The 57,671-nt window shown below is 61.0% G+C and carries 44 protein-coding genes (1 of these 44 running past the window's edge); 5 read left to right on the top strand and 39 right to left on the bottom strand.

Annotation, left to right across the window (positions count from 1 at the left end):
- The 14 genes from ACESSC_RS08175 to ACESSC_RS08110 form a co-directional block, all read right to left on the bottom strand.
- Positions 1-1,438, bottom strand: the 5' portion of a protein-coding gene (locus ACESSC_RS08175; RefSeq protein ID WP_373162386.1) for a histidine kinase N-terminal 7TM domain-containing protein. The gene continues 362 nt to the left of window position 1, outside the view; the window shows 1,438 of its 1,800 coding nt (coding positions 1-1,438); its start codon is at positions 1,436-1,438; its stop codon lies off the left edge, out of view.
- Positions 1,439-1,664: 226 nt separating this feature from the next.
- Positions 1,665-3,095, bottom strand: a complete 1,431-nt coding sequence (locus ACESSC_RS08170; RefSeq protein WP_373162384.1) for a 6-phospho-beta-glucosidase — start codon at positions 3,093-3,095, stop codon at positions 1,665-1,667.
- A 358-nt stretch (positions 3,096-3,453) separates the two neighbouring features.
- Complete coding sequence (locus tag ACESSC_RS08165) at positions 3,454-4,098, bottom strand: DUF4867 family protein (protein ID WP_117773695.1); 645 nt, start codon at positions 4,096-4,098, stop codon at positions 3,454-3,456.
- A 123-nt stretch (positions 4,099-4,221) separates the two neighbouring features.
- Positions 4,222-5,202, bottom strand: a complete 981-nt coding sequence (locus tag ACESSC_RS08160) for an alpha/beta hydrolase (RefSeq protein ID WP_117766239.1) — start codon at positions 5,200-5,202, stop codon at positions 4,222-4,224.
- Positions 5,203-5,307: 105 nt separating this feature from the next.
- Positions 5,308-6,678, bottom strand: a complete 1,371-nt coding sequence (locus tag ACESSC_RS08155) for a PTS transporter subunit EIIC (protein ID WP_373162383.1) — start codon at positions 6,676-6,678, stop codon at positions 5,308-5,310.
- A 68-nt stretch (positions 6,679-6,746) separates the two neighbouring features.
- Positions 6,747-7,586, bottom strand: a complete 840-nt coding sequence (locus tag ACESSC_RS08150; RefSeq protein WP_099432486.1) for a PRD domain-containing protein — start codon at positions 7,584-7,586, stop codon at positions 6,747-6,749.
- 199 nt (positions 7,587-7,785) lie between these two features.
- The gene (locus tag ACESSC_RS08145; RefSeq protein ID WP_117583665.1) at positions 7,786-8,274 is read right to left on the bottom strand and encodes an S-ribosylhomocysteine lyase; all 489 of its coding nucleotides are present in this window, start codon (positions 8,272-8,274) and stop codon (positions 7,786-7,788) included.
- Between the two features lie 164 nt (positions 8,275-8,438).
- Positions 8,439-9,929: an FGGY family carbohydrate kinase gene (locus ACESSC_RS08140; RefSeq protein WP_373162381.1), complete on the bottom strand. Its 1,491-nt coding sequence runs from the start codon at positions 9,927-9,929 to the stop codon at positions 8,439-8,441.
- A gap of 56 nt (positions 9,930-9,985) precedes the next feature.
- On the bottom strand, positions 9,986-10,927 hold the full coding sequence (locus tag ACESSC_RS08135) for a transketolase family protein (RefSeq protein WP_373162379.1): 942 nt from the start codon (positions 10,925-10,927) through the stop codon (positions 9,986-9,988).
- On the bottom strand, positions 10,920-11,756 hold the full coding sequence (locus tag ACESSC_RS08130; protein ID WP_373162378.1) for a transketolase: 837 nt from the start codon (positions 11,754-11,756) through the stop codon (positions 10,920-10,922). The genes ACESSC_RS08135 and ACESSC_RS08130 overlap by 8 nt, the downstream gene beginning before the upstream one ends.
- A 2-nt stretch (positions 11,757-11,758) precedes the next feature.
- Positions 11,759-13,159: an L-fucose/L-arabinose isomerase family protein gene (locus ACESSC_RS08125; RefSeq protein WP_373162376.1), complete on the bottom strand. Its 1,401-nt coding sequence runs from the start codon at positions 13,157-13,159 to the stop codon at positions 11,759-11,761.
- Positions 13,160-13,416: 257 nt separating this feature from the next.
- A complete protein-coding gene (locus ACESSC_RS08120) occupies positions 13,417-14,427 on the bottom strand; it encodes a LacI family DNA-binding transcriptional regulator (RefSeq protein ID WP_117769779.1) in 1,011 nt (336 codons plus the stop codon).
- 203 nt (positions 14,428-14,630) lie between these two features.
- Positions 14,631-15,605: a nucleoside hydrolase gene (locus ACESSC_RS08115; protein ID WP_373162374.1), complete on the bottom strand. Its 975-nt coding sequence runs from the start codon at positions 15,603-15,605 to the stop codon at positions 14,631-14,633.
- Positions 15,606-15,609: 4 nt separating this feature from the next.
- On the bottom strand, positions 15,610-16,605 hold the full coding sequence (locus ACESSC_RS08110) for a ribokinase (RefSeq protein ID WP_373162372.1): 996 nt from the start codon (positions 16,603-16,605) through the stop codon (positions 15,610-15,612).
- 187 nt (positions 16,606-16,792) lie between these two features.
- Between ACESSC_RS08110 and ACESSC_RS08105 the strand changes: the two genes are divergently transcribed.
- The gene (locus ACESSC_RS08105; protein ID WP_373162371.1) at positions 16,793-19,009 is read left to right on the top strand and encodes an acyltransferase family protein; all 2,217 of its coding nucleotides are present in this window, start codon (positions 16,793-16,795) and stop codon (positions 19,007-19,009) included.
- A 544-nt stretch (positions 19,010-19,553) separates the two neighbouring features.
- On the opposite strand, the gene ACESSC_RS08100 is transcribed toward ACESSC_RS08105, so the two are convergent.
- The 8 genes from ACESSC_RS08100 to trhA form a co-directional block, all read right to left on the bottom strand.
- Complete coding sequence (locus ACESSC_RS08100) at positions 19,554-20,750, bottom strand: Nramp family divalent metal transporter (protein ID WP_373162410.1); 1,197 nt, start codon at positions 20,748-20,750, stop codon at positions 19,554-19,556.
- 74 nt (positions 20,751-20,824) lie between these two features.
- Positions 20,825-22,651 (bottom strand): magnesium transporter, encoded by a 1,827-nt coding sequence (locus ACESSC_RS08095; protein ID WP_443985206.1) that lies wholly within the window; start codon positions 22,649-22,651, stop codon positions 20,825-20,827.
- Positions 22,652-22,991: 340 nt separating this feature from the next.
- Positions 22,992-24,398, bottom strand: a complete 1,407-nt coding sequence (locus ACESSC_RS08090; RefSeq protein ID WP_373162367.1) for a polysaccharide deacetylase family protein — start codon at positions 24,396-24,398, stop codon at positions 22,992-22,994.
- Positions 24,399-24,470: 72 nt separating this feature from the next.
- On the bottom strand, positions 24,471-25,226 hold the full coding sequence (locus ACESSC_RS08085) for a PRC-barrel domain containing protein (protein ID WP_373162366.1): 756 nt from the start codon (positions 25,224-25,226) through the stop codon (positions 24,471-24,473).
- Positions 25,226-25,615 (bottom strand): YtxH domain-containing protein, encoded by a 390-nt coding sequence (locus ACESSC_RS08080; protein WP_117630034.1) that lies wholly within the window; start codon positions 25,613-25,615, stop codon positions 25,226-25,228. Before ACESSC_RS08080 ends, ACESSC_RS08085 begins: the two co-directional genes overlap by 1 nt.
- 136 nt (positions 25,616-25,751) lie before the next feature.
- On the bottom strand, positions 25,752-26,585 hold the full coding sequence (locus tag ACESSC_RS08075; protein WP_221696333.1) for a cyanophycin synthetase family protein: 834 nt from the start codon (positions 26,583-26,585) through the stop codon (positions 25,752-25,754).
- A gap of 24 nt (positions 26,586-26,609) precedes the next feature.
- Entirely contained in the window at positions 26,610-27,983 is a 1,374-nt protein-coding gene (locus tag ACESSC_RS08070; RefSeq protein ID WP_373162365.1) for a hemolysin family protein, read from the bottom strand.
- A gap of 108 nt (positions 27,984-28,091) precedes the next feature.
- Positions 28,092-28,775 carry a PAQR family membrane homeostasis protein TrhA gene (trhA, locus tag ACESSC_RS08065; RefSeq protein WP_373162363.1) on the bottom strand — a complete coding sequence of 228 codons (684 nt, stop codon included), beginning with the start codon at positions 28,773-28,775 and terminating at the stop codon, positions 28,092-28,094.
- A 186-nt stretch (positions 28,776-28,961) separates the two neighbouring features.
- Here trhA and ACESSC_RS08060 point away from each other — a divergent pair, with 186 nt between their 5' ends.
- Positions 28,962-29,927, top strand: coding sequence for an alpha/beta hydrolase (locus ACESSC_RS08060; protein WP_118080133.1), 966 nt, complete (start codon positions 28,962-28,964; stop codon positions 29,925-29,927).
- Positions 29,928-30,059: 132 nt separating this feature from the next.
- Here the strand turns inward: ACESSC_RS08060 and ACESSC_RS08055 are convergent, their stop codons facing one another.
- The 6 genes from ACESSC_RS08055 to ACESSC_RS08030 form a co-directional block, all read right to left on the bottom strand.
- Complete coding sequence (locus ACESSC_RS08055; protein WP_118080131.1) at positions 30,060-31,265, bottom strand: DUF362 domain-containing protein; 1,206 nt, start codon at positions 31,263-31,265, stop codon at positions 30,060-30,062.
- A 109-nt stretch (positions 31,266-31,374) separates the two neighbouring features.
- The gene (locus tag ACESSC_RS08050) at positions 31,375-34,041 is read right to left on the bottom strand and encodes an ABC transporter permease (protein ID WP_373162361.1); all 2,667 of its coding nucleotides are present in this window, start codon (positions 34,039-34,041) and stop codon (positions 31,375-31,377) included.
- 8 nt (positions 34,042-34,049) lie between these two features.
- Entirely contained in the window at positions 34,050-34,763 is a 714-nt protein-coding gene (locus ACESSC_RS08045; protein WP_373162359.1) for an ABC transporter ATP-binding protein, read from the bottom strand.
- Positions 34,764-34,892: 129 nt separating this feature from the next.
- Complete coding sequence (locus ACESSC_RS08040; RefSeq protein WP_373162358.1) at positions 34,893-36,098, bottom strand: ABC transporter permease; 1,206 nt, start codon at positions 36,096-36,098, stop codon at positions 34,893-34,895.
- Positions 36,085-37,272 carry an ABC transporter permease gene (locus tag ACESSC_RS08035; protein WP_373162357.1) on the bottom strand — a complete coding sequence of 396 codons (1,188 nt, stop codon included), beginning with the start codon at positions 37,270-37,272 and terminating at the stop codon, positions 36,085-36,087. Before ACESSC_RS08035 ends, ACESSC_RS08040 begins: the two co-directional genes overlap by 14 nt.
- Before the next feature lie 9 nt (positions 37,273-37,281).
- Positions 37,282-38,220, bottom strand: a complete 939-nt coding sequence (locus ACESSC_RS08030; RefSeq protein ID WP_035137111.1) for an ABC transporter ATP-binding protein — start codon at positions 38,218-38,220, stop codon at positions 37,282-37,284.
- A gap of 211 nt (positions 38,221-38,431) precedes the next feature.
- Between ACESSC_RS08030 and ACESSC_RS08025 the strand changes: the two genes are divergently transcribed.
- Together ACESSC_RS08025 and ACESSC_RS08020 are read left to right on the top strand one after the other, a co-directional pair.
- Positions 38,432-39,574 (top strand): sensor histidine kinase, encoded by a 1,143-nt coding sequence (locus tag ACESSC_RS08025; RefSeq protein ID WP_373162356.1) that lies wholly within the window; start codon positions 38,432-38,434, stop codon positions 39,572-39,574.
- Entirely contained in the window at positions 39,574-40,203 is a 630-nt protein-coding gene (locus ACESSC_RS08020; protein ID WP_195239905.1) for a response regulator, read from the top strand. The genes ACESSC_RS08025 and ACESSC_RS08020 overlap by 1 nt, the downstream gene beginning before the upstream one ends.
- Positions 40,204-40,770: 567 nt before the next feature.
- Here the strand turns inward: ACESSC_RS08020 and ACESSC_RS08015 are convergent.
- The 7 genes from ACESSC_RS08015 to bilR form a co-directional block, all read right to left on the bottom strand.
- Positions 40,771-41,112 (bottom strand): 4Fe-4S dicluster domain-containing protein, encoded by a 342-nt coding sequence (locus ACESSC_RS08015; protein ID WP_055251494.1) that lies wholly within the window; start codon positions 41,110-41,112, stop codon positions 40,771-40,773.
- 7 nt (positions 41,113-41,119) lie between these two features.
- Positions 41,120-42,208 (bottom strand): hydrogenase large subunit, encoded by a 1,089-nt coding sequence (locus ACESSC_RS08010; RefSeq protein ID WP_373162354.1) that lies wholly within the window; start codon positions 42,206-42,208, stop codon positions 41,120-41,122.
- A gap of 5 nt (positions 42,209-42,213) precedes the next feature.
- Positions 42,214-42,930, bottom strand: a complete 717-nt coding sequence (locus ACESSC_RS08005) for an NADH-quinone oxidoreductase subunit C (RefSeq protein WP_373162352.1) — start codon at positions 42,928-42,930, stop codon at positions 42,214-42,216.
- Positions 42,930-43,547 (bottom strand): NADH-quinone oxidoreductase subunit B family protein, encoded by a 618-nt coding sequence (locus ACESSC_RS08000; RefSeq protein WP_373162350.1) that lies wholly within the window; start codon positions 43,545-43,547, stop codon positions 42,930-42,932. Before ACESSC_RS08000 ends, ACESSC_RS08005 begins: the two co-directional genes overlap by 1 nt.
- 12 nt (positions 43,548-43,559) lie before the next feature.
- A complete protein-coding gene (locus ACESSC_RS07995; protein WP_373162348.1) occupies positions 43,560-46,442 on the bottom strand; it encodes a proton-conducting transporter transmembrane domain-containing protein in 2,883 nt (960 codons plus the stop codon).
- Positions 46,443-46,622: 180 nt separating this feature from the next.
- A complete protein-coding gene (locus tag ACESSC_RS07990) occupies positions 46,623-47,018 on the bottom strand; it encodes a helix-turn-helix domain-containing protein (protein ID WP_117564058.1) in 396 nt (131 codons plus the stop codon).
- Between the two features lie 449 nt (positions 47,019-47,467).
- Positions 47,468-49,498, bottom strand: coding sequence for a bilirubin reductase, long form (gene bilR / locus ACESSC_RS07985; protein WP_233540044.1), 2,031 nt, complete (start codon positions 49,496-49,498; stop codon positions 47,468-47,470).
- Between the two features lie 500 nt (positions 49,499-49,998).
- Between bilR and ACESSC_RS07980 the strand changes: the two genes are divergently transcribed.
- Positions 49,999-51,312 carry a PucR family transcriptional regulator gene (locus ACESSC_RS07980; RefSeq protein WP_373162346.1) on the top strand — a complete coding sequence of 438 codons (1,314 nt, stop codon included), beginning with the start codon at positions 49,999-50,001 and terminating at the stop codon, positions 51,310-51,312.
- A gap of 22 nt (positions 51,313-51,334) precedes the next feature.
- On the opposite strand, the gene ACESSC_RS07975 is transcribed toward ACESSC_RS07980, so the two are convergent.
- The 4 genes from ACESSC_RS07975 to ACESSC_RS07960 form a co-directional block, all read right to left on the bottom strand.
- Complete coding sequence (locus ACESSC_RS07975) at positions 51,335-52,327, bottom strand: flavodoxin family protein (RefSeq protein WP_373162344.1); 993 nt, start codon at positions 52,325-52,327, stop codon at positions 51,335-51,337.
- A gap of 194 nt (positions 52,328-52,521) precedes the next feature.
- Positions 52,522-53,598, bottom strand: coding sequence for an NADH-ubiquinone oxidoreductase-F iron-sulfur binding region domain-containing protein (locus tag ACESSC_RS07970; RefSeq protein WP_055251508.1), 1,077 nt, complete (start codon positions 53,596-53,598; stop codon positions 52,522-52,524).
- A gap of 17 nt (positions 53,599-53,615) precedes the next feature.
- Positions 53,616-55,748, bottom strand: a complete 2,133-nt coding sequence (locus ACESSC_RS07965) for an FAD-dependent oxidoreductase (RefSeq protein WP_373162343.1) — start codon at positions 55,746-55,748, stop codon at positions 53,616-53,618.
- A 133-nt stretch (positions 55,749-55,881) separates the two neighbouring features.
- Positions 55,882-57,387 (bottom strand): FAD-dependent oxidoreductase, encoded by a 1,506-nt coding sequence (locus tag ACESSC_RS07960; protein WP_055251513.1) that lies wholly within the window; start codon positions 57,385-57,387, stop codon positions 55,882-55,884.
- Between the last annotated feature and the right edge of the window lie 284 nt (positions 57,388-57,671).

Below are 57,671 nucleotides of genomic sequence, written 5' to 3'. Positions count from 1 at the left end.
GCTGGATGCGGTCTCGATCAAAACCGCTCTCCCCGTGCTGTGCCAACGTGAGCGACCCCTTGCGCTTGCAATAGGCGACGAGCATCTTGGCGCGCTGCAGCATGCGGTAACGCTCGTGCGAAGACGCTTCGTCGGTCAACGGCGGCAGCGAGCTCAGCAGGTCGTACATCCCTTCGAGCGCGCGGGCAAGCGCCTGGTCCACGTCTTGGACCAGCAAGGTCTCGGCCTCTTGATCTGCCAAATGCGTCTTAAGGTCGTAGTCGGCGGCGAGCAGCTCGTTTTGACGCTGCAGCTCCATGCGACGATGTGCCAGTTCACGGTTAAGCTCGTTGAGCTCCGACACGTCTTGGGCAAGCAGCGCCGATCCGCCCAGCAGCGGAAAGGCGCGATACATTACATCGGGATCGGACGCCACGGCAAAGGCATGAGCGCGCCCGTGCTCCTGGGTCCGCAACTCCTCGCGCACGCCTACCGGCATTGGCTTTGACACTGGCGTGGCATAGGCCTCCTGCAAGTCGCGCGTTAGAACTTTGAGGTCGAACGGCAAGGTGTCGAAGATGCCAGCTATGTCGTGATACGACGGAATGACACCGCAATCGAGACAGATTTCCATCGCCACCACGCACAGGACGCAATAGACGAGCGAAAAGTTGAGCCTCCATGCCCAGGGCACGCGTAACGCATACGAGACGGCAAAGAATGCGCCACCCAGCAGTACGAGCGCCGCCGTGCCCGAGAAACGCCGGATGCGAAAGGACGAGGACCGACCAACCAGGATAAAAAAGGCCACGAAGTCGAAGACCGTCCACACGAGAACGACAAAATAACCCCAGCCGTACGTGTAATCGTTACTCCAGGTGTCGCTTGTACGGTCAAAGCGGAAGACCTGCTGATGAAAATCGTTGGTGAGCACAAATCCGATAAGCAGGATGGCCGCAATCCACAGCGCAGCGCAGTAGCGGCGACCCAGGCGGTGTTGTTCCAGGCCCGCAAGGCGCAGGCCGCAGAGCTGGTAGAGCAGCGGAATGAGCGTCATGGGCACGTAGTACAGGTACCACAGCACGGTGGCATAGAACGGCGTGAACGACTTGTACTTGAGAATGACTTCGATCATCCACAGGGCGCAGATGGTGGCGACGGCAACAAGGCGGCGACGCAACACATAGTCCAAACAGCGCAGATAGACCGATACGCCCCAAATCGAAAATACAATTGCGGCGACAAGCAGCGGGAGAGAGCTCGAATGGGCGAGCGCATCCACGACCTCTTCGGACACCTTGCTATAGGCGGGCACGGCGTTAGAAAGTTTGGGGTCGAGGGCGAACAGCGCCGGCAAGACCGCCAAAAGCATGAGGAACAGCGCGGTGATGGCGCCGGCGATAGCAAAGACGCGATGACGGTACACCTGATGTGTTATGCCAACAAGGAATCGCGGCATGGCGAAGAGCCTGCCACCCCTGGGATCCGCAACCGGCGCGGTCCGGGCGGCCGCGTGGCCGATATGTCGCTCGCGGGTACCCATAGTCCCTTTAGTGTACCGACAGATGGGCCGAAAAAGCGGGCCGCATGTCCCAAAATCCGCAGACGGCAGGGCGCCCGGCGAGCATTATCTGCTCGCCGGGCGCCCTGGCTAGGAGACTCTGAAGTTGAGTACCTCAGCTTCCTTAGGACAGGTCCTCACCATTAGAGGCAATAACCTTCTTGTACCAGTCGAAGCTCTTCTTCTTAGAACGCTTGAGAGTGCCGTTGCCCGCGTCGTCGCGATCCACATAGATAAAGCCGTAGCGCTTGGACATCTCACCCGTGCCGGCAGACACCAGGTCAATCGGGCCCCAGGTGGTGTAGCCCAGCAGGTCAACGCCGTCCTCGGTCACCGCGTCGCGCATGGTCTGAATGTGCTGACGCAGGTAGTCGATACGGTAGTCGTCGTTGATGGAGCCGTCCTCCTCGACAACGTCCTTGGCGCCCAGGCCGTTCTCGACCACAAACAGCGGCTTCTGATAACGGTCGTACAGGTCGTTGAGCGTAATACGGAAGCCCAGCGGATCGATGGCCCAGCCCCACTGGCTCTCCTGCAGGTAGGGGTTCTTGGCGCCGGCGAAGGCGTTGCCCTGGGTGCGCTCGACATCGGGGTTATCGGCACCGGCGGAGCAACGGGTGCTGTAATAGCTAAAGCTGATGAAGTCGACGGTGTTGGCGGCCAGGATCTCGCGGTCCTCATCCGTCATGCCCACATCGATGCCCAGGCGCTCGAGCTTCTTGAGCGCATAAGCCGGATAGTAGCCGCGGCTCTGGACGTCGACAAAGAAGTAGTTGTCCTGGTTGTCGAGCTGCGCCTGGCGCACATCGCCCGGACGGCAGCTGTAGGGGTAGTAGCTACCTGCGGCAAGCATGCAACCGATCTTGACCTCAGGGTCGATCTCGTGAGCGATCTTGGTTGCCCAAGCACTGGCGACGAGCTCGTTGTGGGCGGCAAGGTACTCGACGGCCTCCTTGTTCTCGCCCTCCTCAAAGACCAGACCGGCACCCATAAACGGCAGGTGCAAGATCATATTGATCTCGTTGAAGGTAAGCCAGTACTTCACCAGACCCTTGTAGCGGGTGAAGATCGTGGTCGCGAGGTTCTTGTAGAAGTCGATGAGCTTGCGGTTGCGCCAGCCGCCGTACTCCTTGATGAGGTGAATCGGGCAGTCGAAGTGCGTGATGGTCACGAGCGGCTCAATGCCGTGCGCCTGACACTCGCGGAACACGTCCTCGTAGAAGGCCAAGCCGGCCTCGTTGGGCTCAGTCTCGTCACCGTTGGGGAAGATGCGGGTCCACGCCAGGCTCATGCGGAAGGTCTTAAAGCCCATCTCGGCAAAGAGGGCGATGTCCTCCTTGTAATGGTGATAGAAATCGATGCCAGTCTGCGCGGGGTAGTAATAGCCGTCCTCGAAGTCGAGCATCTTGCGCTGGCCGGAGACCACCGCATAGCGCTCGGGGCCGTGCGGCGCCACATCCACGTTGGCTAGGCCGCGGCCATCCACGTCGTAAGCGCCCTCGCACTGGTTGGCAGCCGTTGCGCCACCCCACAGGAAGTCTTTACGGAAAGCCATGCATCGATCCTTTCATACGCTGCTTGTCGTGTTTTTAGTATCCCCGCAAATAGGGCCTCGCTCAACGACAGCGGCGCAGGCCGACACTTCTTTTCGCGCACAGACGCCCGGCGGCCGCCCCCGTCTGACACTTTTTGATACCTGCCCGCCCAAACCGCCAACCACCACAAAGGGGACAGGCACCTTTGTGGTGGTTTGGGCCCGGTTTGTCTCGATCTGTAACAGGTAGGCCGCCAAAACCGGGCCTGGTGTTACAGATCGAGATCTTTCGGGCACCCTCTACGATTTATCTCAATCTGTAACAGGTAGAGGCGATTTAACCCGCTAGATGTTACAGATCGAGACAAACAGGAAGCCCCTAGTCGCAGGTGATGTCGAGGTTTTTGCCGACGAGGCCCACGTAGCCGCCTTCGGCTGCCTTGGGGCTGTCGGCGTGGCAGAGGACCCACTTGTCGGCCTTCCAGTAGCAGTAGCTGTCACCGGCGGCAGGCATGTCGGCTGCAGCCTCGGGGCGCGGGCCATTGGTGCCCGCCGGCAGCGCCACCATCACCTGGAAGCCACCGTCGTCGACCATGCAGGGCGTGTAGTGGAGCGTGGTGTTGAAGACCTCAACGACCTTGCCCGCCGGCACGCGGAACGCCTTAACGCACGCGGTGTCAAGCTTGCCGTCCTCGATCTCCCAGCGATGCGCCACGAGCAGGATAAAGTCGCGGGCGCCCAGGTTAAACTCGCTGGCGCGGTGATACTCCAGGCAGTTGAGGCGTGTGTTGTGCCCGTTGCACCAGCCGAGCTGGAAGGGGCGGCCGCCGTACATGAGAAAGCCCAGCTTATCGGCATCCTTGACGCCCTCGAGCTCCGGCGCGCTTGCTACGTACTTACTGCCCTCGGGGATGGGCGTGGCAGAGAGCGCCTCGATGAGCGGAGCGGTCAGGTTGGACGGAACGTCGTTCCACACGCAGCCATAAGATTTGAACTCGTGATCTGATACAGAGTAGATATGCATGTTCGCTCCTGTTCGTTTATGTGACAGTACGAACATTCTAGAACATCATTCATCCACGACCACGTTCAATACCGAAAACATTGCATGACGAAATCACCCGCTCAAAAAGCGACATGCAGTTTCCTAGTCGAGATAATCTTTAAGAAACTCAATAACGCTCATACACCAGTAGTCGGTCTCCGGCGCATGGGGCTTCATCAATGCGTGCCCCCCTTCTGAATACATGACTCCCTCATGGTGTACTCCAGCTGCATCCAGAGCATCGACCATCTTTTCATAATTGTCGGGCGATACAATATCATCGTCAGCGCATTGCCAAAGATATGTCGGAGGATACTGCTCCCACACATGCTGATTAATACAGAAATCATCGAGCGAGTCGCGACCAGCCCCGCCGCACACCGAATCAAGAAATCTATTGTCTGATGCGTTCTCAAAGCCATGAAGATCAATCGGTGCATAACACAGGGCCAAGGCTTTTGGCGCCTCGCATCCGTAGGACGCAAATCCCTTGTTGTCCGTCCCCCACTCGGCAGTTAAATGCGCACCAGCAGAAAAGCCGATAACTGCATAACTTTTTGCGACATTAAATTTCGCTGAATTCTCCAGGACAAAACGGACGGCTCGATTTAAATCGTCGATTGGGCGCGGCATCAAAGGCTCGACCCTCACCCTGTATGACAGCACGAACACGTTATAGCCCGCATCGTTGAGCTCGGGGGCAACGGGAAAGCCTTCCACTTGATGACAAACGCTCTGATAACCTCCGCCCGAAACCGCAATGATAAAGGGAGCCCTAGGTCTCCCGGGAAAGAAGAACAGTTTCGTATTGCGCCGAGTCGGATCACGGATGCAGTCGGCTTCATCCCAAATATCGTAGGCAACCTGCCTCCCGTCATCCACGAGCTCGACAATTCGATTCAATCCACGCAAAACGCGAGCAGTTTCATATGGATTAGCATCAGAATTCATATGAGACACAATGGGTTTATTCCACATGCGCTCCCAAGTTGAAGGCCGGCAAAGCATAAGGTGCTCGCCAAAGCCAGCGAACTCAGGAAGGAGCGCGATTTCGCCAAACGTCATATCGGCAGTAATTGTCATAGCTAGTCACTCCAAAAATGAGGGTGGGCTCGCGTGAATCAACGGCAAGCCCACCACATGCAATCTGCCGCGGGGTTTTCGGCAGCTTACATCCCGAATAATTGTCTACTCCACTACCGCCTCTTCATCAGGGCGATACAGGATGTAAACGAGAACGAAGTTAAGAATTAAACCGACGACATTGCAAAGAATTGCGCCGATGAGGCTGCTCATATCACCAGAAGGATCCATATAACCGGGGAAGCTAAAAATGCCGCTCGACGTCATAACGAACGTACAGGTGTTGAAAATCGCCGGGATAACAGCACTGATTGCTCCGGCGACCATGGAAGCGATAATGATCTTCTTGTGCTCCAAGATGATGCCGTACAGCGCCGGTTCCGTAATCCCGAAAAAGCCCGTAATGGCACAGCTGAACCCAAGACTCTTTTCACTCGGGTCCTTCGAGCGGAGGGCAAACGCCAAACAAGCGCCGACAACACCCATGCTGCAGCAGAGAAGTCCAAGGATAGGATCGGAGCCGACGGTCATAATATTGTTGATGGAAAGCACGATCAGGGCCCAATGGAGTCCAAGGGGGATCATAACGAGACCGAATATCGGCCCGAGAATAACGCCGCAAAGGACGGGGCTGAACTGATAGACCGCCAGCACTGCAGCCGCAAGCAAAGAGCTCGCCTGCTGAATAACGGGGCCGATCACAAGGAGCGAGACGGGGGCGGCAACAGCAACCGTCAGGAACGGGACGAGCGCAAATGCCACAACATCGGGAAGAACCGCCCGCAGCCACTTATTAAGAACGGATGCGAACCAAGCCGCCACGATAGCAGGAAACACCGTGGAGGAATAGCTCACCATTGTGAACTTCATGCCGAGCAAATCCAGCGCATCGCCCGCTCCGGCCGCAGCAACGAAAGTCGGATAAACCAGGATTGCGCCGAGTACCGCACCGATATATCGATCGGTTCCAAAGAACTGAGCAGCAGATGATCCGACAAGAACGGGCAGGAAATACATGCAGGCATTTCCCATGCCGTACAGCAGAGTGTATATTCCGCTCTCGGCGGAAACAGCACCCGCCGTCGTCAGAATGCTAAGGATGGCGTTTATCAATCCGCATGCGATCAAGGCAGGAAGAACGGGCATCATGATGCCGCTGATGAACTTCATTAGCTTTCCCAGAAAGCCCTTAGTCTCTCCTTCGCTTGCCTCGGAATCTCCGGCGTCAATCCCGGTTTCCTTGGCAACGATTTCATAGACCTTATCGACCTTAGGTCCCACAATCACCTGATATTGCCCCGCGGAATGGCGAATGTCGATCACGCCATCAATCGCCTTGACTTTTGCATCGTCTACGATGCTTTCGTCCTTAAGGTTGAACCTTAAACGAGTCATGCAGTGAGCTACAAATGTAACGTTGTCTGCGCCGCCCACCATCTCGAGAATCTCGGCAGCGAGCTTGGTTGTATCTGCCATAAATACCATTTCTCCCATGTTGAGTTTTATATGTAACCATCAGCAAAGCGCGCGCCTTTGCCAACTAATTACCTTGTTTTCGATGCAATTCGATTGATGTGCATCATGAGGTAGAGTCTTTCTTCGTCTATAAGTTCCCGCCCCGTCAGTCGGCTGAGAACAGAAGCAATATCATCGGCGCACATTGATGCCACCGGATATTCTTTTTTGAGCGAGAGGTACATCTTGCGGTTGTCGCTCACGATGCTTTCGCCAGAGTTCAACCTATTGAATAAGTACTGAAGATGGGTTGCGAACCTTGCGTAATCGAAACCTTCCCGATCAACTTGAATGCCAAGCCGATTTTCAACAGCAACGGTTGACTCCTCCAGAACACGATCGTAGATATCCGCGCTAAACTCTTTAACTACTTCGCATGAGTCCGAATCGGCCATGTTATTGATAAACGCCATGGCAATTCCAACTGCCTCATGAGCTGGAAGCCTAACGTTAAGACGTTTCCTGATTATCCTAAGTGCATACTCGCCGATTTTAAATTCGACGGGATATTGTTGGCGGACATCAAACGATAAAGGCATGCGGACAACGATATTTTGCTCTTTGCGCTTAACCGCATACGCGATATGGTCCGCAAGGATAAACGGCAAATTAGGGCTCACCTCATAAGGCAGCAAACCTGTCGACATATCAATAACATCCGAGGTAAGCTCGAGAAGCTCGTCGGGGACCTCGTCAACGAGAGCGATGTAGCGAGAGCTAACGTTATAAAACGTTCGTTGAATCTCCGAAAGAGGGACCTCGTCTCCGACATTCTTGAACCCCAGACCACGGCCGAATGCAACCAACTGTCTGCCATTTCCATCGACGCAGAGGACAGCGCTGGTATTAATTCGTTTAACAATTTCCATGTGCCCCCCTAAACAGAACAAGGCTCCCGAAGCAGAATCCGACAATCAATGTCAACAGATGCTGCTTCAGGAGCCTTGCCTGAATATCACTTTGAGAACTAGTTTAAGCGAGCTAGTGCTAATGACCTCGAATAAACACTTCTAAACAGTTAAACGGTCGATATCTCCGTGTGAACGGTTTGGAGGCAGAGGGCGGCCCTTACGCCTGCTGGTAGTGCAGGTGCTTCTCGTCGATATCGGCCAGGTCACGGTCGAGATAGCGGCGCGCGAGCCAGTTTGCCATGGGGAGGTTCTGGTCCAGGTAGTTGCCGCACTCCTCGGGAGCGGCGCCGGGGACATCACCCTCAAAGCCAGCGACAAACTCGAACAGCTCACGCACGAGCGGCAAGATCTCCTCGCTCGTCAGCTCGCCAAAGACAACCAGGTAAAAGCCCGTGCGGCAGCCCATGGGGCCAAAGTAGACAATGCGGCTCGACCACTCGGCATGGTTGCGAAGGAACGTCGCACCCAGGTGCTCGATGGTGTGGCACTCGGCCGTGTTCATGACCGGCTCTTTGTTGGGCGTGGTCAGGCGCAGGTCAAAGGTGGTGACGGCGGCGCCGGTCGCCGGATCGCGGTCGATGCGGCTCACATACACGCCGGGCTCGAGCAGCAGATGGTCAACAGAGAAGCTCGCGATACGCTCCATGGCAGATCCTCTCGATAGTCAATTTAGGACGGGGCTCTTTTAGCTGGTTCGAATGGTCGCACCAATCATACCAGTCAAAAAAGCCCCGTCCCAAATGAGCTACACGGGACGAGGAACCAATAATTTTTGAATCCGGGGATAGCCTGCGGGCGCCGCGCAGCCGCCTAGGCGGTGTATGCGATTGTCGCCTTGACGGCATGGCGCCAGCCGGCGATCTTTTTGGCTCGTTCGTCGGCAGACATGGCAGGCTCCACGATGCCGCGGGCGCCGTAGACGTCAACGACGTCGCGCGTGTACATGCCCAGCGCAATGCCGCAGGCCCAGGCCGCGCCCAGACCGCTCATCTCGTCGTTGCTCGCAATGCGGATGGGCGAGCCGACCAGATCGCTCTCAAACTGCATCAGGTACGCATCGCGCGTGGGACCGCCATCAACACGAAGCTCGGAAAGCGCCGCGCCAGAATCCTCGACCATTGCGTCAATTACGTCAAAGATTTGATAGGCAATCGATTCGTCTGCAGCTTTTACGAACTCCGCGCGACCCGTGGTACGCGTCATGCCAAAGACGCAGCCCTCGGCGTCACTCGCCCAGTGCGGCGCGCCCAAACCGGTAAACGCCGGCACAAAGTAGACGCGGCTCGCCGGATTGGCGGCGTAGCACAGGTCGGTGACTTCCTCGGGATTGTTGATGAGCTCCAGGTCGTCGCGTAGCCATGTCTTGACGGCGCCGGCGTAGCTCACGTTGCCCTCGAGCACGTACTCGGTCACACCGTCCATACGCCACGCAAGCGAGCTCGAAAGCCCGTGTGAGCTGGCAACAAACTCGTCGCCGACGTTCATCATGACCGAGCTGCCGGTGCCATAGGTCGCCTTGGCCATGCCGCGGCTGTGGCAGCCCTGCGCAAACAGGGCCGCATGGCTGTCGCCCAGCACGCCGTGCACCGGCACGGGAGCCGGCAAAAAGCCACCCAGGTCCGTTGTGCCAAACAGGCCGTCGGAATCGGTCACCTGCGGCAGGCAGGCCACGTCGACGCCAAAGGCCTCGCACACCGGCTCGCTCCAGCAGCCACGGCGCAGGTCGAAGAGCTGTGTGCGGCTGGCGTTGGACCAGTCGCAGCGGAACTCCGCGCCGCCCGTGAGCGTCCAGACCACCCAGGCGTCGATAGTGCCCAGACACAGCTCGCCCGCCGCCGCGGCCTCGGCTGCCGCGGGAACGTTCTCGAGGATCCAAGCCATCTTGCCCGCCGGATAGTAGGGCGAGAGCACCAGGCCCGTCGTGTCACGCACCAGCTCGGCCACGCCCTCGCGCGCGGCCAGCTCGTCGCACAGCTCGCGGGCGCGGGCGCACTGCCACACCACGGCGTCGCACAGCGGCTCGCCCGTCGTGCGCCTCCAGGCAACGGTAGTCTCGCGCTGGTTGGAAATACCGATGCCGGCGATGTCAGCCGGATCTACCCCAGTCTCCTCCACCACGGCGCGCGCCACGGCCAGCACGTTGGCGGCGATCTCGGCTGGATCATGGCTCACCCAGCCAGCCTCGTTGACAATCTGGCGATGCGGGCGATCGGCACGATGGATCAGATGGCCGCCCTCGTCCACCAGCAGCGCCTTAGTGCCCTGCGTGGACTGGTCGATACCGATGATGTAGCGGCCCATGGCCACCCCTTTCAAAATGAATGTGACAAAGGGACTGTCCCTTTGTCACATTCCAATTACTCTGCGGGCAGGAACTCGGCAACCGTCTTGGCAATGCCTTCGCCGGTGAGGCCGTAGTGCGCGAAGACCTCGGGGCTCGTGCCGGTGATGACCGGCGCGTCGGGCAGGCTCAGGCACTTGACCGGACGCGGGCAATGCTCGCCCACGACCTGCGCGACCATGGAACCCAGGCCGCCGAAGGGGCTGTGCTCCTCGACGGTCACGACAGCGCGCGTAGCCCCGGCGGCCTCGATCACGGCCTCGGTATCGAGCGGCTTGACGCAGTACATGTCGAGCACCGTTGCCGAGATGCCCTGCTCGGCCAGCAGGTCGGCGGCGTCCACGGCATGGCGGACCATCTCGCCGGTGGCGACAATCGTCACATCGGTGCCGCGACGCACCCAGGTGGCGCGGTCCATCTGGAACGGGCACTCGTCCTCGGTGTACACGTCCTCGACCGGGTTGCGGCCCACGCGGATGTAGGCCGGCTTGTTGTCGGCTACCAGGGCGCGCACAAGCTCGGCGGTCTGGAAGCGGTCACTCGGCAGATACACGCGCATGTTGGGAATCGCGCTCATAGCGGCGATATCCTGCGCAGAATGGTGGCTCATACCCAGGGCGCCATAGGACACGCCGCCCGAGATGCCGATGAGCTTGACGTTGGTGTTGGAGTACGAAACGTCGACCTTGCATTGCTCATACGAACGCGTGGTCACAAAGGACGCCGGCGAGGCGGCCCAGGCCTTCTTACCGCACGAGGCCATGCCGGCAGCGATGCTCACCAGGTCCTGCTCGGCAATGCCGACCTCAATGGACTGCTGGGGATACTGATCGAAGAACGGCGTGAGCGACGCGGAGCCGCGGGAGTCGGAGCACAGGACGACGATGTCTTTATCGGTTGCGGCGGCCTCGAGCAGCGTGTCGCAGATAACCTTGCGGTTGGCGATCTTGTTAGCCATTGATAGCCTCCTTATGGGCAGCGAAATCGGCGATGATCTGGGCATATTCCTCATCGTTGGGCAGGTGATGATGCCAGGCGGCCTTGTCCTCCATAACCGGCGAGCCGTAGCCCTTCACCGTGTTGAGGATGATGACCGTGGGCTTACCCTTGGTCTCGGCGGCCAGCGTCAGCGCGGCGTCGATGGCCTGGACGTCGTTGCCCGGAATGGACAGCACGTTCCAACCGAAGGCGGCCCAGCGCTCCTCCTGCGAATCCTGCTTCATGACGTCCTCGGTGCTGCCGCTGATCTGCAGGCGGTTGCGGTCCACGAGCGCGCACAGGCTATCGAGCTGGTAGTTGCCGCCGCTCATGGCGCCCTCCCAGACCGAGCCCTCGGCAAGCTCGCCGTCGCCCATGATGGTGTAGACGCGGTAGTCGCGGCCATCCATCTTGCCGGCAAGCGCCATCCCGACGGCCACGGGCAGGCCGTGACCCAGCGAGCCCGAGTTCATCTCGATGCCCTTGAGCTTGTTGTTGGGGTGGCCGATGTAGGGGCTGCCGAACTTGGAGAAGCGGGCCTTGACGTCATCGAGGTCAAGATAGCCCTCGTGGCAGAGCACCGCGTAGTAGGCCTCCATGGCGTGGCCCTTGGAGAGCACGAAGCGATCGCGGTTGGGATCGTCGACGGTCTCGGGAGAAATGTTGAGGTGGTTGGCGTAGAGGGTCATCAGCGCATCGATGACCGACATGTCGCCGCCGATGTGCCCGCCGGCGCCAGCCATGATGATATCGACGCAATCGCGGCGAAGGTCCCAACGCAGGGATTCAAGCTCTTCGATAGTTGCCATTTCTACTCTCCTCGCAGGTAAGCTTTGACGTCTTCTTCGATGGGGTCGTACAGGTCGGGGACAATGCCGATGTACTTGCACGCCTCGTAGAGCACCGGCACCACGTTGGCGTGAATGGCGACGCAGTGGTGGATGTAGGGACCCTCGACGATCTTGGCCTCGAGGCGCTTGAGGTTGTCGACCTCGACCCACAGGTAGGTGCCCATGCCGGCCGGGCCGTCGATGCCGCGGGCGTTGCCCAGCAGCAGCGAGTACTCGCCGTTGTCGCCGTCAAAGCGGGCAAGGGTGAGGTCGCCGTGCTTGGCCTCGGCCGTCAGCGCGCCGGGGTGATCGAAAGCCAGCGGGTAAGTGAGCTTGGGCTTGACGGCCGCGCAGCTGCAGGGCCAGGGGCCGCAGTGCTGCAGCAGCTCGCCGTTCTCGTTGTCGGGATGACGCACAGTCCAGTCAGCAAACATGCCGCGGTGACGGCCCAGGTCGGCGGCCTCGACCATCAGCGCGGTGATGGCGCCGTGGATATCGGTCTCGCATACGATAGGAATGCCCATCTCGTTGAGGATGGCGTTGGCAGCGCAGGGCATAATGCCCAGCTCGTCCTGCAGAGCGTTCCAGCACTGAATGGCACCGGCGTTGCAGCCATACTTCTCGACCAAGCGCTTCATGGCGATAGCAAGACCGGCGACCGCGGGGACCTTGTCCTCGGGAATGCAGATCTCAAAGCTGTCACCAATGTGGGCGAGCATGGCTGCCATGGCCTGCTCGTCGGCCTGGGCGTCGCGCACGGCCTGGACAAGCTCGGTCATGGGGATGGGCGAAAGCTGAATGTTGAACTTCTCGAGCAGCTCGCCCTCGTTGCACATGGTGGACCAGAAGTCGAACGGGCGAGTGGCCATCTGCAGGATGCGGGTGTGCTTGAAAGTCTTGACCACGTTGCACACGGCCAAAAAGTCCCAGACACCGCGCTCGAACTCGGGATCGGTCAGACGGCAGTTGGTCATGTAGGTGAAGGGAACCTGGAAGCGACGCAGGACCTTGCCGGTCGCGAACAGACCGCACTGGCTGTCGCGCAGACGAGTGCCGTCGGGCTCGGGGCGCTCGTCGCGCGGGCCCCACAGCAGCACGGGCAAGCCGAGCTCGCGCGCAAGGCGGGCGCAGACATACTCGGTACCAAAGTTGGCGTGGCACAGCATGATGCCGTCGACGCCCTCGGCGCGGAACTTCTCGACGATAGGCGCGATATGGCTGTCGTCGAACAGCAGGCCCTCGTCGTTGATGTCGTCGATATCCACGATGTCGACGCCGATCTCGCGCAGACGATCAGCCGTCAGGCCGCGATACTTGATCGCGTCCGGCGCGCTAAAGATGCTGCGGCGCGTGGGTACAAAGCCGAGCTTGATCTTATCCATGTACGTCCTCCCCTTATCACATGTTCAGTAAACAGATGTGTGTTTCGTTTTGTTCTGTTTACTAAATGTTTTACTCTTTTGTTTAAAAGTTTAGCGCGAAAGTCTCGTAAACGGTAGAGAAATCAGCCTAAACGGTATGTAAACAATCTGAACATACAAGGGCAACAAAAAGAGGGCCCCGAAGGACCCTCTTCTGAATGGCACTATGTTAACTGCCCTAGCGAGCTTTGGCACGCTGCAGGCAATGCCGTCTCCGCCTAGATTTCGCGCACGCTCTGGCGCTCGACAAAATAGGTCGACACGGCCGTTTTGCAGGTATAGCTCTTGGGATTGCGGATGTTACCCACCAGACGGCGCACCGCGATCTCGCCCACCTCGTGTTTGGGAACATGCACCGTGGTGAGTGGCGGGTTGGAGAAGGCGCCCAGAGATAGGTCGTCAAAGCCGATGATCGAGACATCCTCGGGCACGCGAATGCCGTGCTCGTTGAACGCGCGCATGGCACCCACGGCGAGCACGTCGTTCTCGGCAAAGAAAGCCGTCGGCAGGTCGTCGCGTGAGACGCTGTCGAGCCATGCACCCATATCGCGATAGGCACCTTCGAGCGTGGTGCCCAGCGTGACGCGCCATGCCGGGTTTGCCTCGAGGCCCGCATCCTCAAGTGCTTGGCGATAGCCGCGCTCGCGATCCTTAAAGTTGCGGATACGAAGATCGCCTGCCAGATAGCCGATTTGCCTGTGACCCTTCTCGATAAGGTAGTCCACGGCGCGCAGCACCGAATCGGTATTGGCAATGACTACGGCATCAAAGTACTGGCGGTCGCTCCAGCCGTCGAGCACGATCAGGTGGGCGGCAGCGTTGGCGAACAGGGCGTAATCTTCCTCACCCAGCTCGGTACCCATCAGCACGATGGCGGCAGACGGGTCGGCGATCAGGCCCTCGACCTGCGGACGCACGGCGTCCAGGTCGCTAAAGTCGAGCGAGACAAAGCTCGTGCTCATACCGTGGCGACGCGCCTGGCGCTCCACGCCCTCAATAACCGCGGGATGGAAGGTGCTCTCGTCCAGGATGGCGCCCGTCTTGCGCGCGAGCACAAACTGGATGCTCTCGAGTTGCGTCGACTGCTGATAGCCGAGCGACTGCGCGCACTCCAGGATGACCTTGGCGGTCTCCTCGCTCACGCTGCGCTTGCGGTTGAGCGCGTTGGACACGGTCGCAGGCGAAAAACCGGTGATGCGGCTGATCTCGCGAACACTTGCTTTGGCCATTGTTCCCCCTAGTAACGGTCGCGGTCGAGCATCGTGGCCTGACCGCCCCGGGACTCGACAACTAAACGACCGCAAATTCAATCTAAACAGAATAGTAAATGTTTAATAGCTAGTTTAGCCTGTTGTCAAGTGAAGCGACGCGACTATTCCCCCAACGGGCGTATTTACTCGGTAGCTAATCTGGAACGGGGCACAGAAACCGTTTAGCCAAGGATGCGGGCCATGCGTGTCTTAAACTCCGCGAGGAAACGTGAGGCGTCCACGGTCAGCGCCACAAGCGCGCTCTTGTCCGGATCGGACAGGCGGTGCTCGTCGCAGATGGTGCGGCCGCGATACTCGCCCAGCAGGTCGACACGAAGGTTACAGCCGAGCGCACCCACGAGCGTGGGATCAATCGCCACGGCAACCGCCAGCGGATCGTGCAGCGCGCAGCCGCCCAGGTAGGGCGCGTTCATCTCGTACGAACCGATATAGTGCTCGACCATGCTCGCAAACGCGCAGCCCGCCATGGTGCCCGAGCCCGTCCAGCCGGCAACGTCGCGACGTGTGAGCACCACGCGATGCGTCACATCCAGGCCCACCATGGTGAGCTTGCGGCCCGAGCGCAACACGGCATCGGCCGCCTCGGGGTCGCTCGCCATATTGGCCTCGGCGCCCGCGCTCACGTTGCCGGGCACGGTAAGGGCGCCGCCCATCACGACCACGCGGCCGATGGACATCATCGCCGCCGCATCGCGCTCCAGGGCAAGCGCCAGATTGGTGAGCGGGCCAGTCGCAACGTAGACCAGATCGGGACCATAGGTACGCGCGGCATCAATCAGGTAATCGACCGCCGCATTGCCGTCGGCCGACGTCGCGCCCACCGGCTCGTACGGCGAGGCGGGCACGCTTGCGCCGCCAATACCGTTCTTGCCGTGAATGAGCGCGGTGGACGCCGGCGGCGTGTAGGGTTCGGTCGCCTTCATGGGACGATCGGCGCCCAGGTACACCGGCACCTCGGGACGGCCCAACAGGTCGAGCACCGCCAGGCAGTTGTGCGCCGACTGCTCGACGCGCACGTTGCCAAAGCACGTGGTGACGCCGACGAGCTCCACCTCGGGACTCGCGATGACATAGGCGAGCGCCATCGCATCGTCCACACCCATATCCAGATCAAGGATCAGCTTCTTGGTTGCCATTGTTCTACTCCGCTTCTCCGTCTACATCCAAACCGTCTAAACCAAACCTGTGCTCGACTTCCGCACGCGTGGGAATTGATTGCTGAGCGCCCAGGCGCGACACCGTCACTGCCGAGGCGCGAGCGCCCGCGGCCATGCACTCAAAGAGCGGCAAGCCCTCTAGGCGAGCCGCCGCCAACGCGCCGATAAACGTATCGCCCGCGGCCGTCGTATCGACCACCGCGCTCGAAAGCGCCGGCATGCGCAGCGGCTCACCGCCATCGCCGAGCGTAACCGAGCCGGCGCCGCCCAGCGTGATGACCGCGGCGCCGGCGCCCTTGTCGAGCAGCGCATTGAGCGCGGCGACGCAACTCGCATCATCTGTGGGCAGAATGCCCGTCAGCACCTGGCACTCGGTCTCGTTGGGGCAGACCAGGTCGACCGCAGGCCAGACCTCCGCAGGCAGCTCGCAGGCGGGCGCTGGATTAAAGACCGTATAGAACCCCAGCTCGTGAGCGCAAACAAGCGCCTCGGCCGTCGCCGCAAGGTCACATTCGCCCTGGGCAATAAAGACGCTTCCGGCAGCCGGGGCGATCTCGCCGGCATCCCCGTCGAGCTCGTCGGCCACCAAGCGCCTCAGCGCGTGGGCAACGTCCTCGCCCGCAAGCGCATGGTTGGCGCCAGGCGACAGCACGATGCGGTTGTCGCTCTCGCAGCGAATGATAGTCGCGGTACCGGTCTCCACGCCATCGAGACGTGTCACAAACTCAACGCCCACGCCGGCATCCTGAAGCCCCGCCACGAGCACATCGCCAAAGGTATCGCGCCCAACGGCGCCAATCATGCTCGTGCGCGCACCCATGCGCGCGGCGGCGACGGCCTGGTTGGCGCCCTTACCGCCGGCGTTGGTGATAAAACCGCTGCCACCGACTGTCTCGCCCGCGCGCGGCATACGCTCGCACGCCACCGAAAGGTCCATGTTCATGCTGCCGAACACCGCAACGATGCTGTGGTCCGCCATGGAAACCTCCTCGTCCGTGGGCTCTACACCCGCTGTCGGCCGTCAATCGTGTGCTCTCGCACCCCCTATAACTTTAGTTCACTTTGATGTGGACGCGCGCTTGAGCTTGCGCCAGCAGCAAGCATTCACAGGAGCAGGCAGTTACAATGAAGGCGTGCTGATTATTCTCGTCATTGGATGATGTTTTATGGAACAACTCTCGCAATCGGGCTCGCGCGGTCGACGCCGCACGGGCAACGAGCCGGCACCGCACGAACGCGTGAAGGGCGGACGCCGTGCCAACGAACCGCGACGCACCGCGAGCCCCCATCGCGCTTCTGCCAACAACGCGGGCCGCGCCAACACTCCCGCCGCGGAGCAGACGCCTGCTCGCCCCAAGTCCCGCTACATCCCTGCACTCGACGGTCTGCGTACGCTCGCCGTCGTCGCGGTGGTGTTCTATCACCTTAACCTCACGTGGGCTCAGGGCGGCCTGCTTGGCGTCACGATCTTCTTTGTGCTTTCGGGCTATCTGATCACGCGCTTGCTGCTCAACGAAGTCGCTAAGACCGGCCGCATCGACCTCAAGAGCTTCTGGATCCGCCGCATCCGTCGCCTGGTCCCCGCCGTGGTAACGGTAGTGTTCGTGACCTGCGCGCTGTGCACCATCTTTAACCACGTGATGCTCACCAAGATGCGCCCCGACATCCTGCCGTCGCTGCTGTTCTTCAACAACTGGTGGCAGATTGCCCAAAACGTCTCGTACTTCAATGCTCTGGGCGACCCCTCGCCGCTTACGCACTTTTGGTCGCTCGCCATCGAGGAACAGTTCTACCTGGTTTGGCCCCCGCTGCTGCTCGCTATGGTATCCATGCACATGAGCAAGCCCAACACGCGCCGCGTGGTTCTGGGCCTGGCTGCCGTCTCCGCCATCGCCATGATGGTGCTCTATAACCCCGCCGCCGACCCCAGCCGCGTGTACTACGGCACCGACACCCGCGTCTTCTCGCTGCTGCTGGGCGCCTGGATGGCCTTTATCCCCGATTGCGACCTGGCACCGGTGCGTCTCGCTCATCGTTTGGGGCTCAATCGCCTGGCTGGCGCCGCCAAGCACGGCAAGAACGCCGAGGGCAAGCATGACGCTACGACCGACGGCGCAGCCGAGACCGTCCCGGCACAGCCGAGCGCCCTCGTGCGCTTTTGGTCTTCGCCCGCATCCATCGATGTGTTGGGCGTCGTCGGTCTGGTTGGCCTTGCCGCCATGGTCGCGCTCACCAACGGCTACACCGCGTTCCAATATCGCGGCGGCACGCTGCTATGCTCCATCCTCACGCTCATGGTCATTGCGGCCTGCGTGCAGCCCCAGGGAATGGTTGCCCACGCGCTGTCCGCCGAGCCGCTCGTGTGGGTTGGCAAACGCTCGTACAGCATCTACTTGTGGCACTATCCGCTGCTGTTGCTTATGAACCCGGTCGCCAACATCAACGATACGCCGTGGTGGCAGTATATTTTGCAGGTGCTGTTGGTGGTCACCGTGGCCGAATGCTCATATCGCTTTATCGAGACGCCGTTTAGAAAGGGCGCCTTCGGCCGCATCGTCGCCGAGTTCCGCGACGGTACCACCACGCCCGCCAACTGGGTGCGCGCGCATATTCCTGTGTGCGCCACTTGCGGGATCGTGCTTGTCATCGCGCTGGGCGGCCTGATCTTTGTGCCGGAGACCTCCGCGCTGAGCGGTGAGGGCGCCGAAGTCCTCAACAAGGAAGCCAAAAACACCGCGCCCACCGACCAGCAGGCGGCCGACGATACCGACAAGGACAACGACGGCTTCCCCGATGGCTCCTACGACCTGTTGATGATCGGTGACTCCGTGTCGCTGCGCGCCGTTGATTCCTTTGACGGCGTGTTCCCGCACAGCCATATCGATGCCGAAAAGGGCCGCCAGTTTGATGCGGGCCGCGCGACATTTGAGGGCTATCTCCAACAAAACCTTGCCGGCAAGATCGTGGTCTTTGCACTGGGCACCAACGGCTTGGTAACCGACGACCAGATCGACGCCATCATGGCCGACGCCGGCGAGCAGCGCATTGTCGTGTTTGTAAACACGCGTAGCCCGCAGCCGTGGGTCGGGTCCACGAACCAGGCCATCGCCAACGCCGCCACGCGCTACAAGAATGTACGCGTTGTCGACTGGTACGGGTACAGCGCCAACCGCAACGACCTGTTCGACGGCGACGGCACGCACCTGTCGACCACCGGCGTGACCGAATACCTCAACCTGATCCACGATGCGGTCAAGAAAGACCTGCCCGTGCACCCCGAGGACCACGTCAACGATCCGCAGCCGGCAGCCGTCAAATCCGCCGCCGACGCACTCGTCAATGCCCTCGCCTACAAACCACACAAGCTGGGCACCGACAAGTAACACGCGGCCAAATCTGCTTCCACCCGCAGGGGGCGTCGGCCGTGGCCGACGCCCCCTGCGGCAGTTAGGGACGCTCCTTTTGCACCGGCACCTTGAGGCACTTCTGGCGCAGCCAATGAAGACCTCTAGAGATGAATTTCAAGCCGCTCCGCCGCTCCAGGCATCGTTTCCGCGCCTCGCGCCTGCCCCAAACAATCAAAACAAGCCCTTTTCGCCGCAACCTCAAAGGTCTGTGGGCAAAAAAGGGCAAATATGAGTACTGTTACCATTTTAGTAGCAGGCAAAACCACCCAAAATGACGTCCGAGCAACCCCTACAACCCCCTAAAGCAGCCAACCTGACTTGTTTAAGGTGTATTGGAGCCAATTTTAATGAACATACTATAGGTTATGTTCATTATCTTCTTGGCCGTAAATGTCATCAGTCTAGCAACAGTACTCATATTTGGCATTTTTTGCCCATCGTTATATAACTGACCCCCTGTAGCGGGCAAAAAAGAGGCCGCAGCCCATGGCCGCGGCCCGCTCGAAACCCAAAAGAGGCGCTACGCGCTGTAGCCCATCGCTTGCAGCACAAACATGACGACCGTCAGCACCGTAATCACGCCGATAGTCGCCCACGTGAGCACGTTCCACACGCGACCGTTGCGGTTGGCCCCCATAATGTGGCGATCCGCCGCGATAGCCACCTGGAATACCAAAACTACGGGCAGCAGCACGCCGTTGATGACCTGCGAGGTCATCATAATCTGGAACAAATCGACGCCGGGCATGAGCACCAACACGGCAGAAATGCCGATGATGGCCGTAATGATGCCGCGATAGACCGGGGCCTCGTCCCAGCTGCGATCGGCGCCTCGTTCCCAACCAAATGCCTCGCAGATGGCACTCGACGTAACGCCCGGCAGCACGCAGGCAGCCAAAAAGCTCGCTGCGACCAGGCCCGAGGCAAACAACACCGTGGACCACTGGCCCGCGATGGGCTCCAGCGCGCGGGCGGCATCGGCGGCATCGCTAATCTGAATACCCGCCGGGAACAGCACCGTACCGGTCGTGATGATAATGAAGCCCGCAATGATATCAGCAGCAATCGAGCCGCTCACGGTATCAATACGCTGCAGCACGATGTCGTCCTCGCCCGCATTCTTATCGACCACGTTGTTCTGAGCCAAGAAGATCATCCACGGTGCGATGGTGGTACCGATCGTTGCGACCACGAGCGACACGTAGCTGGGGTCGTTTTGAATATTGGGGACGACCAAGTCGACCGCGACCTCGCCCCAGTTGGGGCCGGCCATAAACGCGGCGACGATGTAGGTCACGAACACGCAGCTTACCAGCAGCAAAATCTTCTCGATGCGCTGGAAACTGCCCGACATGGTAAGCATCCACACCAGCAGCGCCACGAGCGGCACCGAAATGCTCGCCGGCACGCCAAACAGGGCAAGGCCACTCGCGATACCCGCAAACTCCGAGATGGTCACCGCCGTGTTGGCGATCAACAGCGCCGCCATGGCCAGCACGCTCTTGCGCACGCCAAAGCGCTCGCGAATGAGCGACGCCAGGCCCTTACCCGTGACGCATCCGCAGCGCGCCGCGGTCTCCTGCGTCACGATGAGCAGCACGGTCATGACGGGAAGCATCCAGAGCATCTTGTAACCATAGCTGGCGCCCGCGCTGGAATACGTGGCGATGCCGCCGGCGTCATTACCCGAAAGCGCCGCCAACAGACCGGGGCCCATAGCGCCAAAGATGGCGGCGATGGTCAGCTTTTGCTTGGCGCTCGCCTTTTGCTTCGTGTTTTGCACGCGACCACCTATCCCATGACCGACATGGTGAGCAGCACCGCGGCGATGCAGTACGCCACACACGAGATCATGACGGCGATAACGTTCATGGCGGTACCCGACGTGTTAAGGTCGTGCTCGTCGCGCCAGAACAGCACCATCAGGTAAATCACAGCGCTCATGTTGCCAATCAGGCAGATGATGGCCGCGATGTTAAAGCAGCCGGTAAAGAGCCGCTCCTCAAACATAGTGGCATCGGGGAACGCGGCGGTGCGCACCAGCTGCGCGCACAGGTAGGTCACGAGTGACAGAATCAAGCCCATGCCCGTGCTCTGGAAGAAGAATCCCAGGTACGGCTTGGGCTCGTCGTCGTGACCGTCGTACTCGAGGAAGTAGTTCTTGACGAACGACACCATGCGCGAGGCAGCCAGCAGCACGAGCGGCATGGCGCACATGGGGAACACCACCAGATGCGCGGAGCCCAGCGCCGTCCCCAGCACCGTCGCCATAATGCACGAGGCGATGCCCCACACGACGACCCAGTACTGACGATGCACGAACCAGCTGAGCACGTTCGTCGAGTCGTCCGACGCGCTATCGCCCGAGCCGACACCGGCGATCTGCAGGTCCTCCTGATGCTCCTCGGCGATAACGTCCATGGCGTCGTCGAAGGTCACGATACCCAGGATATGACGGTTCTCGTCGCAGACAGGGATGGCAACCAGGTCGTACTTGGTCATCTCGTCCGTCACGTCTTCCTGGTCCTCGTCGGGCGACACGTAGACCAGATCGCGATAGGCGAGCTGGCCCAGCGTGGCGTCGCGGTCGGCCACGATCAGCGTGCGCAGCGAAAGCACGCCCGTCAGCATACCGCTCGGATCCTCGGTATAGACGTAATAGACACTCTCAAAGTCCTCGTCGAGTTTGCGAATCGCCTCGATGGCATCGCCGACCGTCGCTGTGGCGGGCAGCGAGACAAACTCCGAGGTCATGATGCGGCCGGCGGTGTTGTCCTCGTAGCCCAGCAGATTACGAATCGCCTTCTCCTCCTTGACGCCCATCAGGCGCAGGAGCTTCTCGGCCTTCTCATAATCGAGCTCGTCGATCAGGTCGGCAGCGTCGTCCGGGTCCATCATGGCCAGCATCGACGATGCGTCGGTATCGGACAGGCCCTCGAGCATCTCGGTCATGAGTTCGTCGTCATCGAACTCCGAGATGGCCTCGGCGGCCTGTGCCGTATCGAGCTGGGCGAACACCTGCGCGCGCAGGCGCGGATCGAGCTGCTCGATGATGTCAGCGATGTCGGCAGGATGCAGCTCGCCAAGCGTCTTGTGCGACACCGAAAGCTGGATGTTTTTAGTCGAGCGATCGAGCAGGTCCATATAAGACCAGGCGATAATGTCCTCGCTGAGCGGCTTGCCCAGGTGCTTCATAAAGCCCTCGACGACGTGCTCGAGCGCGGGGCTGATTGCACGCAGCAGACCGCGGGCACCGACCTCGGCACCCAGCAGGCGCAGCTGATTTTCGCCCGACATGGAGAACTTGATGTCGTTGACGCGCACGACCTTCATGCCCTGTGTGTCGACAATCTGCTTGTTGAGAACATCGCGCGCCAGCAACAGCTCGGTCGGCTGCAGGTACGAAAAACGGATTTCGGTGGCCGACGTCTTAAGGTGTACACCCGTCTCGTCGATACGGTCGACCCATTTGCGCCAGCTGATCATAAACGGCGTCTTGCCGGGACCACGGAACGCGAGCGACGTCACGTGCGGAAAAACTTCGCCGGTTGCAATGCCAAAATCGTTCACAACGCCGAGCTTTTCGCCGTCGACGTCCAAGACCGGCAATTTGAGCATCTCACTCAGATAATTCAATGGTGCTCCCCATCATTATTCCTGCGGACCGCGTGGCCATGCCGGCACGCAATCCGTGGACTTTTAGACATGTATACGCATGCGCGGGCGGCACGCCGCTCGACGCTCACACCCCGTGCACGCGCAGAAAGCACCTGCATGGGGTCATCGACTGTATGGTCGAGGTTTGGATTTCACCTGTAACCTTTCTCTTGACCCTCATTAACCGCAGTAACTATAGCATCAGCATCGCGCTGCGGCACCGAATTTATGCGCTGCACATTGCAGGCATACCAAACACTGACGTATCCGTGACATAGTCATTGGGGACGTTCTTACATGACTAGTCCGTGGTGTCATCGTCCTCGGGGAGTTGGGGGAACACGGCGTTTTTGGGCATGGAAACCTTGGTGAGCGAGGTGAGCTTTTTGCTCAATGCCGTGTCCGTTTTGACCAGGTCGCTGAGCGTCACGATCTTGTAGCCGTCGGCGACAAGGCCATCGATAATCTGCGGCAGTGCCTCGAGCGTCTGCTCGACGCACTCATCGCTATCGGTGAGCAGCACGATATTGCCTGGCGTCACCGAATCGAGCACGGTCGATACTTGCTCGTCAGCGCCGTTGAGCAGCCAGTCGCCCGAATCGATATTCCACGAAACCACGGCGGACACCAGGTCCATCGAATCGATCCAGTTTTGCTCATCAAACGCGGCGTAGGGGGCACGCAGCAACATCGTCTCGACGCCGGTCGCCGACTTAATCGCCTCGGTGCCCTTCGCGATCTGCTTGCGCACCGTCTCGCGATCCTCGCCCTTGAGCGAATCATCGCTGTAGCTGTTGGAGCCGATCTCGCACCCGGCATCGACAATCGCTTTGGCAGTAGCGGGCGAGGCTTCCGCGGCATCGCCCGACAGGAAGAACGTCGCCGTGACGCCCTTTTCCTTGAGCACCTGCAAGATCTGCTTGGTCGCGCCGCTCGGACCCTCGTCAAATGTCAGGGCCACGTACTTTTCGTTGCCCTTGGGCGCTACGCTTGCGCACTCGACTACGCAGTCGGTGGCGGGCACGACCTCGCCGCGGTCCTGCGTCTTGCCCGACTGCTCGCCGACCCATACCTCGGAGCGGCCCTGAACGCCCCAGGTTTTGACATACTCAATGGCACCCGTGCCCTCGACCTTAAGCTTTGGCTCGATAGTCGTGGCCTGGACCTCGTGCTTTTCGTACACGTTGCGGCCGTCCTTGACCGTCACCTTCTCGCCGCCCTCAAGTTCGCGACTATCCCATTTGCCTTGCTTCACGCGCTTGCCGTCGACCTTCACCGACAGCTTTTCGCCGCCATGGCGCTTGAGCACGCTGTCGTCGACGGCCAGCAGATCGCCGGCGTCGTACGTTTCGGTCAGGCTTTGATCGTCGATAAGATTCTGCAACGTAGAACCCACGCGCACCGCGGTCTTTTGCCCGTTGAGCTCCACGTCCACGCTGCGGTTGACGTAGCCCACGACGGCAGCGATAAACAGCACGAGCGCGCAACCCACGGCGATAAGCGCATAGGGCAGGCGAGACGGACGACTCGGCGAGCGCCCGTTGCCGATACGCGCGCTGCGATCGCTAAACCCACGGCTATGGTTGAGGTACATCGCGCCGGGCTTACGGCGACGTCGACGCTGACCACTGGGCAGCTGCCCCAGGTCGCGGTGCGCCGTCGGACGCGCACCCGAACGCCCGTTTAAGTTAGATTCGTTTTGGCGCATGTGCCCTCCCCCATAAACACAGCGAGCCGGAGCAACATGTCTCCGGCTCGCCTCCCATCATTTGGTACGTCTCTATTTGCTAGCTTTTGACGAGCCCCCGCTCGCCTTTTGATATTCGTCCTTAAAGGCCTTGAACATACCGCGCGTCTTGCCGAGCTGCTTGCCCAGTGCACGACTGCCCTTGTCCACGGCGACCGATCCCTTGTCATCGAGCACCTTGGCGCCCTTCTTGACCTTATCGCCTACCACGACACTGGCCTCGGCAGCCTTGGCGGCCGCGCCGCCCGAATACCCGAGCGCCTTGACCTCGTCCGAGACAATCATCGCGCCGTTCTCGTAGCCGCGCAGCATCGTCGGCGGCACCTGCGTGTCGCCCACCAACACGCTCGAAGCGGCACCGGCGGTCACGTAGAACACCTGCACAATACCCGAGCGCGGCTTGAACTCAACGTCCGAGCAGTAGCCCACGACATCGCCCGATTCCGTGCGCACGTCCATGCCGACCCAGATGATGCAATCGTCCAGGTTGATATCGAGGCGCTTGGCCGCGGCGGCATCGTAGGTGCCCTTGACGTCGTCGACCGCGACAGCACCCTCATAGACGCCGATGGCATCGAGCGCCACAAAGCGGTCGGGACGCTCGATCATACCCGCGATATCGGACTGGCGGACCATAAAGCCCACCACGCGCGTGCCGCCCGGGGTAAAGACGGGAAAGTGAATCTTGCCGAGCTTTTTAGGGCTGCGCGGCGTGCCGTCCTTTTTGGTGCGCTTGTCTTCGGCAGGTTTGCGGTAAACCTTGACGCCGACAAAATCCCCTGCGCGCATTATGCCTCGGTCGAGGGCTCCGTGGCCTCGGTGTCGGCCTCAGCGACGTTCTCGACCACGACGTCGGCAGCGGGCGTCACGTTGCCGCCCGAGATGGCATCGTTGAGCTGCTCGCGAAGCTGGTCCATGCGCTCGCGGGCCAGGTCGACCTTGGCGCGCAGGTCATCGGTCTTGGCGTCGACCATCGGACCAAAGTCGTTGACCGCGGCACGAGCCTCCTCGGCACTGTGCTCGTAGGTGTCACGCATGTTGTCCCAGGCATCGTTGGCGATATCGGCGGCCATGGCGCGGGTCTCGGCACCCGAGCGCGGGGCCAGAGCAACGCCGATGATAGCGCCGGCGGCAGCACCAAAGAGCGCACCGGAGACAAAGCTGAAAGTCTTTCCCATGATCATTCCTCTCCTGCGGGCACCTCGATGCCCACCGTTTGAATGCTGTCCATTATACCCGCAGCGCAACACTTGCCGTCACGCTCATCTGCGTACGGTAAAGGCGCAGGTACATGATGGTGATAAGCGAGTGAGCCTACTCCTGAGGCGCAACCGGCATGGCCACCGTGGCGGCCGGGTCTTCGCCGGCGCCATCGACGAGCGGCAGGCTGCCCTCGTGCGCCGAGCCGGACGGAGCCGTTGCCGCACCGCCAAAGACGGCCGCGGGGGCCTCGTGGTTCTCGACGACCGCGCCCTCGGTATCGATTGGCATCTGCGGCTCGTCGTCAAAGCTCGGAACGCCTTGGGGCTCCGCAGACTCGGGCCCAGCAGGCGCCTCGGCAACGGGCTCAGCGCCGGCGTCGGCAGGAGCGTCGTCCTCGGGCGCATCCTCGGCCACGTCCTCGCCGTTCGCAGCGGCAACGGCCTCGTGCGGGTCCTTGCCCTCGGCCTCGGCGCGCATGCCCAGCACCAGGTTGCGCAGACCCGCGACCGTGCCTTCCACGTCGGGGGCCGGCTGATCGGCGTGCAGGTACGCCCAGTCCATCATAAAGGTCGCCGACGACAGCGCGCCAATGGCCAGCGCGTCATCGGGACACGAAAGCTCAACCTCAAAGACGCGCTCGTCATGCTCGCTCACGCGCGTGCGACCGCACGAGATGCTGCCAGCAAGACCGGTCTCGTTCATGAGCTCAACCGTCACGTGCTCCAGCAGATGGCAAAGCTCAGTCTGGCCCATGCAGTCCTGGAACTCGCGACCCGAATCGCCCAGGCACAGATGCTTGGCAATCGCGGGCACCAGGTAGTACACGCGCGCCGTGGCCTCGATATCCTCCGAGGTCATGAGCGGCATGCCGGGGTTCACCAGCACGTGCGCGCAAATCTTGTCCTCGCTGACGGTGACCTTAAGGATGTTGAACAGGCCTGCCATAACTCTCCCCTACTCGTCCTTGCCCTACTCGTCGCCATCGTGCGGATCCGCAGTGCCCGCACCCGACGCCGCCGGCTTCTCTGCCGAAGACTCGGAATCCTTCTTATCGGTTTCGGCCGGAGCGATCACGCGAATGAGCGAGATGCGCTGGCCACGCATCGACTGCACTTTAAACTTGTACCCCGCGACCTCAAACACCTCTCCGATGTCGGGCACCGAGTCGCAAAGTTCCAAAATCCAGCCGGCGATGGTCTCATAATCATCGCTTTCCTCGAGCGGCCAACCAAGCTCAATCGCGTCATCGCACGAAAAACGCCCATCGACGAGCCACTCGCGGCGCGAAAGGCGCGTGAGGTACTTGTTGTCGGGGTCGAACTCGTCCTCGATCTCGCCGACGATCTCCTCGACGATATCTTCGATGGTGATGATGCCGGCCGTGCCGCCGTACTCATCCACGACGACCACGATCTGGTCGTGCGAGGTCTGCATCTCGGACAGCAGCGGCAGGATGTCCTTGGTATCGGGCACAAAGGTGGCGTCGCGCAAAAAGCTGGCGATGGGCTGGTCGCCCTTGCCGTCGAGCGCGGGCTGGATCAGGTCCTTGATGTGCGCGATGCCCGCGACGTTGTCGGGGTCCTCGTGATAGACGGGGATGCGGCTGAAGCCGGTCTGGCGCATGGTGGACAGCACGTCGGCGACTGTCTCGTCGTCCTCGCACATGGTGGTGTCCACGCGCGGCACCATGACCTCGCGAGCCACGGTGTCGCCCAGATCGAAGATCTCGTGGATCATGCGCTTTTCCTCGTCGAGCAGGTCGTCCTGCTCCGAGACCATGTACTTGATCTCTTCTTCCGAGACGTTCTGACGGTCGTCGGCGCTCTTGATGCGCAGGATGCGGGCCAGGCCGTCGGAGCAGGCACCGGTCAGCCACACGAGCGGGCGGGCGATCTTTTGGAACACGGAAAGCGGTCCCACGACCTGCTTGGATACGCCCTCGGCGTTTGCGAGGCCGATGCGCTTGGGCACAAGCTCGCCGATCACGATGGACACAAAGGCGACCGCGACGGTGATGATGACCGGCGCCAGGCCGCGCGCGATGGCGGAAAGCGGCGCGATGCCAAAGCTCATGAGCCATGTGGCGAGCGGGTCGGACAGGCTCGTCGAGGCGACGGCGGACGAGGCGAAGCCCACGAGCGTGATGGCGACCTGAATGGTGGCGAGCAGCTGGTCGGAATCGGCGGCAAGCTGGACGGCGCGCTCGGCGCGCTTATCGCCCTCCTCGGCATCGTGTTCCAACACGGCGCGCTTAGCCGTGGTGAGCGCCATCTCGGACATGGAGAAGTAGCCGTTGATAAGCGTTAAAACGAGCGTGGTAATAAGGGAGATGGTTATGTCCATCGGGAGTTTCTCGAACCTCCAAGATTCGGGACGTTGGGCAGTAAGCGTAGGTGACGGATAGGGCAATTGCGCCGGTCGCCCGTGCGAGCGGAGCCGTGGGCGCGGTCGCTAGATTACGAAGAGGATCACCGCCATGAACTGGAAGATGCTGCCGGCGAGCACCCACAAGTGGAAAACACTGTGCAGATAGCGCACGTTTTTGGCGATATAGAACGGCACGCCCACGGTATAGCACACGCCGCCGACGGCGAGCAGGGCAAGTGCCACGGGGTTGAGCAGCGACACGAGCTCGGGCAGCTTAAAGACGACAAGCCAGCCCATCAGCAGGTAGACCAGGCCACTTACCCAGTGCGGTTGACGCTCGCGCATAAAGCACTCGAGGGCAATCCCGACGATGGCGATGGCCCACACGGCAAAGAACAGCGCAGGGCCGCCGTCGTTTGCGAGCGTGATGAGGCAAAACGGGGTATAGCTGCCGGCTATGAGCAGGTAGATGCAGCTGTGGTCGATGATGCGAAACACGCGTTTGGCGCGCGCGGGCTGAATCGCGTGGTAGAGCGTGGAGGCCAGATATTCGAGGATAATGCTGACACCATAGACAATCGCCGCGGCCATGTGGGCCGGGCCTCCGCCGCGCAGGGCGGCGAATACGATCAGGAGCACCAGACCCGCGATACCCAGCAGGCAGCCGACACCATGGGTGACGGAGTTCATGATCTCCTCGCCCACCGTGTAGTGTGGAACGGCCGCGGTCTTGGGCCGCGGCTTAGAACTGTCGCTCGAATCGGACATGCCGGTTACATCCTCCAACGTAAAGAGTTCTCAACACTATATCAAAGCGTCTGGGTACGTGCGAAATTTGCACCATATGTGACCCTTTGTTTACCCATTCTTTGCTTGTTGACGCATCAACGGCGAACGTCCATAATGCGCTTGCATTAAATGTTGATGTATTAACATCTTATAGGAGAATACCGCATGGCTCAAAACGCACGTTCCCATCGAAAGCTCAAGATAGCCGGCATCGTTGCACTGGTGGCTGTCGTCGCGCTGCTTGGATTTGCCGGCAACTTTTTGTTTGACTTCGCGCTGAATCCCCGCGCGCCATACACCATGAAGATGATGCAGGATAGCAAGAACGACAAAGAAGGCGAGCAGCCGGATGCCGAGGAAACCGAGGCGCGGGCATGGTTTAAAGAGAATCGTGAGAGCAGCAGCCTCACCGCAGATGACGGAACCGAGCTCGCCGCTTGGTATTTTGCCGCCCCAGAGACCACACACAATTACGCTGTCTGTCTACACGGATACACCAACGAGCCCATCGGCATGGCCCGATACGCCAAACGCTTCCATGACCGCGGCATGAACGTACTCGCGCCCGCCGCCCGCGCCCACGAGCGCTCCGGCGGCGACTATATCGGCATGGGCTGGCCCGAACGCCTCGACATCGTCGCGTGGATCGAGCGGATCGTTCAGGCTGACCCCGAGGCGCGCATCCTGGTCTTTGGCGAGTCGATGGGTGCGGCAACCGCCATGAACGTCGCGGGGGAATCTCTGCCTGCAAACGTGAAATGCATTATCGAGGACTGCGGTTATACGAGTGTTTGGGACGAGTTTTCCTTGCAGCTTAAGGATGTATTTGGGGTGCCCAGCTTTCCCTTGCTCGATGTAGCAAACTTGGTGTGCAACGTGCGCGCGGGCTACGACTTTCATACGGCGAGCAGTGTGGAGCAACTCAAACACGCGACGGTTCCCATGCTGTTTATCCACGGCGACCAGGACACCTTTGTGCCGTACGACATGCTCGACCAAAACTACGACGCGTGCGCCAGCAAGGTCAAGCAAAAGCTCACCATCCATGGCGCTACCCACGCCAAGAGCGCGCAAGTTGACCCCGAGCTCTACTGGAACACGGTCAACAACTTCCTCGACGAGTATTTTTAGGCGAATAGCACGGTTTACTGGTCTATCTGACCCCCTAGCACTTCCAAAAAGCCGCCCGCGAGAGCTGTGCTCGCGGGCGGCTTTTGCTAACGTTGCGCTACAAAAACGCTTGTTTTGTTCAATAGCTAGGCTCTATTTGACCTCGATGAGCTCATACTTGCTCGTGCCTAGGCCGATCTTCTCGGCATGCGCAATGCAGGTGCGCCAATCGGTGTCGGGATGCGTGATGCAGAAGGGGTCCTTGGCCTGCTCGCCCTCCAGATGCTCGTGGCTATGCTCCATCTTGGCCGCGCTATCGGTGAGCTCGGTGTTGGGCAGCGGTTCGGATGCCATGACGGCATCGGCGCAGGCCTGGTCGATGGCGACCGGGTCGAAGCTCGCGAACATGCCGATATCGTTGACGATAGGCGTGTCGTTTTCGGGATGGCAATCGCAGTTGGGGCTGATATCCATGGCAAGCGAGATATGGAAGCTCGGGCGGCCGTCGACGACGGCCTTGGTGTACTCGGCGATCTTGCAGTTGAGCACGTCGGCCGCGGCGTCATAGCCGGGCTTGATGCAGTCCTGATTGCATGCCGCAATGCAGCGTCCGCAGCCCACGCAGCGATCGTGGTCGATGGCGGCCACGTGGACCGTGCGGGTGTTGCCGTTGGCAAGCTCGCGCTCGCGGGTATCGTCAAACGAGATGGCGTCGTGCGCGCAGATTTTTTCGCAGGCACGGCAGCCAACGCAGTGCTCGGTCGCGACGTTCGGCTTGCCGGCGGCATGTTGCTCCATCTTGCCGGCACGGCTGCCGCCTCCCATGCCCAGGTTCTTCATGGCGCCGCCAAAGCCGGCCTGCTCATGGCCCTTAAAGTGGGTGAGGCTGATCACGATATCGGCGTCCATGAGAGCCTGACCGATCTTGGCCTCGCGCACGTACTCGCCGCCCTCGACCGGGACGAGTGCCTCGTCGGTGCCCTTGAGGCCGTCGGCGATGATGATCTGGCAGCCCGTGGCATACGGGGTAAAACCGTTCTGGTAGGCGGTATCGATGTGCTCGAGCGCGTTTTTGCGGCTACCGACGTAGAGCGTGTTGCAGTCGGTGAGGAAGGGCTTGCCGCCCAGCTCCTTGACGACATCCGCGACGGCGCGGGCGTAGTTGGGACGCAAAAAGCTCAGGTTGCCCAGCTCGCCAAAGTGAATCTTGATGGCGACGAACTTGTTCTCAAAGTCGATCTGCTCAATACCGGCGCGGCGGATGAGGCGCTTGAGCTTGTCGAGCTGGCTCTCGCGAGCATGCGTGCGCAAGTTGGTGAAGTACACCTTAGCGGGTGCTGCGGGTGCAGTTGCGGTCATAGATCTATCCCCTCGGTCTATATGGCGTTACAGACATAGAGGATGGTACCCGTTAAAGTAGGGTCAAAGTCAAGCGCGAAACCTAGTCGTTGGGGAGGTTCTTAAACGACTACTCTTGGACTTTAAGGGCTTCGGCCAGGCTCACGCGCTTGATAGAGCGCGTGTGTAGCAGCGCCACGACCAGATAGGTTGCAAAGCCGATTCCTGCGCACGCCGCCATGGACCACCAGGGCACATAAATCTCGATATTGCCGTTGTAGGCGAGCAGCATCGAGCGGAAGATGGCCGTGAGCGAGCCAATAATGACCGGCAGGCTCAGCACGAGCGACGCCGCCACGCACAGCGTGATCGAGCGGATGTACAGATGCGAGATCTCGCTATCGCGATAGCCAAAGACTTTCATGTAGCTGATCGACCGGGCGCTGTGGTCGATCACCGCCTTGGTCAGCAGGTACATAAACAGCAGGAAGATAAACACCGCGAGCCCGACCATCATGCCGATCATTTTGCTCATCATGCCGATGAACTGGTCGCCCACGGCGCGCATGTCGTCGGGCGTGGTGTCGCCGGCAAAGTAACGAGCATCGAGGTCGAGCTTCTCATCGCTCGCATAGCCGTTGAAGTAGGCGGCGTCGTTGCCGAACAGCTCGTTAAAGTCATCGATACTCATATAGATATTCATGTCCGACTTGGAGCCCCAGGTACAGTCCTTGCCCGCGTACTCAAGGGAATAATGCTCGCCCTCGTACTTGTCGTCGAGCGTGACCTTCTGGCCCTCGCTCCAGCCAAACTTATCGAGCAGACCGCCGCCAAAGACGACGCGCCCATCACCGACGTTGAGGTCTTTCCAATAGCGCGAATCGGATGAAATGCCGTAGACGGAAATCGTCTCCTCGCCATTACCATCGCCGCGGTCGTATTGCAGCTGGTAAACGGCATATTTCTCGGCCTGCGCAATTGCGCCCGCGCCGTTATCGGTCGTATTGACCGGGTGGATATCGTCGTCGTCAGTGTCAATCTTAGAAGCCTTGTCGATCAGGTCGATAGCCTCGTCGCGGTCGCAGCCGAGGGCATCGGCAAGATCGTCAAGGCGCGCGTAGAGCGCATCTTTCTTGTCCTGGACCTTGGCAAGCGCGTCCTGCGCTGCGGTCAGGCTCTCGGCAGACGAAGATGCGGTCGCGGCATCGGCTGCCGCCTGCGCCGCATCGGCCGCATCGTCAAGCTCATCATCGGCATCCTGGGCAGCGGTTAGCAGCGCGCCGTCAACCGACTGCAAGCGCTCGAGTGCCGACCATTGCTCGCGCTCCTCGGCGGTGCCCTCGAGCTCCAGCGGCGCTTTGAGCGTATACTGGTGCTCGGCGACCAGGCTCGTCTCGAGGTTGTCCGCGTAGTGCGTCATCGTGGGCAGAATCGCCAGGCCAAAAAGCATCAGCAGCGACGCAAATGCAATGCCCACGAAGAGCGTGGCGAAGTTGCCCAGGTTGCGCAGGAAGATACGCAGGCGGAAGCGGGAAACAAAGCCCATGCGCTCCGACAGCTGCAGGCCGCGCTTGGTGCCAGACTTGCCGCTCGCCTCGTGGCGAAGGAACTGCAACGGCGTCTTGCCCATTTTGCGAAGCAGGCCCACCAGCGTGATGAGGATGAGCGCGGCGGCGGGAACCACGGCGCACTTCACAAAGATCTCCCAGCTCCAGTACACCTGGAAGGGCGGCAGGCTGTACGAGCCGTAATAGAGGCTGCGCATGGGCTCGGTAAAGAACACAACGCCGAGCGCAGTGCCCAAAAGCGCCGCGACCACGCCCACGATGGCGGGAAGCGCAAGGTAGTGCAGCACGATCTCGCGTCGACGATAGCCGCTGGCGAGCAGCGTGCCGATGATGGCGCTCTCCTCCTCGATGGTGGCGTCGGTCAGGACCACAAAGACGAACGCCATGATCACGATGATGATGTCGAGCAGCGTCATCCACATCATGGAGTCGCCGTCTACGTCGTCGCGTGCGTAGCCAATGCCCTGGTTGGAATCGGCGTCGATGAGGTCATCCACGCGTGCATCGGCATCGGTCAGCGCCTCGACCATATCCTGCTCCGCATCGATGCGATCCGCGGTGGGGAGGTCGCAATCGGTAAAGATAAAGGAATAGGTGTAGGCAGGCGCGCCACCGGCGTCCTCAAGCGCGGCAAAGCCGGCGTCGGTGACCTCGGCCACGCCGTACGTGATGGTGTTCACCGTAAAGTCCGAATTGTTGAGGAACAGCGCCTGGCTATCGGGTTGAGTCATGATGCCGCAGATGGTGTAGGTGCGACCCTCGAGCTCGACTCTATCGCCCACGGACAGGTTGTTATTGGTGGCAAAGACACGGTCGATGGCCACCTCGTCATCCGTCTTGGGCTCCTTGCCCTCACAGTAGGACGCGATATCGACCTTGGTGCGGTGCGCATAGGTGCGCAGCGTGCGCTTGGTGCTGTCGTCGCCGGCGGTCTTTTTTATGATGGCGTCGATGGAGAAATTCTTGTAGAGCGTGACGCCGCCGACGTCGTCGGCCGCGTCCTCGGCGGCCTTGAGTTGATCGTCGGTAGCCTCGAAGGAGGTGGTCACGCGGCCGTCCTCAATCGTGTACGCATTGCGCATGTCGTCGATAAGGCAACCGATGGAATGCGCCGCGAGCAAAAAGCCCGAGGTGAGAGCGATGCTTCCGCACATAAGCAAAAAGATTCCCAGGTACTTGCCGATATTGCGGCGCAGCTCGCGCGGGAGACGTTTTGCGAGAGGTGTCATGGCGCCGCCTACCAATCGAGTTCGGCGGCCGCGACGGGCGACTCGTTGAGCTCATCCTCGACGATGCGCCCGTCGCGCAGGCGCAGCACGCGATTTGCCATGCGCGCGATGGCGGCATTGTGGGTGACAATGATGATGGTGCAGCCGTAGGTGCGGTTTACATCCTCCATGAGCTGCAAGATTTCCTTGGACGTCTTGTAATCAAGCGCGCCCGTGGGCTCGTCGCACAGCAGCAGACCCGGGTTTTTGACGAGCGCGCGGCCGATGGCACAGCGCTGCTGCTGGCCACCCGAAACCTGGCGCGGAAACTTGTTGCGGTGCTCGTAGAGGCCCAGTGAACGCAGCAGGTCGTCGACATTGAGCGGGTTTTTGGACAGGTGCGCCGTGACCTCGATGTTCTCCTTGATGGTGAGATCGGGCACCAGGTTGTAGAACTGGAAGACAAAGCCCAGCTCACGGCGGCGATACTCGCCCAGGTCGGTAGGCTTAAGCACCGTGAGGTCGCAGCCGTCCACCAGAATAGAGCCGGCGTCGGCATCCTCCAAGCCGCCGATCAGGTTAAGAAAGGTCGACTTACCCGAGCCCGAAGGCCCCAGCATGACGCAGATCTCGCCGCGGTTGATGGACGTGTCGATGCCATCGAGTACCGTCAGGCACGCATCCCCATCGCCGTAGTGCTTTTTGAGATTCTTAACCTGGACGTAGGCTTCCTGCGTTGCCATGCTATCCCCCATTGTTAGCCTTGTACTACTTTATGAGCGTAATAGTAAACCTTGGCGAACTATTTTTGGGCGAGAGCGGGGATTTGTTTCAAGACTAGTCGTTGGGGACGCTCTTAAATGACTAGGTGGCTAGGCGCGGGATTTGGCGCGTGCGAGGGCGAAGCCTGCGGCGGCGATGGCCACGGCAAAGAGCACCGTGACGCCTAGGTCGCAGGCGATGTCCCCCAGCACGGCAGACGTCAGGTCCGAGGCAAGCGCCTTGCCGATCGCGTCGTTCACCCAAAACGTCGGCACAAAATGCGCCACGGTCTGCACGGCCGAACCCATGAGCGACAGCGGCATCCAGGCGCCGCCCAAAAACGTCATGAGCATGCCAAGCAAGTTGCCCACACCGTTGAGCAGCTCCTCGCGCGCACCCAGGCTCGAAAGGGAAAAGCCAACGGCCAGCGGCGTGCACGCCAGGGCAAACGTCGCCGCCAGCGCCAGACATACACGGCCCACGCCGACCTCGGCGACCGCGCCGGCAAAGCCCACGACGCCCATCATGCTCGACACAACCCAGATGCAGACGGTGATCACGGCGGCGGCCGCAAACACGGCAAGCGAACGCTGGCGCCCGGGGATTGGACCGGCATCCATGCGACGTACGTGCTCGGGCTCGTTCATGCCCGAGAACACCAGCCCCACCGACACGATGACCGACGAGATAATCGCGTACGCGCCAAAGTTGAAGTACGACTCGAGCGTGGCGGCGGCTGTCGAGTCAACCTTGACCTGCTCGATCTGGACCTCGGCACGCTTCGCGGCCGCATGCTCGGCGGCCTTGGCAACGTCGCCGCTAGAGGCGGCGGGCTCAAGTGCGGCTGCAGCGCCCGCGAGCGAGATCAAGCGCGAGGCCTCGGCAGACGAAAGCGCCGCCGCCATGGTGCCGGCACCGTAGGTCACATCGAGCTTGGGCAGGGACTCCCCCGCGCGGGCGGCTGCAACGAGGTCGTCCTCAAACCCCTCCGGGATAAAGAACACGCAGTCGGCACTGCCCTTGGCGCTGTTGCTCTTGGAGAGCGCGTCCGCGAGGTCGTAGGTGCCGTCGCCGACGCCCGTGACCAGCTCAAAGCGCGAACCCAGATGCTTGGTAAGCGCACGCGAAAGATCGCTGTCGTCGCGATCGACCACGATCACGTTGGCATCGTAGGGCTTGTACTCGGTGAGCTGCGACGAGTTCCAGCTCACCGATGCCGCGATAAACACACCCATGAGCGAGATGAACACCGTATAGATAAGCAGATAGAGCGGGTGTGCGAGCGCCATGCGAAGCGCAGTCTTAAAGGTGCTCATAGCGGCTCCTTCCAAAGATCAGCGTGGCGGCGGCGACAAACACCAGGGCCATCAGGACGAGTGCGCCCGCGCGAACGGCAAAGGGGCCCAGGTCCTCAAAGAAATACAGGCGGTTGAACATGTCGCAGATGAGCTTGACGGGGTTGAGCCAGCACTCGGCCGGGCAGGCGCGGGCGACGTCGTCGGCAAGCGCCATCGCCGGCTCGCCGTAGAGGCCGGCGAACAGGGCGCACGTGGTGGCAAAGCCCGTGAGGATGCCCGACTTGGACGCCTTGCCGCCCTTAACGGGAAGCGTGCCCACAAAGAGTCCCAAGCCCGTGGCGGCAAGCGCGGAAGCGGCGCCGCCCACCAAACACAGTCCCTCGCGCCCGCCAAAGTCGATGCCCACGACTAGGCGCACGTAGCCGATCGCAATCGCCATCGAGGCAAAGGAGACCAGCCACGAGCCCACAAAGATACCGGCCAGTGACGCCGTTTTGGAAAGACCACCCACGCAGCGACGTGCGCCAAGGCCGGACAGATTGGGCTGCAGATCGACGACGCTCAAGGCGGCAAACTCGGCAGACATCATCGCCACCAGACCAAAGAGCGCATAGTAGTAGATGACCGTGCCATCGGGCGTGGTACGCGTCAGGCTCACGCGGCGGGTGCCGCCCTCGAGCGACAGGGCGCGCGCAACCGCCTCCGGGTCGGCGAGCGCCGCTGGGTTGTCCTGGGCAATTTGGGACATGAGCTCGGCATTTTGTGTATACGAGCTTGCCACCGTCTCCAGGATGCTGCGATCGGTGAGCACCGACGACGCACGCGAGCCGTCATAACTCGATAGCAGCGTGAGTTTGGGCGTGCCCGCGTCGTCGACCGTATAGATGCCCGCGACCTCGCCGGCCTTAAGCGCACGGCTCGCGTCGGCTGCGTCGTCGCACTCGTGGATCTCGAGCAGTTGGTCGTCGCCTTCCTTGGCAAGCGAAGCCGCCACGTTCTTAAAGGTCGAGGCGTCCCAGGCCTCGTCCGCCACGATGGCAACCGGCACCGGATCGACCGTGCCGTCGGAGCTGAGGTTCGCAAACATAAACATGAACATCGTGGAAAGCGCGATGGGAAAGAGAGCGCCCCAAACCCACGTGCTCGGCCGGCGCAGCAGCGTCTTGACCGTGGTGATGATGGTGTTGAACATGGCTGCCCCCTAGTCGCGCAGCTCGCGGCCGGTGATCTCGAGGAACACGTCGTTGAGGGTCGGCGGCTCGCTCCACACGCGGCCGAGCGCCACGTCGGCGGCGCGCAGCGTGTCGAGGATGTCGACCAGGTTATGCGGGCTCGCTTCGCAGGTGCAGACGAGCTCGCCGCCGGACAGCTCGACTGAAAGCACGTGCTCGAGGGCGCGCAGCCGCTCGACCGTGGCCGACTCGACGGCGCCGACCTCGACCGTCACGCGCTCGCCCATCTGAATCATGCGCTTGAGCTCGTCGTTAGTGCCCTGCGCCAGCACGCGCCCGCCGTCCATGATCATGATGCGGCTGCAAATCTGCTCGACTTCCTCCATGTAATGGCTGGTATACACCACCGTGGCGCCCTCGTCGCGCAGGCGGCAGATGCCCTCCAGGATGGCGTTGCGGCTCTGCGGGTCGACCGCCACCGTGGGCTCGTCAAAAAAGATGAGCTCGGGCTTGTGCGCGATACCGCAGGCGATGTTGAGGCGACGCGCCAGGCCGCCCGAGAGCTTGCCGGGGCGGAACTTGGTAAAGTCACCCAGCCCGACAAAGTCAATCGCCTCGTCCACCAGCGCACGGCGACGCTTGCGATCGTTAACGTAGAGGCTGCAGAAATAGTCGATGTTCTCACGCACGGTGAGCTCGTCGAACACCGCCACCTGCTGTGGCACCACGCCGATGCGGCGCTTGAGGTCATAGCGGGCGGGCGTCATGGGCTCGCCGAACAGCTCGATGGTGCCTTTGTCGTAGGCGAGCAGCTGCAGAATGCAGTTGATGGATGTGGTCTTGCCCGAGCCGTTGGGGCCCAGCAGGCCAAAGATCTCGCCAGGGGCGATGCTCAGGTTAAAGTGGTCGAGCGCGATAAGATCGTCGTAGCGCTTGACGAGGTTTTCGACGTGGACGATGTCTGTCATGAGGCGGCCCTTCTGTTGATTGCGGCCCGGTACGATTGCATCATCGCAGGAGCCGCCGGCGCGCACCAGTGAGCTTTGTCACGAGTGCGAGGGGGCGGAGGCGAAACCCCCGCTCGCGCGAGCAATCGACGCCGCTTTGCCGCGCGGGAAGAATGTCACGGTTGCCCCGGGCGGCGCCTCCCCCGCGCGCAGCATCGCGTACAATACCCGTATGAACAGGCTTTTCGACAAATCGATCGTGCTGGCGTGCTGCATTGCGGCCGCCACGGGCCTTGCTGTGGACGCCCGCCTGGTCGCGGCGTTTTGCCTTGGCGTTATCGCCACCTCGCTGGCCGAGGTCGCACAGGGGGAACGCACACGCCGTGTAAGCAAGGCCGCGAGTTACGCTTACATCATCGCGGCCGTCTTTGCGCCGCCGTTTGTGCCGTTTGCGCCTCTCGCCCTCTATGACATTGCGCGGCGCGTGCGCCGTGAACACGTTTGGGTCGCGTTGGGCATTGGCGTCGCCTTTGTCTTTGCACTCGTCGCGGACCTACGCGCCGACGCGCTCACCGCCCGAACGCTTCTACTGACCGCCATCCTTTCAGTTGCCGCCACCTTGTTATCGCTACGTACCGCCCAGTTGGAGCGCGAGCAGCAGCGCATGCGCCGCATCCGCGACGAGCTGCAGGAACGAGCTCTCGCGCTCGAAGCGCGCAACCGCGACCTTGCCGATCGCCAGGACTACGAAGTCGAGCTCGCGACACTCGCCGAACGCGCCCGTATCGCGCGCGAGATCCACGATAACGTCGGCCACCAGCTCACGCGCGCCTCGCTGCAGACCGAGGCCCTGCGCGTCGTGCACGCCGACGAGCCCAGGGTTGCCGCCGATTTCGCCGACGTCAAACGCACGGTTGACGAGGCGCTCCAGCTTGTGCGCACCAGCGTCCACGCGCTCAACGACAACGCCGTCGACCTTTCCGTGCAGCTCGAACGCATTGTCGAAGGCGCGCGCTCGGACGGCGGTCCGCAGATTGAGCTTGAAGTTATGGCCGAGCATGCACCCGCAAACGTCGCCAACTGCTTTGCGGCGGTCCTGCGCGAGGCGTTCTCCAACACCATGCGCCACGCTTGCGCCCATGCTGTCACTGTACGATGCATGGAGCATCCGTCGTTTTACCAGCTCATCGTTACCGACGATGGCACGGGCGGGGTCCAAGCAAGCAGCCGCGGCGCCGCGGAGGGCATGGGGCTCGCCTCCATGCGCGAGCGCATCGAGGCGCTTGGCGGCACCTTCACCGCCGGCCCGCGTGCCAGCACCGGCGGCTGGCGCGTGTTTGCCACCGTTCCCAAACAGCAAGGAGATGAGGACTGATGAGGCTCATCGTTGTCGACGACGACCGCTTGGTGGTCGATTCGCTCAAGATTATCCTGGGCGCCCAGCCGCAGATCGAGGTAGTGGGCACCGGCGCCAACGGCAACGATGCGGTTTCGCTCTATGCCGAACACGCGCCCGATATCGCACTGCTCGACATTCAGATGCCGGGGCGGGACGGTCTTTCGGCGGCACGCGAGATCCTTGAGCGCGACCCTTCGGCGCGCGTGGTGTTTCTGACGACATTCTCGGATGACGAGTACATTGTGTCGGCGCTCAAACTGGGCGCCCGCGGCTACCTGATCAAAACCGATGTCGCCGCCATTCCGCCGGCGTTGGCGCAGGTCATGGACGGCAAACGCGTGCTCGAGGGAAAGGCGATCGAGGACATCGATTTTGACGGAACGGGCGTCGAGGCGGGCACGACCCGCCGGCCCGCGGCCTTTGCCGGCCTGACCGACCGCGAGTTCGAAGTCGCCGAGCTCATCGCCCGTGGCCTCGACAACAAGGAGATTGCCGCCACCGCCTATATGGGCGAAGGCACCGTGCGCAACCACATCAGCTCAATCCTTGCCAAAATGGGCCTGCGCAACCGCACGCAGATCGCCATCGCCTACCTGCGAGGGTAGTTGCCCAAAGACCGAGCCCCCCGGCATAGCAAAATCGCTGCTACCGATTTAACGCCATTTCAAAACTATGCCGGATTACTACGATGAATCGCCAACCTTCAACCACAGCAAATTGCGCGCTTGCAAAACCGCAGGTAGAGCGCTTGCAATATTTAGAAAAATGCAGTCATGGTCGGGAATGTCGAATTCATCGTAGTAAACCGACATAGTTTTGTTCGGATAGTCCCGCACGGATACCATCCCAGGCCTCGCGGGACAAAAATGATCCGTTTTCTTCCGCCCGCGGAGATCGGCTGACAGCGCCCGCCACGAAATCGGTCCATCTACTACGTTTGACTCGATACCCCCGACCATATCCGCTTTTCATGCAAAATCGCAGACGTTCTACCTGCAGTTTTGCTTTTGCGTTTTTCGCCATGGTTGAGGGTAGCGGCTTAAACGTAGTAGATGGGCCCATTTCGTGGCAGACGGGTCATTTTCGGGCTGGACGGGTCGCGTGGCGGCCCGCACACGCGTTCACGCGCGGGGCCGGTGGGGCAATTTTGCCCCACCGGCCCCGTTTTCGCGCTATTCCGGCTTGGTTTCTACCGTGGGAGTCTTATCCGCCGCAACCGGAGTACGGGCGGTGTCCATAGTCAGGCAGTGCTTGGGGCAGCTTTCGATGCACTCGCCGCACACCACGCAGGCGTACGGGTCAATCGACCAGGTACCGCCCTTGCGATCGACCGCGAGCGCGCCCGCCGGGCAGCGGCGCGCGCACATGCCGCAGCAGATGCACACATCCATGTCGTTGACGATATGCCCACGCAGGCGCTCGGGTGCCGCGAGCTTCTCCTGCGGATAGCACACCGTGACCGGCTGCTTGACCATAGAACCCAAGGCCGTCTTGGCAAATGTCAGCAAACTCATGCCGCGCCTACCTTTCCGTGCAGCTAATGCAGGGGTCGATGGTCAGGATAATCATGGGCACGTTGGCAATGAGCACGCCCTGCAGCGCATGCGTCAGACCCGCCAGGTTTTGCGACGTCGGCGTGCGTACGCGAAAGCGGTCTAGGTTCTTGGTACCGTTACCGCGCACATAGTAATACGCCTCGCCGCGCGGCTGCTCAATCACAATCTCGCCGCGCGCGCCGTCGGCCGGCGTAAGCTTGGTGCGCCCGCCGATACCGTCGTGCGGAATCTTGCCCACAAGCTCCTTGATGATGTCCATAGCCTGCGTGACCTCGGCACAACGCACCTGGCAGCGGGCATAGCAATCGCCATCGGTAGCAACGATGGGCTCAAACGCAGCCAGGTCCGCATAGGCACCGTCGCCGAACATGCGCACGTCGTAGTCCACGCCCGAGGCGCGCCCAAACGGGCCGACCATCGAAAGCTCCAGCGCATCTTTCTTGCTGATCACGCCCACGCCATGCAGACGCTCGCCACAGCTGTCGTCGTCCAAAAACGTATGCACCAGGGCCTCGTAGTCGGGGCGCATGGCGTCGAGCGTCTGGACAATGCCGGCCAGCTCGGAGTCCTCAATGTCGTGCTTAAGGCCGCCGATCTCGTTGATCGACAGAATCACGCGACCACCGCACGTGCTCTCAAAGATCTTGAGAATCTGCTCGCGCAGGGTCCACGAACGATAGAACAGCGCCTCGAAGCCAAAGGCATCGGCGAGCAGGCCCAGCCACAGCAGATGCGAGTGAATGCGCGAAAGCTCATGCAGAATGGTGCGGATATACTGCACGCGGCCGGGCACCTCGATGTCGAGCATGCGCTCGCAAGCGCTGGCATAGCCGTAGCTGTGACCCACGGCGCAGATGCCGCAGATGCGCTCGGCGATGTAGCCAAACTGATGCATATCGCGCTTTTCGGTGAGCTTCTCGAGTCCGCGGTGCACAAAGCCGATCTGCGGAATTGCCTCGATGACGCGGTCGTCCTCGATCACCAGGTCCAGATGAAGCGGCTCGGGCAGCACCGGGTGCTGCGGGCCAAACGGAATAACGGAGCGATGTGCCATGGACTTTACGCCTCCTTTTTCTGCTTGTCGCGGGCGGCCTTGGCGGCAAGCGCCGCGCGGACCTTGGCCGCTTTCTCGGGATCCATGGCGGCGAGCTTTGCCTCCATCTCGGCAGCCTTGAGCGCGGCCTTCGCGGCAGCTTCATCGTGTTGAGCATCGGAGCCGGCAGCCGCAGCGGGCTGAGCAGCGGCGCCCGCGGCATCGCCGGCGCTGGCAGCGCCCTTCCCCGCGGCGGCCGTGGTGGCGGCAGCCTTCTCTGCCGCGGCTTTGCGCGCCTTGGCCTCGGCAGCGGCACGGACCTTCATGGCTTTCTCTCGCGCAGCCTTCACCTCGGGCGTGATAACGCTCATGGGCTCGGCAGTCGAGACCTGGTAGAAAAAGCCCTTAAAGTCGATCTGCATATCGGTGATGGCAAGACCGAATAGGTCGTGCGCTTCGTTTTCAAACGGGAATATCGCCGGATAGTACGAGCTGATGGACGGAATCTCCTGGTACCGATCAATTCCCTCAACCACCAGGTTCTCGATCGGATAGCTGCCATCCTGCGCAATATGCTCCTGAGCAGAGCGAACGTTGATAAACGTATAGACCAGGCGATACGTGCCATCGTCGACATTGCGCTCGGCGTGCATTTGCACAAAGCGCGCGCCGACGCCCTTGAGCGCCTGGACATGCGGCAGGAGCTTGTCAATCCCGACGGTGGTATAGATAGCCTTTTGCATTACTCGACCTCCTTTGCAGCGGCGGGAGTCTCAGCAGGTGCGTCGCCAGCGGCGGGCGCAGCAGGCTTCCCGGCATGCGCGTCACCGGCACCGTCAGTCCCGGCCCCCGCAGTCACAAACCCGTCCTCGCCCAGCTCAACGCCACCGTCCCAGGTAGCAGCGCCGCCCACGGTAAGCGGGTCACCGCCAGCGCGCATCACGGCCTCCTTCTGGTCCAGGATGCCGCACGCCTCCACGATGGCATCGATCACCGTCTCGGGGCGAATGGCGCACCCGGGCGCGTACACGTCCACGGGAATCGCTCGGTCCACGCCGCCGATCACGTTATAGGCATCGCGGAATACACCGCCCGAACACGCGCAGATGCCGCACGCCACCACGCACTTGGGCTCGAGCATCTGGTTGTAAATCTGGCGCACGACAGGCAAGTTCTGAGCGTTGACCGAGCCCGTCACCAAAAAGATGTCCGCATGCTTGGGGTTGCCGGTATTGACCACGCCAAAGCGCTCCGCATCGAACAGCGGCGTGAGCGAGGCCAGCACCTCGATATCGCATCCGTTGCAGCTCGAACCGTCGTAATGAATAACCCACGGCGAGCGCGACATTTTATGATCCATGGATGCCGCCTCCTAAATAAACACGTCGACGAGGATGGGCATAAGGTTGAGCAGGCCAAACACCAGCGCCACGCCCCAGCCGAGCTTAAAGCAGCTGCGCCAGGTGCTACGGGCGAAGGTGTTGTCGATCAGCACCTCGACAAAGTACGTCGCGACCATCACGACCAGGGCTACGACCCAGCTCACGGGGTTGTCCCAAACAAAGAACATGCCCACCCACATCAAAAACAGTACGGTCTCGCACCAGTGCATAAGGGTCATCTTGGCCAGCGTGCCGCCGCTCATCTCGGTGGCGACGCCCTGGACGATCTCCTGATGCGCGTGATGCGAATACGAAAAATCGAACGGCGACTTGCGCAGCTTGATGGTAAGCACCGCGAGCAGCGCGAGGAAAATGGGCGCGCTGTACACGATGATGGGGACCGGCTGCCCCGTCACGGCGATGGAATCGAAGCTGTCGGTGGCAAGGTACAGGCCCACGCTCATCAGCAGAACGGCGGGCTCGTAACTCATAACCTGCAGCAACTCACGGTCGGCGCCAACCTGGGCAAACGGGCTTTGCGTCGAGGCGGACGCCAGCACCACAAAGATCGCGGCGAGCGTAACCATAAAGGCGCACAGCAGCGTGTTGGAGCCCGACACAAAGATGCCGCCGCCCACCACGGTAAAGACGAGCGCGCACGCCATATAGGTATCGTCCATGGTGTTTACGCTGGCGGGAGCCTTGCGCAGCAGCTTGGCAACGTCGTAGAAGGGCTGCAGCAAGCGCGGGCCCACGCGGCCCTGCATGCGAGCCGAAAGTTTGCGGTCAACGCCGTCGATCAGGCCGCCCACAAGCGGCGCAATCAAGGCAAACGCCACGGTGCCAATAAAAATGCCCACGACGCCCGAGCCTTCAAAATACTTGCCGCGCAGCACCGAGGGCGCACTCATGGCGAGTCTCTCGGGCCCAATCCACGCGCAGCACAGCAGCGCAAACAGGATGATGGCACAGCAAACAACACTACCCGCGGGGCCAATACGCTTCTCGCCAAGGGCGTCCTCCGAGTACCAATTGCGCTTTTCGGCCTTCACCTCGTGTCCCATCGAGCCGCGGAAATGGCGGTATTTGTCGGTTCCCACGCCCGAAAGATATACGTTTACGTGCGGTTTGTTGCTCACGCGGAATGAAGTCAGCAGCACCACGGCGATAAACGCCACGATAACCACCATCAGATACATGGCATCCTTGCCAATAACGTACGGCACGCGGCCAAACACCATGGCCAAGTAAGGCGACACCAGACCGCTCGAGATAACCGGGAACGCCACGCAGCACAGAATCAGCAGCGCGGCGATGGTGTTGAGGGCCATCCATTCGGTCTTATGGACATTGACCTCAACGTTTTGAGCCGTGGGATCGACGCCCGAAAGCTTAGCAAGCCACTTGCCCCAGAAGAAGAAGGTCGCGGCCGAGCCAAAGGCAAGCACCATGATCATGAGCACGTTGCCGGTCTGCGCAAACGCCACCAGGGCGCCCCACTTGGACACGAGCATGCCAAACGGCGCCACAAACATGCCCATGATACCCAGCATCATCAGGCGCGTCAGGTGCGGCATGCGGCTGAACATGCCATCCATGTCCTCGATATCGCGGCTGCCGATATGATGCTCGGCCGTGCCCACGCACAGGAACAGCAGCGACTTTGCCACCGTGTGGAACAGGATCAGGAAGATGGCGGCCCACACGGCCTCGGGCGCGCCGACACCCAAGCAGGCGCTGATGAGGCCCAAGTTGGAAATGGTGGAGTACGCGAGCACGCGTTTGGCATTGCTCTGCGAGATGGCCATGAGGGCAGCGAGCAAAAACGTGATGGCGCCCACACTCGTGACCATAAAGCCGGTCACGGGGTAGATGGCATAGAGTGGGCTCAGCTTGACCATCAGGAACACGCCGGCTTTGACCATGGTTGACGAGTGCAGCAGGGCGCTCGTGGGAGTGGGTGCAACCATGGCACCCAACAGCCAAGTGTGGAACGGCATCTGTGCGGCCTTGGTGAGCGCGGCGAGCGACAACAGGATGACCGGCATCACCAGCAGCGCGGACTGCGCGGTTCCGGTGCCGGAAAGCTCGATCATGCCCGAGATGGTCAGCGGCATGCCGTTAACGTGCAGATACATAAGTCCGGCCAAAAACGCGATGCCGCCCAGCATGTTGAGGATGATTTGGGTAAAGGCGTTCTTGATGGCCTCGGGCGTACGCGTGTAGCCAATCATAAGGAACGAACACACGGTGGTGATTTCCCAGCCGCAGAACAGCCACTCAAGGTTGTCGCTCGTCACGATGACGAACATGGCCGAGAGGAACAGGAACATGAGCGCCAGGAACTGCGGGCGACGGTCGGGCGCGGTCTGCCCGCGCAGCACGGCCTCGTGCTCGTCATGGGCCTGGAAGTCCTTCATGTAGCCCAGGGCATACAAGCAGATTAGACTGCCAACGATGCCGACGGCGAGGACCATGATCACGCTCATGTAGTCCAGGTAGAGTGGCGTTGCCGTGACGGCTTCGGCCGCGGGCAGCGTCATGGCTGCAAAGGCGAGCGAGCCCACCAGCTGGACTATGCCGAGCACCGTGGTGAGCGCGTTCCTATATTTGTACGCGTTGTACAGGATGACAGCGCACAGGATGACGTCGATAACGGAACTGATGATCGAGAGCACATGCGAGGTGCCGGGGGCAACCTCAAAGCTCTGCGGACCCGTGCCAAAAAACATGACGGCGACTACAACTGTCACCGCCATAATAATGCCGGAGCCTATGAGCCCCGCCGCATCGCGGGCGCGGTCACCGCGCGCGAGCAGCATGCCCAGCGCCGGTACCAGCGGAAACAGGGTAAGGAAATACAGTAGCGTCATACCATCACTCCCCCATGCTAAAACGCTGCAATTGTTTAACGTTATAGCTCAATTGAGGAGTAGCGGCGGCGGGTTTTCGGTCAACTGGGGAGTTTTAGGCGTACGGGGTAAGGGCACGCCCGCATTGGAGCAGAGGGGCGGCAAGAAAAATGCGCCCCTGTGGGTGCACCATCCCGTTTGCTATTCCGCCTTTTTAACGCGCGGCTTGCGACCGCGCGGCTTATCGACCAGTGCGGACTCACCGCTCTCGCGGTACTGACGGCACCAAGCCTTGACCGAAGACTCGCTAGGAATCTTGTGCTTGATCATGGCCTCGCGAACCGTTAAGCCGTTTTCCAAGCGGTCCTTGACCACGGCGAGCTTAACTTCGTACGAATAGGTGTGATGATGCGAACCGGCGTTGAGAACGGCGTCGGCACCGCCCACGGCATATGCGCGGGCCCACTGACGAGCCGTGGCCTGGGGAATGCCGAGCTCCGCGGCGAGGGCGCGATGACCGACCCCCTCTTGGAGGACCTCGACGGCGCGCTGCCTAACCTCGGGCGCATGCGTGCGAGTCCTTGTTGCTTCCGACATACCTGCCACTTCTTAGCCTTAACCGTTAATCTGCTTTCTTACGTGCATGTTAGATAGTAGCATTTTACTGTTTGCTCAAAGCAGTTAATTAAAATAGACGCGGCGTTATCTGGGCATTTGGCACCAATTTACGACATTTCTTTATCGATTATTTACGCTGGTAGCTGACTCGCAGCCAATCGTCATTCGCCTGTCAACATAATTGACACCTCTTTATGTCCTTTGGCATAGAGGATATAGTTATTAACCCCTCCCCCAATAATTTTGAGTAATCGGCAAGGCAGTAGACGTCCTTACTCCTCATGATTACCGCGCATTGCCATCCACCGAAGCAAAACAAAAAGGGCGGGGCCTGCTGCGCTTGCAGGCCCCGCACCGGTTGACACCCGACGGGACACAGCCGGGCGAGGCGGATCCGTGCTACCGCCCCGCCTGGCCGCGATGTTCAACTACAGCTCGTTGGCCGCGTGATACGCCGTGCGAATGGCGCTCGCAATGTCGGCGGTGCGCTCGCCCGAGCAGTCGCCCACGCAGGTCACGGGCACCGTCACGCCATCCAGGTCAAACGCGTTGGCCTTGGAGCCCACGGCCATCACCACGTAATCGCAGGCGATCTTCACCGGCTCCTCGGGGCCGTCCTCGGTGGTGTGCACGGCCTCCACGCCCTCGTCGGTAACGGCGGTCAGGCGGGTCTTAACGTGCTGTTCCACGTTGTGGGCGGCGAAGTCGCTCATGATCAGCGGCAGAATGGTCTCGGACTCGCCCGCGGCAATCTTGTCGAGCATCTCGACGATCGCCACCTCGCAGCCGTGCTGCAGCAGGTACTCGGCAGTCTCGGTGCCCACCAGGCCACCGCCAATGACGGCAACGCGCCCGCTGAGCTCCACCTTGCCGGCCAGCACGTCCCAGCTCGAGACGACCTTGTCCGAGTCGGCACCCGGAACGGGGATGACCACGTCGTGTGCGCCCACGGCCACAATCGCGGCGTCGGCGGCGTTGAGATCCTCGGCCGTAGCGGCATGGTTGAGCTCGACCTTCACGCCCAGGCCGGGCAGAATCTTCTCGTAGTACTCGACCGAGCGCATGATCTCGTCCTTGCGCGGAGGCGCGGCTGCCAGCACAATCTGGCCGCCCAAGTGATCGCTCGCCTCATAGACGGTCACGTCGTAGCCGCGCTTGGCCGCCACGCGCGCGGCCTCCAAGCCGGCAATACCGCCGCCCACCACGGCGACCTTCTTGTCGCCCTCGCCCGGCTTGATGGCGATGGTCGCCTCGTCGCCGTTCTCGGCATTGAGCACGCACGAGATGTACTTGCGGTTTTGAATCGCGTCGACGCAGCCCTTGTTGCAATTGAGGCACTCGCGAATGGGCTCACCCGTGGCGGCCTTCAGCGCAATGTCGGGGTCGCACATGAGCGAGCGGCCGTACGCGATGATATCGGCCGAACCGTCTTCCAGAATCTTCTCGCCGGCCTCGACCGAAACAACACGGCCGACAGTGGCCACCGGCACGGAGACCAGGGCCTTGACGCGCTCGGCCACGGGCAGCGTCCAGTTGTAGGGCATGGCGCCCATGGGCGGAATGGTGTCGCCCATGTTGCCGGTATGGTTGGCCTGTGCAACCTGGATCATGTCGATGCCGGCGCCCTCGAGCAGCTTGGCAAACTCGCAGGCCTCATCGGGCTGCAGGCCGCCCTTGCCGCGCGGCGTGCCGTCGGGGTTCTCCATGATCACGGGGAGCTTGTACTCCACCATCAGCTGCGGCGCGGCTTCCTTAATGGCGGCGACGACCTCGAGCGCATAGCGAACGCGGTTCTCGAACGAGCCACCGTACTCGTCGGTGCGCTGGTTGAGGATGGCCGAGCACAGCGAACCCACCAGACGGTCGCCGTGAACCTCGATGGCGTCGATGCCGGCCTGCTGCGCGCGGGCGGCCGAGGCAGCGATGGCCTCCTTGATCTGGGTGAGCTGCTCTACGCTCGCCTCGTTCACAAAGTGCTGCATGTCGTGGTGCAGCTTGGCGTAGGCCTGCTTGCGGATCTCGTTGGACTCGGCCATCTTGGCGGCAAAGGTCTCCTCGTCGCCGGCGGCCTTGGCCTCCTGCGCAGCCTTGGCGGCGGCCATGGAACCCATGACCATGCGGCCGACGCCGGGCACGTCGTACTCGGGGTGAAACAGCTGCAGCGCGACCTTGGCGCCGTGCTTGTGAACGGCGTCGGCCAGCGCCTTAAACGTGGGGATCTGGGCGTCGGTCGCTAACTTGGGCGTGGGGCTTGCGGTCATAACAGGAGCAACGTCGCCGATGACGATGTAGCTCACGCCGCCACGGGCCAGGCGCTCGTAAAAAGCCAGGCTGCGCTCGCCAATGGAACCGTCGCGCTCCTCGTAGCCGGTGGTCAGCGGCGGGAACATAATGCGGTTCTTGAGCTCAAGGGGGCCAACCGTAATGGGCTGGAGCAGTTTGGATGCGGGTGCGGTCATGGACATTCCTCTCTTGTAGGCGCGGCGGCGATGTTGCCGCGTAGTTGTCTAGAGGATATGGCATGGGGGCACAGTGGCGCAACGGAAATCGGCAGACAGCAGGCAGCGGCAGGTGGATGGGGCGGGGCGGCCCGTCGGTTTGTCTCGATCTGTAACAGTAAGACCCTATTTTGCCGAGCAACTGTTACAGATTGAGACAAACCAATCTAGCCTGCCGAAAGATCTAGATCTGTAACAGTTACTCAGTAAAAACCGTCCCTCGTGTTACAGATTTAGACAAACGAAGACCGTCCTGCCGAAACATCTCAATCTGTAACAACTACAGACCAAAACCGGACCCACCTGTTACAGATCGAGACAACCCCAACAACAACGACACCGTCCCCGTTCGAGGAAACGACCGCCACACTCACCTTTTTAAACAACCTAATACTGCACAGCCTGCGATAATAATTTGGTCACGCGTCGACTACGGCGAAGACGCGGCAGAAGGGACACCCATGCAACCGAGTACCACCGATACGTCTACCGCAAAGCAAGCGCTGCTCGAGGCGCTCTTGAACGACACGGGGCTCAAGAACCTCACGCAAACGGCCTCTACCGTTATGGGCAACCCGGTGCTCGTCGTCGATCCCGTCTACCGCTACGCTGCCCGCGGCGGCTTTGAACTTGACGATGCCGACGACTCCCCCTTTGCAGCCATCACCCGCGCCGAGCTCTCCGAAGGCGACATGCTGCAGGACGAAGCCGTGCGATACATCATCAAATGCGGCTTAGACGAGGAGATTGCCCGCTCGACAGGCCCGCTTACACGCTATAACGACATGTTCCGCCTCAACACCATGACCGATGCGATCAAGGTGCACGGCACGTGTCTGGGCCGGGCAATGATGATCGAACGCAATCACGCCTTTGGCGATAGCGATCGCGAGGTCTTTGAGTTCTTTGTCCGACTGCTCGCGCAAGAACTGCAGAAAGGCGGCTTTCTTTCGTTGGGCGGCCCGCAACAGGGGCCATATTTTCTCTCGCGCCTCCTGGACGACGAAATCCCCAACCCCATCACCTGCACACGCAAAATGCAGCTCGTCGGCTTTGCGCCGCTTCCCGCCCTCTACGTTGTATGCCTGCTCAAAAAAGATTCCCAGCTCGAGGCGCGCGAGGCGGAGAGCATCCGAGGACAATTGCAGCCGCTACTGCACCATAGCCTTATCACCATGTACGAAGGTGAGCTCGTGGCGCTGGTAAGCCGTCCGCCCTCCACGCAGCTACCCGCCAACGATGAGGCGGTCCTTGCCCGCGTTGCTGCCACGAACAATTTGTTCATTGGCATCAGCAACGAGTTTTCCCAGGCAACCGATGTGCGTTCGCACCTCAATCAGGCACGCGCCGCCATTCGATACGGCTCGACCTTTACCAAAATCCTCGAAGACACCCATGTGTATCGCTATTGCGAATACACCTACATGGAAATGCTCGACATCTGCAATGACCACATCAACCTTATAAACTACTGCCATCCGGCAATCTGGGCACTTTGGAAGCATGACCAGTCGCACGATTCCGAGCTGGTCGAGACGCTCTTTGCCTTTATGCAGCACAGCTGTAACACGGTGCGCACCGCCGCGATCTTGTCGCTTCACAAAAACACGCTGCTCTATCGCATTAACCGCATAAAGGAAATCACCGGTAACGACTTGGCATCGGGAGAGGACCTCTTTTTGTTCCACCTCTCGATTCGCACCCTAATCTACCTTGGCTTTCTTGAGCCGAGGATTAAGCCCCGCACCAGCGCCGACCTGCACTGCCGCAAGTAGGCCGGGCGGGGCTTGGGCAAAACTAGTCGCGCTTAATCTCCAGCGTGGGGAACGTCATCTTGGCGTACTTTTCCATGAGCGGCTTTACTTCGTCCATATGGGCGAAGAACTCGTCGCGGGTCTTGTTGATCTCGTTGAGGTGCTCGGCGCGCGCGTGGTCGTCGTTGCGGTCGCGAATCAGGCCGTTCTCGGCAATCTTGAGCTTGGGGCGACCGGTGCGCTCGTCGGTTACGATATCGCCGCCCGCGCCGCAGACCGCACACTCCCAGGGAAACTCGACCCCATCCCAATGCTTGTCGCCGGGGTACACCAGGGAGCTGTGGCAGTTGGGACACACGCCGTCATCCGGATCGCCCAGCCAGCAGCGCTCGTCAACAGGCGTGCGAATGGCCTTGACGATGTTCTCGCCCATCTTGTGGGCGCGGGCGACCTGTCCACCCCACTCCACGTCGTCTCCCCACACAAAAGCATTGCCCGGGCGGCCGTCGCGCTGCGCCATATAGCGATCGACGACAGTCATCGACATGGTAAACATAGTCGCCTGCAGGCTCTCCAGTGCCAGGGACTGCCAATCGTGCATGGAGCCGCCGACGGAGATGAGGCCGGCAACGGTATGCGGATTCTCCTTTACGGCACCGATGGCAAGCAAGAACGAAAGCTCGTATGCCAAGAAGCGCTGGGCAAAGCGGGTGTACACCGAGCTGGGCGTAAGGTCGTAGGTCGGAACCGAGAAGATCACGCCCTGGCAGGTCTGCAGTTCGCGAATAATCGCATCTACATCGTCTTTGTTTTTAAGAACGCAGCCGTGATATTCCTTTTGCAGGCCGGCGCCCATCTTTCCCATCTGCATGGTGCAGCCCTCGCAACCGGTGCAGGGCAAGATGTTATAGTCGAACAAATTGATCAGCTCGACCTCGCCGCCAGCCTCGCGCACCGCGCAAAGGGCCTCTTTGGCCAAAGCCTCGCCGTTGCCACCGTGCCTGCCGGCACAAATCGCCATCACTTTAAACGACATGGTCGCTCCTCTCCAGAGCATTTTGGACACGGATTCTGCCCGTGTGTACTTCGCAAAAAGCGTACGGCAGACGTAAAACATGCGCACCGTCCAGGCAACCAAGGCCCGCTCGGTATTTGCGGAATACCTCGTGCAGATAAACAAAGGCCCCTCCCGCATGCCTACAAGGGACAAAACGGAAGGGGTCGGCGCTCTTATTTGCGCTTAAAGGGAATGGGTTTGGGCGGGCACTTGGGCTTGACGGCCCCAGCCGTGACGATCGCGCCGTTGTCGCAGATATCCAGGCAGGCACCGCACTGGGTGCAAGCCTTTTGGTCGATCACGTGGATGAACCGCGGCCTTCCCAGAATCGCGTCCTCCTCGCAAACGTCCGAATCGACACACTTGTTGCATGCCTGGCATTTGGAGGCGAGGATATGGAAGGTCAAGAATGCCTGGCATTCCCCGGCGGCACAGACCTTCTTGGTGGTGTGCTGCATAATCTCGCCCTCGAACAGGTCGAGGAACGACTGCACCGTGCGCGCCAGCACGCGACCCTGCTCGCACAGGCACTGCGCCTGCATCACGGGGCAAAGGTCGCGAAGGAGCGCCAAGTCACCCGGCTTGCCCTTCTTGCGGCAGATATCGGCAAGAATCGTTGCAATCTGATGCGAGCCCTCGTAGCCAAAGACACAGCGTCCGCAGCTCTCGTGACGATAGAGCGTGCAAATGTCCAAAAGCGCCTTTGCCATGCAGTTTTTGGCGGTGTAGACGCGCACGTAGTCGCTGCATAGCTCAATCTTTGAGGTGTCATCGGGCCTCAGCAGCAGACCGCTGGGATAGCCAATCCCCACCGCTTTAGCGTCGTCGGCGCCCGCCGCGGCAACCAGGGATTCCGCACTCACGACACGGTCGACCTCAACGGGCTCCTCGGCCCCGTCAATCCACACCCAGCGCTTGCCTTCGGCGGCAAGTAACTCTGATCCGCTCAGGCAGCGGTCGGCGCCATCGCCCTCGCAGCAAGATGGGAGAGGCTTTTCGCCGTCGAGCATCTTGGCCGCGGCCGAACCGTTGGCATAGACAAAGCCCAGGCTCGGGTCGCACTCGATCACGCGGCAGGACTCGCCCAACGCATCCGCGAGCGCGGCAGAGACCTCATCGCCTGCCGGTACCAAAACCGCCTGGGCACCGGCCCCTGCAATTTTTTCCGCAGCGGCCGCCACGTCCTTCTTAAGGAGCCAGAGCGCGACGGGAGCCTGCTTATGCGCAGGCATAAAGTTGATGATCGTCATGGGTTATCGCTCCTTTCCTAGTATTCGTTCCACAGGCGCGGCGTACTGATCGTTAGGCGCAAATCGCACTGCAAGCAGCGGCTCGCCTCGCACGTAGCCTCATGGTCGGTATAGGGGCACTCAAACGTATCGAAGTTATCCTTACGCGTCTGGGCATCGACAAACTCGGGCTGCACGGCATCGTCGTAGAAGCCCTCGGGGACGCGGCCAATCCACTGCTCGGGAGCATCATGCTCGGTCAGCTCCTCGTCGATGTTGCCATCGCCACCCAAAGCGCGGTCGATGGCCGAGGCGCACGTGCGACCTGCAGCGATTGCCGCGATCACCGATTTGGTACCCGTCACGCAGTCGCCCGCCGACCAGATGCCTTCAACGCTCGTCTTGCCTTCGGTATCGGCCACGATATACGGGCCGTGCGTAAGCTCAAGGCCCATCTGGGCCGTGCCCTCGGGCTTTTGACCCACGGCAAAGATCACGCAGTCGGCATCGATGGTCTTCTCGCCGCCGTCGAGCAGTTCGGTGACGGCGCGGTGGTTCTCGTCAAAGTAGAACCGCTCGATCTTGCGGATCGTCATGGAACCGACCTTGCCCGAACCGTCCTCGGTCTCGTTAATGCTGGTAAAGGCATAGGCATCGTGCAGGACCACGCCTTCCTCGGCGGCCTCGGCACGCTCCTCGGGCGTCGAGGTCATCGCGTCTTGGGCCTCAAGGCAGGCGACATCGACCGAGGCGGCACCCAGACGCACGGCAGTGCGGGCGCAGTCGTACGCCACGTTGCCGCCGCCAAGCACCACGACGCGCTTGCCCGTCAGGTCCGGGGCGCTGCCCATACGGGCGGCCTTCAGAAAATCGGTGTTACGCAGCACGCCTTCGAGGTCGTGGCCGGGCATGGGAAGCACCGTTCCGTCATGCGTGCCCACCGCAACCAGCGCGGCATCGAAGCCCTGCTCCAAAAGCGCCTGGGGCTCGGCGATTCGCTCGCCACAGCGCAGCTCAATGCGCGGCTCGGCGTCATCACCCTGGGCAATCTCTAAAATCGTCGCAACCTCGGCATCGACCGTGGCATCGGGCAGGCGATACGCCGGAATGCCGTAGCGCATCTGGCCGCCGACCTTCTCGTTGGCCTCGAACACCACGACCTTGTGGCCCTTCTCGGCGCAATAGAGTGCGGCGGTCAAGCCGGCGGGACCGGCACCCACAACGGCGACGCTCTTGCCGCTCAGCGGCTCATGGCGCACGTTGGCCTTCCAGTCGCCCGCATCGCGCACGGCCGCGGCGCGCTTAAGACGGCAAACCGAAACCGGCGTGCCGTTGAGCTCGTTGCGCTTGCAGGCATCCTGGCAGCTATGGACGCAAATGTCGCCCAGGCTCTCGGGGAACGGGACCTTCTCGCGCACCACCGCGGCGGCTCGGGTGTACTCGCCGTTACGGATGTGACGCAGGTAGCGTGGGATATCCACGTGGGCGGGACAGCCCGAGCGACAGGGGACCACGTTGTCGGCATAGGACTTGTTCTCATCGAACATATCGAGCGTGTCGACGATCGAGCCCGTGGGACACACTTCGATACAGGCACCGCAAAAACGGCATCCGGCCTCTTGCAGACTCACGCTGCCGTCCGTACCAATGCGAATGCCGTCCTCGGTGCGCTGGTAGTCCAAGACGCCGGCGCCGCGCAGCTCGCGGCACGCGCGCACGCAGCGACCGCACCGAATGCAGCGGGTGAACATATGGGTGATCAGCGGGTTCGATTCGTCCGTGGCGACCGGACGGCTCTTGGTGCGCCAGCGCGCAGGCGAAACTCCCATGTACTGATACATAGACTGCAGCTCGCACTTGCCGTACTTGGGGCAGCCGGTGCAATCGGCGGGATGCGTGGCCAAGATAAGCTCCATTGCCAGCTTGCGCACGCGCTCGGCCTGCTCGCCTGTCGTGTTGACGACCATTCCCTCGGCAACCTGCGTCTTGCAGGCACACACCGGCTCATCTTGGCCTTCGATCTCGACCATGCACAGACGGCATCCGCCGACGGCCTCAAGATCGGGATGTTTACACAGATGCGGAATATAGATACCGGCATCGAGCGCGGCTTCCAGGACATTTTGCCCTTCGCGTGCCTCGACCTCGGCTCCATTAATCGTTAGCTTCATTCGTTCCCCTCAAAACGTCGCTCTTGTCCAGAAAGGCGCCCGGGACCAAAGCGATCCCGAGCGCCTCGCTTGTAGGGCAAATCCCCGCCCGCACCCAACGCGTGGGTGTCTGCAGGCGCGAACAGCTGCGGTGTTACGACCACTCCTCGTCGCCCGCGTCCTCAAAGAGGGCTGCGGCGGCGTTTTCGCCGGCGATGCGACCCGAGTTAAGGCAGAAGCCCATGGTGTTACCCGGAATGCAGTAGTTATAGGAGTCGCCATAGATGGTGCAGGCATCGGTGCCAACGCAGTACAGGCCAGGGATGACCTCGTAGTCGTCGGTCATGACCTCCATCTTGTGGTTAATGAGCACGCCGCCCAGGGTGCCGTAGGCGCCACAGTACTGCTTGCAGCAATAGAAGGGGCCCTTCTCGAGCGGCTTCATAAACTCGCGCTCTTTCTCAAAGATGTCGTCCCAGCCGTTGTCGCACATCTCGTTGTACTCGTCGACGTTGGCGAGCAGGCCCTCCACGTCGATACCCGCCTTCTCGGCAAGCTCCTCCAGCGTATCGGCCTGGCAAATCGCCGGGTAGCCAGCCTCCAGGTCGCGGTTCCACTGCTCCTCAAAGCCGTCGTACAGGTCGTGCGGATGAACGTGGCTGACGATATCCGGGCCATCCTTCTTCCAGTGCTTGAGCATGCGGGAATCAAAGATGGCATAGGCGACCTTGCCGGGAAGATGGTTGATGGCGTTGCCGACAAAGGTGGTGTTGAAGATCTCGTCCTCCGGCATAAAGCGCTCGCCCAGGCGGTTGCACCAGTAGCACGGCTGACGGAATGCGCCCTCGACATAGAAGTGGTTCATGTTGTCGGGGATCTGATACATGAGCTCCATGGTCACCGGGGTGTGGCCGCCGCCGACCTCGTGGCACATGTTGATGCCGTCGCCGTCCATGCCCGGAATGGCAAACGAGAACAGGTCTTTACCCCACTCAAAGTCGAGCTTCTCCTTGATGAGCTTAGCGTTGTGGCCAAAACCGCCCGTAGCGACAATCGCAGACTTGCACGAGATTTGGTACTCCTCGCCGTCCTTGTCCTTGGCGGTCACGCCGCAGATGGCGCCGTCCTCGCCCTTGATAAGGCCGGTGCCCGGGCACTCAAACATAAACTCGACACCCAGGTCCTGGGCACGCTCGGTCATGCGCTTGGTCATCGTGGTCGCCGCGCGAGGACCGGGCTCCGAGCCATCCTCGGGCTGCACGACATGCCAGGTGTACTCGCCGTCGGAATAGGCGCGCGTGCGCTCGCGGGCGCGGAACGCCGGACGCACGGAGTTAAACACCACGCCCATATCCTGCAGCCATGCGATGGTATCGCCCGACTTAAAGTAGTAGTCGCGCACCAGGCGAGCATCGACCTGGTAATGGGTGTAGAACATATGGCGACGGAAGAGCTCGCCAGGCGTGACCTCGATCATCGAAGCCTTCTGAAGCGGAGAGCCAGCGGCGGCAGGCCCCATGCCCATGTTGGCGGCGCCACCGGTAATGGGGGCCTTCTCTAGGGCAATGACGCGAGCGCCTGCCTCGGCTGCAGCGACCGCTGCGGCAAGGCCACTCAGACCCGCGGCAACGACAACGACGTCGGTCTCTAACTGTTTCATGCGAATCCTCCTTTATAGGACTCTTGGACGAACCCGGACTTCATGCGAATTGCATGCGTATCGACAGCCATACTTTCGCTCGAAAACAGACTCAAAGCCATGTGCAGGCGCACCGATGTTTGCCCATAGCGACCATGGGCTTTGTGCGGATGAACCATGCGTTTGGGCAACGCTTTCGAGCGCATGGCCCTGGCGCCACACGTACAGGGGGGTGTTCCTATAGTTTTGTCAACTGGGCAATGCTGTTTTCGAGATTGAATCGCGACATGCTAACGCCAGGCCTT

Source organism: Collinsella aerofaciens (genome assembly GCF_964243765.1).
Taxonomy (GTDB): Bacteria; Actinomycetota; Coriobacteriia; order Coriobacteriales; family Coriobacteriaceae; genus Collinsella; species Collinsella aerofaciens_BU.
Note: the sequence above shows the minus strand (reverse complement) of the source record. Positions and strands in the feature narration are given on the sequence as shown.

Excerpts from the sequence above, each read along its gene's own strand:
- ACESSC_RS08170 (WP_373162384.1), bottom strand. The coding sequence starts at position 3,095 with ATGGCTTTCCGTAAAGACTTCCTGTGGGGTGGCGCAACGGCTGCCAAC.
- ACESSC_RS08165 (WP_117773695.1), bottom strand. The coding sequence starts at position 4,098 with ATGCATATCTACTCTGTATCAGATCACGAGTTCAAATCTTATGGCTGC.
- ACESSC_RS08160 (WP_117766239.1), bottom strand. The coding sequence starts at position 5,202 with ATGACAATTACTGCCGATATGACGTTTGGCGAAATCGCGCTCCTTCCT.
- ACESSC_RS08155 (WP_373162383.1), bottom strand. The coding sequence starts at position 6,678 with ATGGCAGATACAACCAAGCTCGCTGCCGAGATTCTCGAGATGGTGGGC.
- ACESSC_RS08150 (WP_099432486.1), bottom strand. The coding sequence starts at position 7,586 with ATGGAAATTGTTAAACGAATTAATACCAGCGCTGTCCTCTGCGTCGAT.
- ACESSC_RS08145 (WP_117583665.1), bottom strand. The coding sequence starts at position 8,274 with ATGGAGCGTATCGCGAGCTTCTCTGTTGACCATCTGCTGCTCGAGCCC.
- ACESSC_RS08140 (WP_373162381.1), bottom strand. The coding sequence starts at position 9,929 with ATGGGCCGCTACATCATCGGTATCGACCAGTCCACGCAGGGCACTAAG.
- ACESSC_RS08135 (WP_373162379.1), bottom strand. The coding sequence starts at position 10,927 with ATGGCTAACAAGATCGCCAACCGCAAGGTTATCTGCGACACGCTGCTC.
- ACESSC_RS08130 (WP_373162378.1), bottom strand. The coding sequence starts at position 11,756 with ATGGCAACTATCGAAGAGCTTGAATCCCTGCGTTGGGACCTTCGCCGC.
- ACESSC_RS08125 (WP_373162376.1), bottom strand. The coding sequence starts at position 13,159 with ATGGATAAGATCAAGCTCGGCTTTGTACCCACGCGCCGCAGCATCTTT.
- ACESSC_RS08120 (WP_117769779.1), bottom strand. The coding sequence starts at position 14,427 with ATGGCCAAAGCAAGTGTTCGCGAGATCAGCCGCATCACCGGTTTTTCG.
- ACESSC_RS08115 (WP_373162374.1), bottom strand. The coding sequence starts at position 15,605 with ATGGCAACCAAGAAGCTGATCCTTGATCTGGATATGGGTGTGGACGAT.
- ACESSC_RS08110 (WP_373162372.1), bottom strand. The coding sequence starts at position 16,605 with ATGGCGGACCACAGCATCGTTGCGGTGTTCGGCAGCATGAACATGGAC.
- ACESSC_RS08105 (WP_373162371.1), top strand. The coding sequence starts at position 16,793 with ATGGAACAACTCTCGCAATCGGGCTCGCGCGGTCGACGCCGCACGGGC.
- ACESSC_RS08100 (WP_373162410.1), bottom strand. The coding sequence starts at position 20,750 with ATGGGCCCCGGTCTGTTGGCGGCGCTTTCGGGTAATGACGCCGGCGGC.
- ACESSC_RS08095 (WP_443985206.1), bottom strand. The coding sequence starts at position 22,651 with ATGCTCAAATTGCCGGTCTTGGACGTCGACGGCGAAAAGCTCGGCGTT.
- ACESSC_RS08090 (WP_373162367.1), bottom strand. The coding sequence starts at position 24,398 with ATGCGCCAAAACGAATCTAACTTAAACGGGCGTTCGGGTGCGCGTCCG.
- ACESSC_RS08085 (WP_373162366.1), bottom strand. The coding sequence starts at position 25,226 with ATGCGCGCAGGGGATTTTGTCGGCGTCAAGGTTTACCGCAAACCTGCC.
- ACESSC_RS08080 (WP_117630034.1), bottom strand. The coding sequence starts at position 25,615 with ATGGGAAAGACTTTCAGCTTTGTCTCCGGTGCGCTCTTTGGTGCTGCC.
- ACESSC_RS08075 (WP_221696333.1), bottom strand. The coding sequence starts at position 26,585 with ATGGCAGGCCTGTTCAACATCCTTAAGGTCACCGTCAGCGAGGACAAG.
- ACESSC_RS08070 (WP_373162365.1), bottom strand. The coding sequence starts at position 27,983 with ATGGACATAACCATCTCCCTTATTACCACGCTCGTTTTAACGCTTATC.
- trhA (WP_373162363.1), bottom strand. The coding sequence starts at position 28,775 with ATGTCCGATTCGAGCGACAGTTCTAAGCCGCGGCCCAAGACCGCGGCC.
- ACESSC_RS08060 (WP_118080133.1), top strand. The coding sequence starts at position 28,962 with ATGGCTCAAAACGCACGTTCCCATCGAAAGCTCAAGATAGCCGGCATC.
- ACESSC_RS08055 (WP_118080131.1), bottom strand. The coding sequence starts at position 31,265 with ATGACCGCAACTGCACCCGCAGCACCCGCTAAGGTGTACTTCACCAAC.
- ACESSC_RS08050 (WP_373162361.1), bottom strand. The coding sequence starts at position 34,041 with ATGACACCTCTCGCAAAACGTCTCCCGCGCGAGCTGCGCCGCAATATC.
- ACESSC_RS08045 (WP_373162359.1), bottom strand. The coding sequence starts at position 34,763 with ATGGCAACGCAGGAAGCCTACGTCCAGGTTAAGAATCTCAAAAAGCAC.
- ACESSC_RS08040 (WP_373162358.1), bottom strand. The coding sequence starts at position 36,098 with ATGAGCACCTTTAAGACTGCGCTTCGCATGGCGCTCGCACACCCGCTC.
- ACESSC_RS08035 (WP_373162357.1), bottom strand. The coding sequence starts at position 37,272 with ATGTTCAACACCATCATCACCACGGTCAAGACGCTGCTGCGCCGGCCG.
- ACESSC_RS08030 (WP_035137111.1), bottom strand. The coding sequence starts at position 38,220 with ATGACAGACATCGTCCACGTCGAAAACCTCGTCAAGCGCTACGACGAT.
- ACESSC_RS08025 (WP_373162356.1), top strand. The coding sequence starts at position 38,432 with ATGAACAGGCTTTTCGACAAATCGATCGTGCTGGCGTGCTGCATTGCG.
- ACESSC_RS08020 (WP_195239905.1), top strand. The coding sequence starts at position 39,574 with ATGAGGCTCATCGTTGTCGACGACGACCGCTTGGTGGTCGATTCGCTC.
- ACESSC_RS08015 (WP_055251494.1), bottom strand. The coding sequence starts at position 41,112 with ATGAGTTTGCTGACATTTGCCAAGACGGCCTTGGGTTCTATGGTCAAG.
- ACESSC_RS08010 (WP_373162354.1), bottom strand. The coding sequence starts at position 42,208 with ATGGCACATCGCTCCGTTATTCCGTTTGGCCCGCAGCACCCGGTGCTG.
- ACESSC_RS08005 (WP_373162352.1), bottom strand. The coding sequence starts at position 42,930 with ATGCAAAAGGCTATCTATACCACCGTCGGGATTGACAAGCTCCTGCCG.
- ACESSC_RS08000 (WP_373162350.1), bottom strand. The coding sequence starts at position 43,547 with ATGGATCATAAAATGTCGCGCTCGCCGTGGGTTATTCATTACGACGGT.
- ACESSC_RS07995 (WP_373162348.1), bottom strand. The coding sequence starts at position 46,442 with ATGACGCTACTGTATTTCCTTACCCTGTTTCCGCTGGTACCGGCGCTG.
- ACESSC_RS07990 (WP_117564058.1), bottom strand. The coding sequence starts at position 47,018 with ATGTCGGAAGCAACAAGGACTCGCACGCATGCGCCCGAGGTTAGGCAG.
- bilR (WP_233540044.1), bottom strand. The coding sequence starts at position 49,498 with ATGACCGCACCCGCATCCAAACTGCTCCAGCCCATTACGGTTGGCCCC.
- ACESSC_RS07980 (WP_373162346.1), top strand. The coding sequence starts at position 49,999 with ATGCAACCGAGTACCACCGATACGTCTACCGCAAAGCAAGCGCTGCTC.
- ACESSC_RS07975 (WP_373162344.1), bottom strand. The coding sequence starts at position 52,327 with ATGTCGTTTAAAGTGATGGCGATTTGTGCCGGCAGGCACGGTGGCAAC.
- ACESSC_RS07970 (WP_055251508.1), bottom strand. The coding sequence starts at position 53,598 with ATGACGATCATCAACTTTATGCCTGCGCATAAGCAGGCTCCCGTCGCG.
- ACESSC_RS07965 (WP_373162343.1), bottom strand. The coding sequence starts at position 55,748 with ATGAAGCTAACGATTAATGGAGCCGAGGTCGAGGCACGCGAAGGGCAA.
- ACESSC_RS07960 (WP_055251513.1), bottom strand. The coding sequence starts at position 57,387 with ATGAAACAGTTAGAGACCGACGTCGTTGTCGTTGCCGCGGGTCTGAGT.